Raw genomic sequence first — 56711 nt, forward strand, 5'->3', positions numbered from 1 at the left:
CCGAAATGCCGGACTTTGATCCAAAGGAATCTCACCTCAGCCGAAGCCGAGATCGAGGTTATTTGGCATTTGACAAGTGCACGCTGTTGAGTTCTCAAGGATCGGATGCTCCCACACCACCCCGCAAGGGCTTCGTAGTGAGGCAACGTCACTGAATCTTCGCTCGACTCCCGATCAGGACGGCACGCAACGATCAGAAGATCGTGTCGGGCTCATCACCACGGGGCTTCGAGGTGGAGTCCCCATCCTAGACCACAAGGCCTTGTTCTCTCTAGGAGAGGTTTGGGATGGACTTCGTTCTCCGCTTGAGGGGGCCGGAGGCCTTTCGGTCTCTCGCTCTTCCCTGTGGGGCGAACAAGTAATAAGTTACGCCGCTCCTCCGGGTCGGGCAAATCACGCTCGCATCCCGGGCGTGTCGCGCAGGAATCCGCCCCGCACGCAGAGAGGCCGCCCTCCCCACGACGGGGACGACGGCCTCTCGGAACGCAGCGGTCAGGAGACGAACACCCCTGCGAGGGTCTTCTTGCCTCGCCGCACCACCGACACACCACCGGGCAGCGAACCGGAGACGACGTGCTCCTCGTCGGCGACCTTGACGCCGTCGACCGACACCCCGCCCTGGGCGATCGCCCGGCGCGCCTCGCTCGCGCTCGACACGAGACCGGTCTCGAGCAGGGCCTGGACGACCGGCACGCCGCCGGCCGCGGTCATGTGCGGGAGTTCCTCCAGCGCGGAGCGCAGCGTCGGGGCATCCAACGCCGTCAGATCACCCTGACCGAACAGGGCGTCCGACGCCGCGGCGACCGCGGTCGCGGCATCCACCCCGTGGACGGTCGTCGTGACCTCCATCGCCAGCCGGCGCTGCGCGGCGCGGCGGAAGGGTTCGTCGGCCACGAGCCGCTCGTACTCCTCGATCTCGGAACGCGTCAGGAAGGTGAACACCTTCAGTCGCGCGATGACGTCGGCGTCGTCGGTGTTGAGCCAGAACTGGTACATCCGGTACGGGCTGCACATGTCGGCATCCAGCCAGACGGCGTTGCCCTCGCTCTTGCCGAACTTCGTCCCGTCGCTGTTCGTGATGAGCGGGGTGCCGATCGCGTGCACGGACGTCCCCTCGACCCGGTGGATGAGGTCGGTCCCGCTCGTCAGGTTGCCCCACTGATCGCTGCCACCCGTCTGGAGGACGCAGCCGTACTGGCGGTGGAGCTCCAGGAAGTCCATGCCCTGCAGGATCTGGTAGCTGAACTCGGTGTAGCTGATGCCCGCATCCGAGTTGAGGCGGGCGGCGACGGCATCCTTCTTCAGCATCGTGCCGACGCGGTAGTGCTTGCCGATCTCGCGGAGGAAGTCGATCGCACTCAGGGGCGCCGTCCAGTCGAGGTTGTTCACCATCCGGGCGGCGTTGTCCCCCTCGAAGCTGAGGAACCGCTCCACCTGACCGCGCAGACGCTCGACCCACTCGGTGACGGTCTCACGGGTGTTGAGCGTGCGCTCCGCCGTCGGCCGCGGGTCCCCGATGAGCCCGGTGGACCCTCCGACGAGGCCCAGCGGCTTGTGCCCGGCCAGCTGCAGCCGTCGCAGGAGCAGGAGCTGGACCAGGTTGCCGAGGTGCAGGCTCGGAGCGGTCGGGTCGAACCCGCAGTAGTACGTGATCGGCTCCCCCGAGAGCAGCTCGCGGAGCGATGCCTCATCGGTGGACACGTGCACGAGACCACGCCAGACGATCTCGTCCCACACGTTGGCGAAGGACGGGTCGTTGGCGGGCGCGAGGGCCTTCAGTTCGGCGCTCGGAGCGGATTCAGACACGTCTTCCAGGCTATCAGCGGGCGTGCGGCGGCCCCGCGTGCCGGCACGGCTCAGACCGACGTCCCCCACCAGAGGAGGAAGGCGGCACCGAGCGCCGTCACCCAGCTGACCAGGCTGCCGATGAGGAAGTACTCTGCGCGCGTACCCAGGTCGCTGTCACGGGAGATCTCGGGGAACCGCACGATGCCCTTCGCCGCGAGGACCGCAGCCAGGAGCGTGAACGCGCCGGTCACCGTCAAGGCGAACACGAGCACACGCTCGAGCGGGCCGATGAGGCGGCCGCCCTTCAACGCGTTCGGGGCATCGGCGGCGACGTCTCCCCCGCGGAGCGCGGCACGGACGACCACGTTGCCGGATTCGCTCAGGAAGACGACCGCACCGAGCACGAACAGCGCCACGTCCAGGCTGACGGCGCCGAGGGGGGAATCCGCAGGCCACGACTCGCCCAGCGGCCCCTGATCCAGGCGCACTCCGTCGAACGCGACCGCGACGAACGCGACGACCGCGACCGCGACGAGCGGCCAGAGACCCGCCCGGCCCCCAGCGGAGCCGGGCGTCGCGAGGACCCAGACGGCCGCGACCGCGACGGCGACGAACGCCCACACCACCGCGTCCGCACCGGCGGCACCGATGAGGACGACGAGAGCGGCGACCGCGTACGCACCGGCGCGGCCCCGAGACGGCACGTACAGGCGGATGAGGTCGGCGACACCCACCGCCAGAAGGACGATCCCCGCGCCGATCACGAGAGCTCCCGGCTCAGGTCGGCGAAACCCGCGACGAGCGCCGCGGATCCCGCCGAGGCGAGCGCCTGCGAGACCGCGGGCTGGGTGACGCCCTCGGCCTCGGCGAGCTCCCGCTGGGTACGGCCGAGGCAGCGTCCGTAGGTCAGCCGTCGCGTCCGTTCGCTCATCGACGCGACGAGATCGTCCCGCGCGAGCAGGTAGGCGTTGGCGTACGCGATGCGGTGGAGCATGACGGCATCCTGCCCCTCCGCGGCGGCGATCCGGGTGCGCGCGCGCGGCACGGCGCGGTCCTGCAATCGGTGGGCCTCGTCGATCGCCGCCCGGGCTGCCCACCATCCGGGTCCGTCCGTGATCGACTCGTCGACCGGGTTCACCGCGCCGACACCGACCCCGAACCTCAGCTGAACCCCGTCGGGGAGGTGCAGCTGCACGAGCAGCAGGGACGTCAGCGCCGCCGCGAGTCCCGGGTAGACGGCTTGGAACTCGTCCCCGACGGTCGCGGTGAGGGGTGCACCGGCGACCGGGTGGTCCGCGTGGACGCGTTCCGCGGTCGCCACGATCGCCCGCTGCGCCGCCGCGCGGTCCGGAAGGCTGCGTGATCCGACGATGTCGGCGATCACCGCTGCGTCGTCGCTCATAGGGACAGGGTAGGCCGCTTATGCCGAGCTGGCAATAAGCTTTTTACTTATTTTGTCGAGGAGATAAGTGAGGGAGACGGTCGCAGAGTCACGCGCTCAGGGCGCGAGCGAGTTCCTGGGTGCGCGCGACGAGCGCAGCGCGCTGCTCCGAGACCCGCACCGGAGCCGTCCCACCGGACCCATCCCTGCTCGCCACCGATCCCTCGACCGTGAGCACCTCACGCACCCCCGGCTCCAGGTGCGGTGACACCTCGGCGAGGAGGGCGTCGTCGGCATCCGCCAACTCGATCCCGCGCGACTCGCACGCCTGCACCAGCGCACCCGAGATCTCGTGCGCGTCCCGGAAGGGCACACCGCGCTTGACCAGCCAGTCCGCGACGTCGGTGGCCAGGGAGAACCCCTCGGGCGCCGAGGCCGCCATGCGTTCCGTGTCGAAACGGAGGGTGGCGATCATGCCCGCGAACGCCGGCAGCAGCACCTCGAGGGTCGCCACCGAATCGAAGACCGGCTCCTTGTCCTCCTGCAGATCGCGGTTGTACGCGAGCGGCAGCGCCTTCAGCGTCGCGAGCAGACCGGCCAGGTTGCCGATGAGGCGACCCGACTTGCCCCGTGCGAGTTCGGCGATGTCGGGGTTCTTCTTCTGCGGCATGATGCTCGAACCCGTCGAGAAGCCGTCGTCCAAGCGGACGAAGGAGAACTCCCGCGTGTTCCAGATGATGATGTCCTCGGCGAAACGCGAGACGTCCACACCGATCATCGCCGTGATGAAGGCGAACTCGGCGACCACGTCGCGGGCGGCCGTGCCGTCCATCGAGTTCTCGGCGGGCCGGGCGAGACCCAGCTCGTCGGCGACGAGCTGCGCGTCCAGGCCGAACGTGGCACCGGCGAGCGCTCCCCCGCCGTAGGGCGAGACCGACGCGCGGACCGACCAGTCGCGGAGCCGCTCGAGGTCGCGGACGAGGGGCCAGGCGTGCGCCTGGAGATGGTGGGCGAGCAGGACGGGCTGCGCGTGCTGCAGGTGCGTGCGACCGGGCATGATCGCCTGGGGGTGCGCCTCGGCCTGCGCGACGATGGCGTCGATGACACGCACGAGATCACGCGCGATCACGCGCGAGTGATCGAGGAGGAACAGCCGCACGAGCGTGGCGATCTGGTCGTTGCGGCTGCGTCCGGCCCGCAGCTTGCCGCCCAGTTCGGGGCCCACCTCGCGGATCAGCGCCGCCTCGAGGGCACCGTGCACGTCCTCGTCCGACTCGGTCGCGACGAGCTCGCCCGACCGCACCGCCTCGCCGAGCGCATCGAGGCCCGCGTGCATCCGGGCCTCCTCGTCGGCGGTGAGGTAACCGGCACGTCCCAGGGCGCGCGCGTGCGCGTGCGAACCGCGCAGGTCGTAGAGCGCGAGGGCCCAGTCGAAGTGCGTCGAGCGGCTCAGCGCAGCGAGCTCCGGCGAGGGGCCCGAGGCGAAACGCCCGCCCCACAACGCACCCTGATTCGTTGCTTCGTTCTTGCTCTCGCTCACGACTCCACCCTATCGGCGGGCTCCCCGCCGTCCGTCGGCACCGCTCGCCGCGACACCGCCGCGAGCGCACTCTCGAGCGGTCCGCGGCCGACGAGGATCGCCGACAGGCTGCACAGGACGATCGCTCCCAGGCAGAACCACCCGAGCGGATGCAGATCGCGGAACGCCCGCAGGTCTGTCGTGTCGCCGAGCACCGCGAGGGCGATGAGAGCCCAGGCGACGACCTGGCCGACGTAGGCGGTCAGGGGCATCGACCCGACGGCGCGCAGAGGTGCCAGCACCCAGGTCAGCGGCGTCCGGCACACGAGCAGGCACGCGCCGAGGACGGCCATCGCGAACCCCGTCGACGACACGACCTCGACGACCCCGCCGCTGTGCGCCTCCGCACTGAGGACGGCCGCGGCGTAGGAGTCCGGTGGCGCCCAGCCGGCCATGTCCGCGAGGAGCCCGACGACCGCGCCGAGCGCCGTCAGTGCGACACCCGCCGCGAGGATCAGCGCCTGGGTGCCCGCCCGCCGCAGGTCGGTGCGACCCAGCGCCATTCCCGCCGCGACGAAGGCGATCCACAGTGGGAAGGGGTAGGCCCACCCGACGACGAAGAAGAGGGTCTCCCCCGCGTCGCCGTCCCAGATCGGCAGGGCGTCGAGGAACGGCAGGAACCAGGGGACGACGAGGGCGACGGATGCCGCGAGCGCCCACAGCGCCCACACCGGAAGCGCCAGCAGGGGCAGTGCGAGGAGGAAGAGGATGCCGTAGGCCGGCAGGATCACGTAGATCGGGACGCCGGTCTGCGTCAGGAGCAGACCGATCGCCCACAGCAGGACGGCCCGGACCGCGAGACGACGGCGGTCGACACCCAGTCGCGGGGCGCGGTGCGGCATCCGTCCCCCGGTGATGAGCGCGATCGAGACGCCCGCCAGCACGGCGAACAAGATCGAGGAGCGCCCGTTGACGACGTCGATCCACGTCGCGGGGTCGGCGAGCCGCAGCGGCTGCTCGATGGTGAGCAGGTGGGCGGCGAGCATCCCGAACACCGCGAGGGCGCGGGCGAGGTCGACGCCGTGGAGCCTGGCGGGGCCGTTCCAGCTCCGCCAGGCACGGCTCACTGCTGCCGGAGCAGCCACACCAGCAGCGCCTTCTGCGCGTGCAGGCGGTTCTCCGCCTCGTCCCAGACGACGCTCTGCGGACCGTCGATGACATCCGCATCCACTTCGTACCCACGGTCGGCGGGGAGGCAGTGGATGAAGATCGCGTCGTCCTTCGCGAGCGTCATGGTCTCCTGGGTCACCTTGTAGGAGCCGAGATCGCGCAGGCGGGCGATCTTCTCCTCCTCCTTGCCCATCGAGACCCACGTGTCGGTGACGATGACGTCGGCACCGGCCGCGGCCTCGTTCGGGTCGGTGAAGAGGGTGAGCGATCCGCCCGTCTCCGCAGCGATCCGGTCGGCGTCGGCGACCACGTCCGCCCGGGGCGCGTAAGCCTCCGGCGAGGCGATCCGCACGTGCATGCCGGCGGTGACGCCGGCGAGCGCGTACGAGTGCGACATGTTGGAGAGACCGTCGCCGAAGAACGTCAGCGTCAGACCCTTCAGCTCGCCCTTGTGCTCGCGGATGGTGAGGAGGTCCGCGAGCAGCTGACAGGGGTGGAAGTCGTCGCTCAGCGCGTTGACGACGGGGACGCGGGTGCCCGCCGCCATCTCCTCGAGGCCTGCCTGCGCGTAGGTGCGCCACACGATCGCAGCGACCTGACGCTCGAGGACGCGCGCCGTGTCGGACGGGGTCTCCTTGCCGCCGAGCTGACTGTTCGCCGTCGAGATGATGAGCGGGGACCCGCCGAGGTCGGCGATGCCGACGGCGAACGAGACACGGGTGCGGGTGGAGGACTTGTCGAAGATGACGGCGACGGTCTGCGGACCCGCGAGCGGCTTCTCCTTCCAGCGGTCGGCTTTGAGCTCGACCGCGAGGTCGAGGATCTCGGCCTGTTCGGCGGGGGTCAGGTCGTCGTCGCGCAGCAGGTGGCGGGTCATGCGGAGGCCTCCGTCGTGTCAGAAGTGTCGTCGGTACCGGGGGTGTCGTCGAGCATCAGGGCGTCCTCGACGGTGGCGAGGGCGCGAGCGAACAACGTCTGGAACTCGTCGATCTCGACATCGCCGATCGTGAGCGCCGGCGCCAGGCGGATCGTCGCGTCGTTCGCGGCGTTGATGATGAGCCCGTGCTGCTGCGCCGCGGCGACGACGGCTCCGGCGACGGGATGCCGCAGGGCGACCCCGATGAGAAGCCCCTGGCCGCGGCATCCGGTCACCAACGGGGAACCGATCGCCGTGACCACGTCGCGGATCTGCCGGCCGCGTTCGGCGGCCGCCTCGACGAGTCCCGCTCGTTCGATCTCGTCCAGGACGGCCGACGCGACCGCGGTCGCGAGCGGGTTGCCGCCGAAGGTCGACCCGTGGGTGCCTGGGTAGAACAGGTCGCTCGCGGCGCCGAAGGTGACGAGCGCGCCGATCGGGATGCCGTTGCCGATCCCCTTGGCGACCGTGATCGCATCGGGGGTGATCCCGGAGTGCTGGAAGGCGAACCATGCCCCCGTGCGACCGGCGCCGGTCTGGATCTCGTCGATGATCAGGAGCGCGCCGTGGCGCCGGGTGATCTCGCGCGCGGCGGCGAGGTATCCCTCGGGCAGTTCGAGCACGCCGGCCTCGCCCTTGATGGGCTCGACGAACAGGGCGGCGACGCGGTCGTCGATCGCCGCCTCGAGCGCCTCGATCGTGGAGTCGAGGAACTCCACACCCGGGACCATCGGCTCGAACGGCTGCTGCATGGCGGGCTTGCCGGTGAGGGCGAGGGTCCCCATCGTGCGCCCGTGGAACGCGTTCTTCAGGGCGAGGATGCGGGGGCGCTCGGATCCGCCGTGCAGGCGGGCGAGCTTGAAGGCGGCCTCGTTGGCCTCGGCGCCGGAGTTGCCGAAGTAGACCCGGCCGGACTCCCCCGTGCCTGCCAGCCGCTTGAGGCGGGCGGCGAGCCCGAGCTGCGGCGGCGTCGCGAAGTAGTTGGAGACGTGGCCGAGGGTGGCGGCCTGGTCGGCGACCGCCTGCACGAAGACCGGGTGCGCGTGACCGAGCGAGATCACGGCGATCCCACCCAGGAAGTCGAGGTAGCGCGTGCCCTCGTCGTCCCACAGGTGAGCGCCCTCCCCGCGCACGAGCATCGCGTAGCGTTCGCCGGAGTTGAGGACGAGGTCGCGCGCGGCATCGTCCTTCCAGGTCGTCGTCGTCTGCACGGTCATCCCGCCACCACCTCGGTCCCGATCCCCCGCTGTGTGAAGAGTTCGACCAGCACCGAGTGGGGCTGGCGTCCGTCGATGATCGCGGCGCGGTTCACGCCGCCGTCGACAGCGTCGAGGCATGCCTGCATCTTCGGGATCATCCCGGATTCCAGGCGCGGCAGCATCGTCCGCAGCTCCGTCGCGGTGAGGTTCGAGACGAGCGAGTCGCGGTTGGGCCAGTCGGCGTAGAGCCCCGCGACGTCGGTCAGGATGACGAGCTTGACCGCGCCGAGCGCGACCGCGAGGGCGGCTGCGGCGGCATCCGCGTTCACGTTGAGCGAGCTGCCCGGATCGTCGACGTCGGGGGCGATCGAGGAGACGACCGGTACGCGACCGGCGGCCAGCTGATCGAGGATCGGCTGAGGGTCGACGGCGACGACGTCGCCGACGTGCCCGAGGTCGTGCTCGGCGCCGTCGACGACGACACCCCGGCGCCGCCCCTGGAAGAGCCCGGCGTCCTCTCCGGACATGCCGGTCGCGAACGAGCCGTGCGCGTTGATCCGCGAGACGAGCTGCGGGTTGATCTGCCCCGCCAGGACCATGCGCACGACGCCGATGGCCTCGGTGCTCGTGACGCGGTAGCCGCCCTTGAACTCGCTCGGGATGTCGAGACGGTCGAGCATCTTCGAGATCTGCGGGCCACCGCCATGAACGACGACGACCTTCACACCGACGTGGTGCAGGTAGGCGATGTCCTCGGCGAACGCGGTCTGCAGCTCTTCGCTTACCATCGCGTTGCCGCCGTACTTGATGACGACGATCTGCTCGCGGAAACGCTTGAGCCAGGGAAGGGACTCGACGAGGACCGCGGCCTTGCCGGCGGCCTCTTCTGGGGTGGTCTGCTGGATGTCGGTCATGACGAGTAGGCGCTGTTCTCGTGAACGTAGTCGTGGGTCAGGTCGTTGGTGCGGATCGTGGCCGCGGCATCCCCGACGCGGAGGTCGATGAGGATGTGCGTCGCGCGGGGCGTCAGGTCGACCTCCTCGCGGGGGCGATCGGGGCCGCCGGCCGTGCACACGCGGACCCCGTTGAAAGACACGTCCACGTCGTAGGGGTCGAAGGCGGCATCCGTCGTCCCGATCGCCGCGAGCACGCGACCCCAGTTCGGGTCGTTGCCGAAGATCGCGGCCTTGAAGAGGTTGTTGCGCGCGACCGAGCGGCCCACCGTGACGGCGTCGTCCTCGCTCGCGGCGCCGACGACCTCGATCGTGATGTCGTGGCTCGCCCCCTCGGCGTCGCCCTGCAGCTGCGTCGCGAGGTCGAGGCACAGCTCGGTGAGAGCGGCGGCGAAGTCGGCCGGATCGGGTCGGATGCCGCTGGCTCCACTCACGAGGAGCGTCACCTGGTCGTTCGTCGACATGCAGCCGTCGGAGTCGAGCCGGTCGAAGCTGACCCGCGTCGCCTCGCGGAGCGCGGTGTCGGCGGCCGCGGCATCCAGATCCGCGTCGGTCGTGATGACGACGAGCATCGTCGCCAGCCCCGGGGCGAGCATGCCGGCGCCCTTGGCCATGCCGCCGACGGTCCAGCCGCCCCGAGCGACCGCAGCGCGCTTGGGCCGGGAGTCGGTGGTCATGATGGCGAGGGATGCCGCGTCACCCCCGTCGGCGGAGAGGGCGGCGACCCCCTTCTCGACGCCGTCGAGGACCTTGGCGCGGAAGACCTCGTCCCCCGTGCCGATGAGCCCGGTGGAGCACACGAGGACGTCGCCGGCGCCGACGCCCAGGAGCTCGGCGGCCTTCTCCGCCGTCTGGTGCGTCGTCTGGAAGCCGAAGGGTCCGGTGAAGCAGTTCGCTCCGCCGGAGTTGAGGACGATCGCCTCGACGAGGCCGTCCCCGATGACCTGCTGCGACCAGAGGATGGGGTTCGCCTTGGCGCGGTTGGTGGTGAAGACGGCCGCACCGACCTTCTTCGGACCGCGGTTGACGACGATCGCGACGTCGTTCGCTCCCGTCGACTTCAGGCCGACGGCGACGCCGGCCGCCTCGAATCCCTGCGCTGCCGTGACACTCACGGGGCTACTCCGTTCACGCTCAGACCCGTCGACTCGGGGAGACCGAGGGCGATGTTCATCGATTGGATGGCGGCACCCGCGGTGCCCTTGACGAGGTTGTCGACCGCGGCGACCACGACGACGCGGTTCGCGGCGCGGTCGATAGCGAGGCCCAGGAGCGCCGTGTTGGCGCCGAGGACGTCCGCCGTGCGCGGGAACCGCCCTTCGGGCAGCACCTGGACGAACGTCTCGTCGGCGTACGCGGACTCCCACGCCTCCCGGATCTGCGCGTCGGTGACACCGGGCACGATCGGCGCCGTCGAGGTCGTGAGGATGCCGCGCGCCATGGGGACGAGAACGGGGGTGAACGAGATCCGGATGTCGGCGGCGGCGGGCGCGGCGGCGGCGAGCGCCTGACGGATCTCCGGGATGTGGCGGTGCGTGCCGCCCACGGCATACGGGTTCGCGCTGCCGAGGATCTCGGAGGCGAGGAGGTTCGTCTTGAGGCTCTTGCCAGCGCCGGACGGGCCGACCGCGAGGACCGACACGATGTCGCCCGGGTCGATGACGCCGGCGGCCACACCGGGCGCGAGACTGAGCGACACGGTGGACGCGTTGCACCCCGGCGCGGCGATCCGCCGCGCACCCGCCAGCACGTCGCGCTGCTTCCCCCCGTCGACGAGGAGCTCGGGCACGCCGTACGCCCACGGCTCGGGGAAGTCGCCGCCGTAGAACTGGTCCCACGCGGCCCGGTCGGTCAGTCGGTGGTCGGCACCCGCGTCGATGACGAGGGGGACGTCCGCCAGCATCTCGGTGTACTGCGCGGACTGACCGTGCGGCAGGGCGAGGAAGACGACGTCATGGCCGGCCAGGACCTCGGGCGTCGTGTCCTGCAGGGTGAGGTGCGCGAGCGAGCGCAGGTGCGGCTGATGGTCGATGAGCGGCTGCCCGGCGTTGGAGTGCGCCGTGACGGTGCGGATCTCGACCTCGGGGTGAGCGGCGAGGAGGCGGAGGATCTCGCCGCCCGCATAGCCGGAAGCGCCGGAGACGGCGACCGAGATGGTCATGGATTCAACCTTATTGTCTGGGAGGAACGGGGCCGGAACGGCGACACCTGCGGCTCACTCCGAGACGCGGAGCACAGCGGGAGGGTCGCCTAGCGTCGGCGGTCGCCCAGACGTCGACGCGCGCGCGAGCCCGCAGAGGCGGGGAGGATCGCGGCGGAGGACACACCGCGACGGTATCGCCGCGGCATCCAGTCCCGCAAATCGACGGTCACGACGCCGTCGCGGGACCCTCCGTCAGGATGCGCAGGAGGTCGAGCTCCGCGGCTCGCTCGAGCCCCGACCCGCGCGAGCGCGAGACACCGCGGGCGCGTTCGTCGTCGAGGACCCGCGCGGTCGTCTCGACCAGGGGACGGATGCGGCCGCCCGCCGCGCGGTAGGCCGCGTTGCTGCGCGTCGCGAATCCGGGCATGTCGTCGGGCAGCCACAGCGGAAGGGACCGCGGACCCATCCAGTGGCTCACGCCGTGGCGTTCGAGCCAGTCGCCCGGAGCGACCTGCACCTGACCCGTGTGCCCCGAGAGCCGCTGCACGAGGGCGACGAGCTCGGCGAAGGGATGCGGCTCGCCCACCGCGTTCACGACTCCCTCGAACGCGCGGGCGCCCGCCGCCACGATGAAGTCCGCCAGGTCGTCGACATCGATCACCTGCACCCGGCCCTCCGTCTGCGGCATGAGGACCGGCCCGTCGGCCGCCGCGGCGAACCGCGCCGGCCAGTAACCGAATCGGTCGGTCGGGTCGCCGGGGCCGACGATGAGTCCGGGTCGGACGATCGCGAGCCGTGCGGCGAGACCGTCCGCGGCGCGCTCGGCGGCGGCCTTCGCGCGGGCGTAGTCCTCCTCGTCGCCGTCCTGCCACGCGGGGACGATCTCGGCGGTCTCGTCCGCACCCTCCTCCTCCGCTCCGGCGTACACCGAGACGCTCGACACGTAGGTGGCGTGCGCTGCGCGACCGCCGAGGGCGTCCGCAGCGGCCCGCACGTACGACGGGACTGAGGAAACATCGACGACTTCGTCCCAGTCCCGGTCCGCGACCTCGCGATAGGCATCGGGCGCGGCACGATCGGCGACCACGAGCTGGGCGCCAGCCGGCGCGGCACGGTGGCCGCGCGCGAGGCAGGTCACCTCCGCGCCGCGGTCGACCCACCGCTCGGCGATGCGGGATCCGAGCCAGCCGGTACCGCTGAGGACGAGGATGCGGGTCATGCCCCCATCGAACCAGCGTGGGCCGCCGGGCGACACCCCGGGCTGCGATCAGCTCGGGAGCGCCCGGATCTTCGCCAGCAGGTCGGGTCCGGTCCGGTCGAGGAGGCGACCCCCCACGACGATGCCGAGGACGGCGATCACGACGCCCTCGACGACGCCCACCGCGAGCGCGACCCAGGTCCAGAACCCGTCCTCGGTGGTCGAGGCGTAGGCGGCGACCGCGATCGTCGGCGTCGACAGCGCGATGACGACACCCCACACGAGGAAGGCGAGCAGTCCGTTGACGAAGGTCTGGCCCGGCACGCTCTTGAACGGGCTGTCGCCCGGAGCCGCCACAGGGCTGATGATCAGCGCCGACGAGACGGCGGAGACCCCGTAACCGACGAGGACGATGCCCACGGAGGCGCCCAGCGTGATCGGGAGTGTCGCCAGGTTGCCCGAGAGGATCGCGGTCACGGTCGCGAGCAGGACGATGAGCGGCAGTCCGACGCACGCCGCACCCAGGGTGCGGCCGGCCCGGTCGGCCACGCCGCGCACACCCGTGGCGAGGACGGTCGCGAACGCCGTGCCGTCGTAGGAGACGTCGGTGTACCCGGCGATGGAGAGCATCAGCGCCGCGAAGACGGGCGAGAAGCCGAAGAAGAACCCGTCGGTCCCGCCGGTGACGAGGAACACGATCGGCAGGAGGGGTACGACCAGGAGCTGACGGAGGTACCGCGGGTCGCGCAGCCAGCCGTTCAGCGATCGCGCCCAGGTCGCACCGACGCCGCCGGTCGGCAGGAGCCCGAAGAGGCCGAGGCGGCCGGCAGCCGCCACCTTGCGGGCGCCGCGCGGCGCGGCATCCGTCCCCGCGTCGATGACCCGCGACCACACCACCCACAGCACGCCGACGGTGGCGACCGCGATGCCGAGGCGCGCCACCGCCGACAGGACGTCGCCCGCGGCGAGCGCGGGGGCGACGCCCCATGCGGCGCCGATCGGGGTCCACGGCAGGATCGCGGCCGCGGACGTGAGCCGCGTCACCAGATCGCCGCCGGCGTCGAGCAGGGTGAGAACGCCGGTGAGGATCGGCCCCGACAGGACGAGCAGGATCAGCACGACCGTGCCGATGAGTTCGCGGCCGCGGCGGTTGCCGCCCAGTCCGCCGGAGAGTTCGCCGACGAGACGGGAGGCGAGGACGCAGGTGATCACCGCGAGCACGGCCGCGGGGATCGAGACGACCGCCGCCAGCGGCCACCTCACCCACAGGATGACCGTGCTCAGCGCCGCGAGGGTCGTCGCGATGCCGGGGAGACCGGTCAGCCCGGTGCCGCCGAGCGCGAGCATCGTCTGGGTCCGGGTGAACGGGAAGACGGCGAGGCCGCGCGCGTCGATGGACGTGTCCATGCCGGTGAGGAGGATCGGACCCAGCACCCATCCCAGCAGCAGCGCGCTCCCCCCGAGCACCGCCACGACGGTGGCGGTCTCGAGCGGTTGGAACACGGCGAGCGCCACCATCCCCGCGACGATCGAGACGAGCGCGCCGATGGCCCAGAGCGCGCCGAAGATGAAGCCCACGAGCTGCCACGGGCGACGTGCCAGCGTGTTGGCGAGGGCGCGGTACCGCAGCTTCAGGACTGTCGCAACCACTGCGGTCCCTCCGACTGGTGGCGTCCGCCCACGAGCGAGACGAACCGGTTCTGCAGGCTGTCGCCGGCGCGGACCTCGTCGACGGTCCCCGCGGCGAGCACCCGACCGGCGGCGATGACGGCGACGTGGTCGCACATGCGCTGCACCAGGTCCATCGAGTGGCTGGAGACGATGACGGATCCGCCGGAGGCGGTGTATCCGCGCAGGACGTCCTCGATGTTCGCCGCCGAGACGGGATCGACCGATTCGAACGGCTCGTCGAGGACCAGCAGACGCGGCGCGTGGATGAGGGCGCAGGCGAGCGCGATCTTCTTGGTCATGCCGGCCGAGTAGTCCGCGACGATCGACCCGGCTGCGGCGCGCAGGTCCATGAGGTCGAGGAGGTCCGACACCCGCTGGCCGATCTCCTCGCGGGGAAGACCGAACATCATGCCCGTGTAGGTGACGAGCTGCTCCCCCGTCAGGCGGTCGAACAGCCGGATGCCGTCGGCGAGGTTGCCGATCATGCGCTTGGCCGTCATGGGGTCGCCCCACACGTCGACGCCGTGCACGTGGGCACTCCCGGCGTCGGGCTTGAGCAGCCCGGTGGCCATCGACAGGGTCGTCGTCTTGCCGGCGCCGTTGGGGCCGACGAGCCCGTAGAACGATCCGGCGGGGACCGTGAGGTCGATGCCGGCGACGGCGGTGACGGTGCCGAACTGCTTCACCAGTCCGGTCAGCTGCAGGGCGGGGACGGTCGGAGAGTCGGTCACGGGCCGAGCCTAACCGCCCCGACCACGCGTGTCGGGGCCGACTGGCACAGTGGAGGGATGCTGCGCACGCTCGCCGTCTCGGGTTACCGGTCGCTTCGCGACGTCGTGATCCCCCTGCAGGAGCTCACCGTCGTGACCGGCCCGAACGGCTCGGGCAAGTCGAACCTCTACCGCGCCCTGCGGCTGCTCGCCTCCGCCGCGACCGGCGACCTCGTCGGCGCCGTCGCCCGCGAGGGCGGTCTGTCCTCGCTGCTCTGGGCGGGCCCGGAGAACGGCGGCGATCAGGGGACGGTGCGCCGCAACCCGATCGCGGTGCGACTCGGGTTCGCGTCCGACGAGCTCGGCTACCTCGTCGATCTGGGCATCCCGCAGGCGTCGCAGGACAGCGTGTTCGCGCGGGACCCCGAGATCAAGCGCGAGCAGATCTTCGCCGGCCCGCTCGCCAAACCGTCGACGCTCCTCATCGACCGGCTGCGCGCCCAGACGCGCGTCCGTGACGGCGGCTGGGTCTCGCTCGACCAGAAGCTCGCCCCCTTCGAGAGCATCATCATCGACCTCGCCGACGGCGACACCGCACCCGAGCTGCTGGGTCTGCGGCGCATCATGAACGGCTGGCGGTTCTACGACCACTTCCGCGTCGATGCGGACGCCCCCGCGCGGCGCCCGCAGGTCGGCACGAGATCCCCCGTGCTCGCGCACGACGGATCGAACCTCGCCTCCGTGTGGGCGACCGTGGTCGACGCGGGGTTCGGCCGCCTGCTCGATCGGGCGGTGGACGAGGCGTTCCCGGGCAGTCGGGTGCGCATCGCGGCATCCGACGGCCTCCTGCGACTCACCCTGACGCAGCCGGGCCTGCTCCGGCCGCTGGATGCCGCGGAGCTCTCGGACGGCACGCTGCGCTACCTGCTGCTCTGCGCGGCGCTGCTTCCCGCCCGGCCGGCGCCGCTCACGATCCTCAACGAGCCCGAATCGAGCCTGCACGTGAGCCTGCTCGCGCCGCTGGCGAACCTCGTACGCGCGGCGGCCGCACAGACGCAGGTGCTTCTGGTGTCGCACGCCGCGGGGCTCATCGACGCCCTCCCCGACGCGCACCGAATCCCGCTCGAACGGCACCTCGACGGCACACTCGTGAGCGGTCAGGGGCGACTCGAGGGTCCGCCGTGGAACTGGGGCACGCGCTGACGCGGGTCAGAGCGTGATGAACGAGGCCGCGACGACGAGAGCAGCCATCACGACGGCGACCACCGCGCCGAACATCGTGAGCGAGCGGAACACCGCGTAGCCCCGATGCCCCGCGGGCGCACGCAGCGCACGTACACCTGCGGCGATCGCCGCGATGCCGGCGAACACGAGCCAGACCGCTCCGCGCGGGACGATCTCGGCCCAGGCGCTGGGGAAGAAGACGGCTGCCTGCGGGAACAGCCATGTCCCGTACTGCCACCCCGTCGCGAACGCGACCACGCTCATCACGATCGTGAGCAGATTGACGATCGCCAGGGCGCGGACGAGGACCGCTCCGCGCGGCATGCGCAGCGGCGCGCCGCCCTCGGACGGTCGGGCACCGGCAGTCGTGGATGTCATGACCGAAACGTACCCCTCGGACGACCGACCCCGCAGTCGGCCGTTCGGGGGACGTCGTCAGTCGCGGATCGTCGCCTCGAAGCGTTCCGCGGCGACGGCGACACCGGCGAGCTTCGCGTCGGTGGCCTCCGATGCTGTCAGCGTGCGGTCGTCGGCGCGGAACCGCAGCGCGAACGTGAGGCTCTTCGACCCGTCCGCGACGCCGGCACCGCGATAGTCGTCAACCAGGCGCAGATCCTCGAGGAGCTGCCCCGCGCCGTCGACGAGGGCGGCCCGCACGTCACCGGCGGCGACGTCCGCCGGCACGACGAGGGACACGTCCTGCGTCGCCGCGGGGAAGGTCGCCAGCGAGGGGGAGACCTCCGGTTCGCGCACGAGCGACAGGATGCCGTCGAGGTCGAGCTCCGCGACGAACACGCGTCCGTGCAGGTCGGCCGCCTCGGCGACGGCCGGGAAGAGCTCGCCGACGTAGCCGACCTCATCACCGCGGACGGTGAGGATGCCGGTGCGCCCCGGGTGGAGCGCTGCGCGCTGACCCTGCTGCACGTCGATCTGCACGCCCGCCGCGGCGGCGATCGTGCGGACCGCGCCGAGCGCGTCCGCGAGGTCGTACGGCGCCGCTGCGCCGCCGGGACGCTTGACCGCCGCGTTGCCGTGGAGAAGCACGGCGACGTGCCGCGGCTGCGGCGGGATTGAGCCGTGCAGGGCCGCAAGGGTCTGCTCGTCGGGGCGCTGCGCGAGCGGCGGGACGGTGTCGGTGCCGTAGGTCACGCCCTCGTCGGGGGTGAAGACGCTGCCCGACTCGAAGAGCGCCAGGTCGGTGAAGCCGCGCGAGACGTTCCGGTGCGCGATCTGCAGCAGACCGGGCAGGAGCGAGCGTCGCAGGTACGGCGCCTGGCCGTCGAGCGGGTTCGCGAGACGGATCGAGGGGACGTGCTCCCCCGTCGCCGAGCCGTGGAGGTCGTTCTGCTCCTCGGTCGTGAACGGGAAGGCGACGACCTCGACGAACCCGGCCGCGGCGAGCGCGTTCGCGACGCGCCGGCGTCCGCGCTGGTGCGGCGTGAGTCCGCGCCCGGACGGCGGCGTCGGGAGGATGGAGGGGATGCGGTCGAGCCCGTGGATGCGGGCGACCTCCTCCGCGAGCGTCCAGCGGTCGGTGAGGTCGGGACGCCAGGACGGCGGGATGACCTCCCAGGCTTCGCCCTCGTCCTCGACGTCGCATCCGATCGTCTCGAGGGCGCCGACGACCTCGTCGTCCGAATAGTCGACGCCGATCAGGCCGGCGGTGAAGGTCTTCGGCAGCTCGATCGACGGGATGAACACCTCGGCGAACAGTGCGCCGCCGGTCTCCGTGTCGAGGGTGCCGCCGGCGAGCTCGACCATGAGGTCGGCGACCCGGCGGGCCGCGACGAACGGGATCAGCGGGTCGACGCCGCGCTCGAAGCGCCGCGACGCCTCGCTGGGCAGCTTGTGCCGGCGGGCCGTGCGCGCGATGGACACGGTGTCGAAGATCGCCGCCTCGATGAGGACGTTGCGCGTGGCATCCCCCATCTCGGTCCTGCCGCCGCCCATGACACCCGCCAGGCCGATCGGGCCGGAGTCGTCGGTGATGAGCAGGTCCTCGGCATGGAGCGTGCGCTCCTTGCCGTCGAGGGTCGCGAGCTTCTCCCCGGCGGTCGCGCGACGGACGGTGATGCCGCCGGTCAGCGTGTCGAGGTCGTAACCGTGGATCGGGTTGCCCAGTTCGAGCATCACGTAGTTCGTGATGTCGATCAGGATGCCGAGGGAACGGATGCCGGCGAGCGTGAGCCGCGCGGTCATCCACGGCGGCGTCGGGCGGGAGGGGTCGACGTCGCGCACGATGCGGACGACGAACTCGCTCGCGCCGGGGTTGTCGTGGATGGGCGCCGCGTCGTCGATCGCGACGGGGAATCCGCCGGTCGGCTGCTGGAGCTCCTCGAAGTCGCGCAGACCCGGGTCGCGGAAGGTCGCTCCCGTGGCGTGGGCGTATTCGCGTGCCACGCCGCGGATCGACAGGGCGTAGCCGCGGTCGGGGGTGACGTTGATGTCGACGGCCACGTCGTCGAGCCCCAGGAGGGAGATCGCGTCGGTGCCGACGTCGGGGTCGAGACCGAGCTCGGTGAGGCGCAGGATGCCGGAGTGCTCGTCGCCGAGGCCCAGCTCCTTGGCTGAGGCGATCATGCCGTCGGAGACATGACCGTAGGTCTTGCGTGCCGCGATCGGGAAGGGCCCGGGAAGGACCGCACCGGGCAGGGTCACGACGACCTTGTCGCCCTCGAAGAAGTTGCCGGCGCCGCAGACGATGCCGCGGATGCCGCCGTGCGCCTCACCGACGTCGACCTGGCACCACCGGATGGTCTTGCCGTTGGACTGCGGTTCGGCCTCGAACGAGACCACACGGCCGACGACGATCGGTCCGCTGAGGTCGAACGTGTGCACGTCCTCCTCCTCGAACCCGACCGAGACGAGCGACGCGAGGACGTCCTCGGGGGTCGTACCGGGCGCGACGTCGACGTACTCGCGCAACCAGGAGAGCGGGACGCGCATCAGACCACCATTCCGAACTGCTCGCTGAAGCGGACATCGCCTTCGGCCATGTCGCGCATGTCCTGCACATCGCTGCGGAACATGAGGGTCCGCTCGATGCCCATGCCGAAGGCGAAGCCCGAGTGGACCTCGGGGTCGATGCCGGCGGCACGGAGGACGTTGGGGTTCACCATCCCGCATCCGCCCCACTCGATCCAGCGCGCCCCGCCCGGGAAGGTCGGGTGCCACAGGTCGAGCTCGGCGGACGGCTCGGTGAACGGGAAGTAGTTGGTGCGGAACCGGGTCTTGGCCTCGGCTCCGAAGAGGACCTTCGCGGCGTGGTCGAGCGTGCCCTTGAGGTTCGCCATCGTGATGCCCTTGTCGATCACGAGGCCCTCGAACTGCGTGAACGCGGGCAGGTGGGTCGCGTCGAACTCGTCGGTGCGGTAAACCCGTCCCGGGCAGAGGATGTAGATCGGCACCTCGCGCTCGAGCATGGAGCGCACCTGAACGGGGCTCGTGTGCGTGCGCATGACCAGGTGACGCGCCACCGGGTCGACGAAGAAGGTGTCCTGCATCTGACGCGCAGGGTGGTCGGGGGCGAAGTTCAGCGCGTCGAAGTTGAACCACTCGTGCTCGAGCTCGGGACCCTCCGCGATCTCCCACCCCATGCCGACGAAGAGGTCGGCGATCTCCTCCTGCAGGAGCGAGATCGGATGCCGCGCCCCGACACGCGTCGCGGGGACGATCGCAGTGATGTCGACGCGCTCGGCCTCGAGCTTCGCCGCCGTCTCGGCCGCGGCGAGCTCGGCCTCACGGGCGGCGAGCGCCTGGTTCACACGACCGCGAGCCTGACCGACGAGCTTGCCGGAGGCGGCCTTCTGGTCGTTGGGGACGTTCCGCAGCTCGGCGTTCAGACGCGCGAGCGGCGACCCCTCCGCGGTGTGGGCCGAACGGGCGGCTTTGAGCGCCGTGGTATCGGGAGCGGCGGCGAAGGCGGCCAGCGCCTCGGCGACGGCGGCATCCACCGCCTCGGGGGTGATCTGGGGTGCGTCGGACACGAGAGACGAGTCTACCGGCGGGCCGGAGTGCGGCCCGCCGGTAGGACGGCGTCAGAGTGTCGGTGCGTTGCCGGGATCGAACTTGCCGGCGCCCTTCTGGGCCGCGATCAATTCGGTGTCGGTTGTGGGCGCCACGGGGTGATGAACTCCGCCGGCACCTCCGCGCGTGCCGGGCGAACGACGCAGACGCTTCTCGACGAGGGTGGCGACCCACGAGAGCAGGAGACACATCGCGATGTAGATCGCCCCGATGACGATGCCGGCCTGCAGGATCGGTCGACCCGGCTGGGACGTCAGCTGCTTGGCGAAGTAGAGCAGCTCCGGGTAGGTGATGATGAAGCCGAGCGCCGTGTCCTTCAGTGTGACGACCAGCTGCGCGATGATGACGGGCAGCATCGCACGGATCGCCTGCGGCATGAGGATCAGGCGCATGACGCCGCTCTTGCGGAGGCCGATCGCGTACCCGGCTTCCTTCTGGCCGCGGGGCAACGATTCGACACCGGCGCGGATCACCTCGGCGAGCACGGAGCCGTTGTACATGACGAGGGCGATGACCACCGCCCAATACGGCTCCATGCGGATGCCGACGGTCGGCAGACCGTAGTACATCAGCGACATGAAGATCAGGACGGGGATCGCGCGGAACAGCTCGGTGATCGCGGCGACGGGTACCCGGATGACGGCGTGGTCGGACAGTCGCCCCACCGCCAGGACGAGACCCAGGATGATGGCGCCGACGGCGGCGAGACCGAACGCCGCGAGTGTGTTGCCCAGCGCGCGCAGGATGTTCATCCATACGGCGCTGAAGGAGAAGACGTACCAGCGGTCCGGCGCGAACTGACCGGTCACCGCGAAGCGGTAGCCGATGAAGCCGAGTACGCCGAGCACGGCGACCACGGTGACGACGCCGAGGAGGCGGTTGCGGAGAATTGCCCGGGGGCCCGGGACGTCGTACAGGACGGAAGTCATCGCGCGATCCTCCACTTGTTCTCGAGATAGCGCTGCAGCCAGCTGAGCAGCAGGACGAGGACCACGAAGACCACCGCGACCCAGAGGAGGACGGTGAGGGCGTTCTCGCCGCGCTCGCTGAGGTTCGCGCGGATGACGCCCAGTTCAGCGACGCTGAAGCCTGCGGCGACCGTGGTGTTCTTGAGCAGCGCGATGAAGACGCTCATCATCGGCGGCACGACCGATCGGAAAGCCTGCGGCATGACGACGAGAGTCATCACCTGCGTGAAGGTGAGACCGATGGCACGGGCGGCCTCGGCTTGACCGACCGGAACGGTGTTGATGCCTGCCCGGATCACCTCGGCCACATAGGTCGCGGTGTAGACGCCGAGGGCCCAGATGGCCAGCACCGTGAACCCCGGATTCGGCAGGCGCAGAGCGGGATAACCGAAAGCGAAGAAGAAGAAGACGAGCGTCAGGGGGGTGTTGCGGATGATGTTGACGTACAACGTTCCGAACGCCCGCGCGACGGGGATCGGCGAGACACGCATCGCCCCGATGAGCGTCCCGAGGACGAGCGCGATCGCGCCGCCCGCGAGGAAGAGCAGCAGCGTGTTGCGCAGCGCCTCGCTCCACAGATCGAGGTTGTCGGTGATGACGCCCACTTCGTCTCCTTGGCTGGTGCGGGGCGGGGGCTCGCGCCCCCACCCCGGATCATGGTGTCAGCGTGATTCAGTACGCGTCGACAGCGGGCTGCTCGACGGTGATCCCGGATTCGCCGAGGTTCTTGTCGAAGATCGCCTGCCACGTGTCGCCGCCCTCGGTGAAGAGGTCGTTGATGTGCGCACGGAGGGCGTCGTCACCCTTGCGCAGACCCACGCCGTAGTTCTCCTCGCTGAAGGGCTCCCCCACGACCTTGACGTCGTTCGGGTACAGCGCCGCGTAGCCGATGAGGATCGCCTGGTCGGTCGTGACGGCGTCGACGGTGCCGTTGATCAGCGCATCGACACATGCCGAGTAGAGGTCGAACTCCTCGGTCGGCACGTCGGGGTAGTTGTCCTTGATGTTCTGGATCGGCGTCGAACCGGTCGCGGAGCACACCGTCGTGTCGGCGCTGAGGTCGTCCTCGCTCGCGATGTCGCTGTCCGCGGCGACGAGGAGACCCTGACCCGTGGTGAAGTACGGGCCGGCGAAGTCGATCTGCTCCTTGCGGGAGTCGGTGATCGAGTAGGTACCGACGTAGTAGTCGACATCGCCGTTCACGATCGACTGCTCGCGGTTCGCGGACGCGATCGCCTTGTACTCGATCTGGTCCTCGTCGTACCCGAGGGATGCCGCGATCCAACGCGCGATGTCGACGTCGAAGCCCGAGCGCTCGTTCGTCGTGGCGTCGAGGAATCCGAGACCAGGCTGGTCCTCCTTGACGCCGACGATCACGCCGTCTCGTGCCGTCATGGCGTCGAAGGTGGGGCTGCCGTCGAGCGACACGTCGCTGGCGACCTCCCAGAGGGCCTCGCTGCCCTCAGCGCCCTCGCCGCCGTTACCGCCGGTGCCGCCCTCGGCGCCGGGAGCGGCGGGGCTGCCGCTGTTGCAGCCGGCGAGCGCGAGTGCCGCGATCGCGATGCCGGCGAACGTGCCGGCGAGTCGAGTCTTACGCATGTGATCCTCCTGGTTTCGTGTCGTGCTTCGTTCGTCGCGCCGGTGCAGGGCGCGGACGTCTCAGTGGGTGATGAGCTTCGAGAGGAAGTCCTTCGCGCGATCGCTCTTCGGGTTCGTGAAGAACTCCTGCGGCGCGGCCTCCTCGACGATCTGCCCGTCCGCCATGAAGACCACGCGGTCCGCCGCCTTGCGGGCGAAGCCCATCTCGTGGGTGACGACGATCATCGTCATCCCGTCCTGCGCGAGGCCGACCATGACGTCGAGGACCTCGTTGATCATCTCGGGGTCGAGCGCGGACGTCGGCTCGTCGAAGAGCATCACCTTCGGCTTCATCGCGAGCGCACGGGCGATCGCCACGCGCTGCTGCTGGCCGCCGGAGAGCTGCGCGGGCAGTTTGTCGGCCTGGTGGCCGACGCCCACGCGGTCGAGCAGCTCACGAGCGAGCTTCTCGGCATCCGCCTTCTTCATGCCCTTCACCTTGATCGGCCCGAGCGTCACGTTGTCGAGGATCGTCAGGTGCGAGAACAGGTTGAAGGACTGGAAGACCATGCCGACGTCGGCACGGAGCGCGGCGAGTGCCTTACCCTCCGCAGGGAGATCGGCTCCGTCGATCGTGATGCGGCCGCTGGTGATCGTCTCGAGACGGTTGATCGTGCGGCAGAGCGTCGACTTACCGGACCCCGACGGACCGACCACGACGACGACCTCGCCGCGGTTCACCGACAGGTTGATGTCGGTGAGCGCCTGGAAGTCGCCGTAGTGCTTCTGCACGTCGGACATGACGACGAGCGGCTCGCCTCGACGAACGTCGATGTTCGACGTGCGCGGCGCGGGATCGGCAGCAGGAGTGGTCATGGAACTCACCCTAGGCAACGCCCGCCCCGGTGAACGAGCGGATGCCGCGGGGTTTACAGTTCCGTAATCAACCCCCGCGAATGATCGCTTCAGGTCGCGCGCTGCGCGAAAGCCGATTCGTAGAGGCAGACGCTCGCCGCCGTCGCGAGATTCAGCGACTCGGCGCGGCCGTAGATGGGCAGCCGGAGCGACAGGTCCACGAGCTGGAGGGCGTCCTCGTCGAGTCCGCGCGCCTCGTTCCCGAAGACCCACGCGGTCGGCTCCGCCAGGGTCGCGCGGTGATCGACGAAGTCCTCTCCCCCGACGTCGGCCGCGACGATGCGCAGACCCGCGGAGCGTGCCCGCCCCGTCGCATCCGCGAGGTCCACCCCCACCGCGACGGGCAGGTGGAAGAGCGAACCGGTCGTCGCGCGGACGACCTTGGGGTTGAAGGGGTCCACCGTGCGCCCGGTGAGGATGACCGCGTCGGCACCGACGGCATCCGCCGCTCGGATGATCGTCCCGAGGTTGCCCGGGTCGCGCACCTCCTCGCAGATCACGATGAGGCGGGGCTCGCCGTCGAAGACGTCGCGCACCGAGGTCGGCACCTGGCGGGCGACGGCCACGATGCCCTGGGGCGTCACGGTGTCGGCCATGGCGTCGATGACCTGCTCGCTCGCGAAGGCCACCTCGACACCGACCTCGGATGCCGCATCGCGGATGTCCTGATGCTTGTCCCATGCCGTCGGGGTCGCATACAGCTCGAGCAGGGTGTCCGGCCGCCAGAGCAGAGCCTCCCGGGCGGCCTGCGGGCCCTCGAGGAGGTAGAGGCCGGTCTCCTGCCGCGCCGTGCGCTTCGTCAGCTTCGCGACCGCGCGGACGCGCGGTGAACGTGGGTTCTCGAGCACGCTCTCAGTGTAGGGCGGCGCGCGGCGAGCACCGGCATCCGGGAACGCGAAAAGGCGCCCTCCGAAGAGGACGCCTTCTCACGGATGCTGAGGCGATCAGGCCTTGGGGGCGTTGACGTCGGCCGGCAGCGCAGCCTTCGCCGTGGCGACGAGCGACGCGAAGACGGCCGGCTCGTTGACCGCGAGCTCGGCGAGCATGCGGCGGTCGACCTGGACACCCGCGAGGCCGAGGCCCTGGATGAAGCGGTTGTACGTGATGCCGTTCTGGCGGGCAGCGGCGTTGATGCGCTGGATCCAGAGGCGACGGAAGTCGCCCTTGCGCTTGCGACGGTCGCGGTACGCGTAGACGAGCGAGTGGGTGACCTGCTCCTTCGCCTTGCGGTACAGACGCGAACGCTGTCCGCGGTAACCGGAGGCGCGCTCGAGGATGACGCGACGCTTCTTGTGGGCGTTGACAGCCCGCTTGACTCTAGCCATTTCTTCTACTTCCTAGGGTGTTGCGTCGGCGCTCAGAGGCCGAGGAGCTTCTTGGCGACCTTGGCGTCGCCGGGAGCCAGGATCTTGTCGGCGGACAGGCGGCGGGTGCGCTTCGTGGGCTTGCCCTCGAAGTTGTGACGGAGGTTCGCCTGCTGCTTCTTGATCTTTCCGCTGCCGGTGACCTTGAAGCGCTTCTTGGCGCCCGAGTGGGTCTTCTGCTTGGGCATATCTCTTCCTTCGTTGTGGTTCCCGCCGGGCGGGGGTCTGGGGCCGCTTACTCCGCCGGAGCGGAGGCGGGGGTCTCGTCGGCCTGACCGGTGCGCGCCTCGCGGGCGGCCTGCTTCGTCGCGGCGCGGGCCGCGTTCTGCTCGGTCTTGACCTCGGACTTGTTCTTGTGGGGAGCCACCACCATCACCATGTTGCGGCCGTCGATCGTGGGGTTGGACTCCACGGTGCCGAACTCCGCGACGTCCTCCGCGAACTTGCGGAGCAGACGCACACCCTGCTCGGGACGCGACTGCTCGCGACCGCGGAACAGGATCATCGCCTTCACCTTGTCGCCGGCCTGGAGGAAGCCCTCCGCGCGCTTGAGCTTGGTGATGTAGTCGTGCGCCTCGATCTTCAGACGGAACCGGACCTCCTTGAGGACGGTGTTCGCCTGATTGCGCCGCGCTTCCTTGGCCTTCTGCGCAGCCTCGTACTTGAACTTGCCGTAATCCATGATCTTGACCACGGGCGGCTTCGAGTTCGGGGCTACCTCGACGAGATCGAGGTCGGCCTCCTGGGCCAGGCGCATGGCCACCTCGATGCGGACGACGCCGACCTGCTCACCCGCGGGTCCGACGAGGCGGACCTCGGGGACGCGGATGCGGTCATTGGTGCGGGGATCGCTGATGCGGAACTCCTCTTTCGTGCGGTGGACGGCCTCCGGTGACACGGAAATGTGTCGCCGGGCGGAAGATCGTCACGTCCACCCCGCACGATGCACGCATCGGCGTTCTGTGTTCTGCACCCTGGACAACCTCGCGGAACGAGGCGGAGTGCGGGACCCGGTAGCCTGGAGCGGCAAGCGCGGGTGGGATGTGATCCTCTTTCGACACGGAGCAGAACACTCCGGTGCCCGCAGAAGTCTAGCAGAGAGCAGCACGTGAGCACTATTCCGGCCGACCACAGCGACCACGACCCCGAGCGCCTCTCGCGCTGGGACGAGCAGGAGCGGGTCGCACAGTCCGCCACGCGGGACATCGCGGACGTCCCCGCCGTCGAGGTGATCACGACCACCTCGGTGCACCTCATGAGCGCCGCGGCCGTGAAGCTCGGCCTCGCCGACGACCCCGACACCCAGAAGGACCTCGACGAGGCGCGCAAGCTCATCAACGCCCTCGCCGGCCTCATCACCGCCGCCGCCCCCGAGGTGAGCGACATGCACGCCCGATCCCTCCGCGACGGGCTGCGCACACTGCAGCTCGCCTTCCGCGAGGCATCCAGCATCCCCGACCCGATCGGCAAGGGGCCCGGCGAGAAGTGGACCGGCCCCGTCACTTGACGATCAGGCGCGCACGAGTTTGACCGTCAGCGAGTCCACCAGGACCGCGACGCGGTCATCCGCGGCCCATCGCGAAGCCAGACGCTGCAGGATCGCGTCGAGCGCCGCCTGATCCAGGCCGTCCACGAGGTGGAGACTGACGATCAGCTCCGGACCGCGCAGCCGCGAGTGCGGGTCGCCCGTCGCAACGGACAGGTCGAGCACACCGAGCTCGGTGCCGATCGACTCCTGCAGGCCGGCGAACACCTCGGGCGAGGTGTGCGGCGGCTCCCAGCTCTGCCCCTGACCGATCGCCCAGACCGCCGGACGACGCAGGACGAACTCGGTCTCACTGCCGGGGTCGATCACGATGAGGTCGGTGTCGTCCGCGGCGGCCGACAGCGCCGTGCGGACGCCGTCGGCGGGGACCGGACGGGCCGCGGCATCCCACCGCGACATCGCCTGCACGGAGGAGAACACCGGCAGGACGCGGCGCCCGTCCGGCGCGGCGACAGTGACGATCGAGAGCTCCTGCGTCTTGTCGACGGTGAGGCCCGTCGGCCCGATACCCTCTTCGCCCTTCTCGGCGACGAGGGGGATCAGCAGGCGTGCCGTGCGATACGCCTCGACGACCGCCGCGGCATCCCCCTCCCCCGCGTGGAACGCGGTGAGGGCGGCCAGCAGCGCGGGGTCGGCGCTGCCGTCGTCGCCGCTGTGGGGGTTGGGCTGGAAGCTCCGCCCCTCCCAAGGCACGCCGGCGGAATCCGCCGAGTGCGCGTGCGGGTCAGTGTCCGGCGACATCCAGCGCCTCGGCCAGCGTGAACGCGCCGGCGTACAGGGCCTTGCCGACGATGGCGCCCTCGACGCCGAGGGGGACGAGTTCGCGCAGCGCCGCGATGTCGTCGAGGCTCGAGATGCCACCGGAGGCGACGACGGGCTTGTCGGTGCGGACGGCGACCTCGCGCAGCAGCTCGATGTTCGGACCCTGCAGCGTGCCGTCCTTCGTCACGTCGGTGAGGACGTAGCGGCTGCACCCGGCATCCTCGAGGCGGTCCAGCACCTGCCACAGGTCGCCGCCGTCGCGGGTCCATCCGCGCGCCGCGAGCGTGGTGCCCCGGACGTCGAGGCCGACGGCGATCGCCTCGCCGTAGCGCAGGATGACGTCGGCCGCCCACTCCGGGTTCTCGAGCGCCGCGGTGCCGAGGTTGATGCGCGTGGCACCGGAGTCGAGCGCCGCGTCGAGCGATTCGTCGTCGCGGATGCCGCCCGAGAGCTCGACCTTCACCCCGCGGAGCGACTTGATGACCTTGCGCAGCAGGGTCGCGTTCGACCCGCGACCGAACGCGGCGTCGAGGTCGACGAGGTGGATCCACTCGGCCCCCTGGCGCGCCCACTCCTGGGCTGCGTCGACGGGGTCGCCATAGCTCGTCTCGGTGCCGGCCTCACCCTGCGTCAGTCGGACGGCCTTGCCGTCGGCGACGTCCACAGCGGGCAGCAGGATCAGTTCGGGCGTGGATGCGAATTCGTTCATGGCTCCGGGTGGGACGATGTGCGCACCGGGCGCGCGCACAGAGGGACACGTTACTAGGACGCGGGAAGCGACCCGATCCAGTTCGACAGCAGACGGATGCCGGCCGCGCCAGACTTCTCGGGGTGGAACTGCGTCGCCGACAGCGGGCCGTTCTCGACGGCGGCGAGGAACGGCGCCCCGTAGTCGCACCAGGTGAGCACCGGCTCGCGGAACGGCTTGATGACGTCGAGGGTCCAGTCCTGCGCGCCGTAGGAGTGCACGAAGTAGAAGCGTTCGTCCTCGAGTCCGGCGAAGAGCGTCGACCCCTCGCCGGCGCGGACGGTGTTCCAGCCCATGTGGGGCAGCACCGGTGCCTGCAGCTCGGTGACCGCGCCCGGCCACTCCCCCAGCCCCTCGGTGTCGACACCGCGTTCGACGCCCAGCTCGAACATCACCTGCATCCCGACGCAGATGCCGAGGACCGGCATCCCCCCGGCGAGACGTCGACCGATGAGCTCGTCGCCGCGGCTCGCGCGCAAGGCCGACATGACGGCGGAGAAGGCCCCGACGCCCGGGACGAGGAGTCCGGCGGCGTCGGCGATCAGGCCGCGATCCTTCGTCAGCCGCGCATCGGCGCCCGCTTCGCTGAGCGCTTTGACGGCCGAGTGGACGTTGCCGGAGCCGTAGTCGAGGACCGCGACGAGCGGTGCATCCGTCACAGGGCACCCTTGGTGCTCGGGATGCCGGCGACGAGGGGATCGAGCGCCTTCGCCTGCCGGAACGCGCGGGCGAAGGCCTTGTACTCCGCCTCGGCGATGTGGTGCGGATCGCGGCCGGCGACGAGGGTCACGTGCATGGTCAGGCCGGCGTGGAAGGCGATCGCCTCGAAGGTGTGGCGCACGAGCGAGCCGGTGAAGTGGCCGCCGATGAGGTGGAACTCGTAACCCGCCGGCTCACCCGAGTGGACGAGGTAGGGGCGGCCGCTGATGTCGACGACCGCCTGCGCCAGCGCCTCGTCGAGCGGCACGAGCGCATCGCCGTACCGCGAGATGCCGGACTTGTCGCCCAGTGCCTGACGGATCGCCTGGCCGAGCACGATGGCCGTGTCCTCGACGGTGTGGTGCGCGTCGATGTGCGTGTCGCCCGTCGCGCGGACCGTCAGGTCTGTGAGCGAGTGCTTCGCGAACGCCGTGAGCAGGTGGTCGAAGAACGGCACGGTCGTGTCGATCGAGCTCCGACCGGTGCCGTCGAGGTCGAGCTCGAGCTCGATGGTCGACTCGCTGGTCGCCCGCCGGACAGAGGCGGTGCGGGGCGCAGGGGTGCTCATGCCCCGAGTCTACCGAGGCATGATGGGCCGACCGCGCCCGTGACGGACGTCGGCTCAGAGGGAGGCGAGCGCCTCGAGGAACGCCGTCGACTCGTCTTCGCTGCCCGCCGTGACGCGGAGGGTGTGCGGCAGGCCGACATCGCGGATGAGGACGCCGCGGTCGTAGAGACCTTGCCAGGTCGCCGCCGGGTCGTCCACGCCCCCGAAGAGGACGAAATTGGACCAGCTCTCGTACGGCGAGTACCCGAGCGCCGAAAGGGTCGCCGAGATGCGGTCGCGCTGCGCGACGATGTCGTCGACCATGCGGAGCATCGTCGGGGCGTGGCGGAGGGCGGCCGTGGCCGCGGCCTGGGTGAGTGCGCTGAGGTGATACGGCAGGCGCACCAGACGGAGCGCGTCGATGAGCGCGGGGTCGGCGGCGAGGTAGCCCACGCGCGCCCCGGCGAAGGCGAAGGCCTTACTCATCGTGCGCGACACGACGAGACGCTCGCGGTCGTGAAGCAGCGTGAGCGCGGACGGCTCGTCGCGCGGGGCGAACTCCTGGTACGCCTCGTCGACGATCACGATGCCCCGGGAGGCCTCGTAGACGGCCTCGATGACCTCGAGCGACAGCGGCGTGCCGGTGGGGTTGTTCGGTGTGCAGAGGAAGACCACGTCCGGCTGAGCGCGTTCGATCTGCTCGGCGGCATCCGCTGCGGACAGGGTGAAGTCGTCGCCGCGCGTACCGCTCACGTAGGTGGCGCCCGTGGCGCCCGTGAGCAGCGGGTACATGGAGTACGTCGGCGCGAACCCGAAGGCCGAGCGCCCCGGCCCACCGAAGGCCTGCAGGATGTGCTGGAGGACCTCGTTCGACCCGTTGGCCGCCCAGATCTGATCCGGTTCGAGACCGTGGCCCAGATAATCCGCGAACCCCTCGCGCAGAGCTGTGAACTCACGGTCGGGGTAGCGGTTGATGTCGCGCAGCGCCTGCGCGATGCCGTCGAGGATGTCGTCCGCGACCTCTTCGGGAACCGGGTGGGTGTTCTCGTTGACGTTGAGCGTCACGGGCAGCGACGCCTGCGGGGCTCCGTAGGGGATCTTGCCGCGCAGGTCGTCGCGGAGGGGGAGGTCGTCGAGACTGGCACTCACCCCGCCATCGTAGGACGTGCCGCGGCCTTACTCGCCCGCCTGCGCCGAGTAGGTGGCCGGGATCGCGATCGACTGCCCGGCGTCCACCGCGGAGGACGACAGCGCGTTGAGGCGGACGATCTCGTCGATGACGTCGCGCGGGTCGCTGTCGGGCGCGATGTCCTGCGCGATGCTCCACAGCGATTCGCCGGGCATCACGGTCACGGTGTCGAAAGACCCCGCGGACGCCCCCGCGTCGCCGCTGGCGAGAGCTCCACCGCCGGAGAGGATGCCGACGCCCAGAGCGACGACCGCGGGCAGCGCGGCGAGCGTGGCGAGGACACGGCGGCCTCGCGTGGTCATCCGGAGGCGCGTGCGCACGACAGGCGCAGTCGCGGTGGTGATGGTGGTCGCGGTGCTGGTGGTCGCGGTGATCGAGTTCATGGTGTCCTCCTCGGGGTGACCCCGGTCAGATGAGATCTTCGCCCCCGCCCGTCGGCCGGGACGGACGGGTGCGAAGTTCTCTTCCGAATCTATCTTCGATATTCGTAGACTGTCAAGGGTGCGGTTGTCCGCAGATCGATCGAAGACGACACGCGGTCGGCTACGGGACGATCCGATCGACACCGGATACGGTTTCGATGACCAGAGCCCATCACCAACCTCCGACATTCGAAGGCGAGTGCTCCCGGAGGGACCCCGGGGTGACGAAAGGAACGACATGAGCGACAAGCCGCAGACGCGTCGGCGCAAGAGCCTAAGCGACAAGCAGCTCGCCATCCTCGAGGTGATCCAGCGCTCCATCGCCCGTCACGGATACCCGCCGAGCATGCGCGAGATCGGCGACGCCGTCGGCCTCAAGTCGCTCTCGAGCGTCACCCATCAGCTCAACCAGCTCGAGCTGAGCGGCTACCTCCGTCGCGACCCCGGCAAGACGCGCGCCATGGAGGTCCTCATCGATCTGCCGGGCTCGGCGGGCGAGAACCCGGCGGACGTCGCCCCGAGCGTCGGCGACGCGGCGATGGTGCCGCTGGTCGGCCGGATCGCCGCCGGCGTCCCCATCACCGCCGACCAGCAGGTCGAGGAGATCTTCCCCCTCCCGCGTCAGCTCGTCGGCAAGGGCGAACTGTTCATGCTGAAGGTCTCGGGCGACTCGATGATCGACGCCGCGATCTGCGACGGCGACTGGGTCGTCGTCCGCTCGCAGGCCACCGCCGACAACGGCGAGATCGTCGCCGCCATGCTCGACGGCGAGGCGACGGTGAAGACCTTCCGCCAGCGCGACGGTCACACGTGGCTGCTCCCCCGCAACTCGGCCTTCGAGCCGATCCTCGGCGACGACGCGGTCGTCCTGGGCAAGGTCGTCGCGGTCCTGCGCGCCGTGTGACGGCGCGCACACGAAGAGAGGGGATGCCGGACGGCATCCCCTCTCTTCGTTGCGGCCTCAGACCCCGGCGCCCACCTCGGCGCGGACCGCGCGAGCCGCCGCGACGATGTGGCGGAGGGAGGCGACCGTCTCGTCGTACCCGCGCGTCTTCAGACCGCAGTCCGGGTTCACCCACAGGCGACGGACGTCGAGCTCCGCGACGGCGCGCTCGAGCAGCGACGACACCTCGTCGACGGACGGCACGCGCGGCGAGTGGATGTCGTAGACGCCCGGTCCGATGCCGTGGGCGAATCCGGATGCCGCCACCTCCGAGATGACCTCACCCCGGCTGCGGGCGGCCTCGATCGACGTGACGTCGGCATCGAGCGCCGCGATCGCGTCGATCACGACCCCGAACTCGGAGTAGCAGAGGTGCGTGTGGATCTGGGTCTCGTCGGCGGCGCCCGCGGTGGCGAGCCGGAAGGACCCGACCGACCAGTCGAGGTACGCCGGCTGGTCGGCGGTCCGCAGCGGCAGGAGCTCCCGGAGCGCCGGCTCGTCGACCTGCACGATCGCGATGCCGGCCCGCTCGAGGTCGGCGATCTCGTCGCGGAGCGCGAGGGCGACCTGGTCGGCCGTCTCGCCGAGCGGCTGGTCGTCGCGGACGAAGGACCAGGCGAGGATCGTGACGGGTCCGGTCAGCATGCCCTTGACGGGCGCGGCCGACAGCGACTGCGCGTAGGCCGCCCACGGCACCGTGATGGGTGCGGGGCGCGAGACGTCCCCCCACAGGATCGACGGGCGCGTCGCGCGGGAGCCGTAGGACTGCACCCACCCGTTGCGGGTGACGGCGAACCCGTCGAGGTTCTCGGCGAAGTACTGCACCATGTCGTTGCGCTCGGGCTCGCCGTGCACGAGGACGTCGAGCCCGATGTCCTCCTGCAGAGCGATGACGCGCGCGATCTCGTCACGGAGGAACCCTTCGTAGGTCGCCTCGTCGATCTCGCCGCGCGTCGCGCGAGCGCGCGCCCGGCGGATCTCGGCGGTCTGCGGGAAGGATCCGATCGTGGTCGTCGGGAGCGCCGGCAGACCCAGCACCGCGTCCTGTGCGGCGGCACGCACCTCGAACGGGGTGCGGGACCGGTCCGCCGGGGTGAGCGCGCCGGCACGGGCGCGGACGGCGCCGTCCCGGACCCCGGGCGCCGAGCGGCGGTCGGCGAGGGCGGCCGTCGCGGCATCCAACTCCCCGGCGATCGCGTCGCGCCCGTCGGCGAGCCCGCGCGCCAGGGTCGTCACCTGGGAGACCTTCTGATCGGCGAAGGCGAGCCAGGACACGAGGCGGGGATCGAGGTCGGGCTCGTCGGCGAGGTCGTGCGGCACGTGCTGCAGCGACGTCGAGGTGCCGACCGCGACGGCTGCGGCACCGAGCCCGCCGACCGCGTCGAGCACGTCCGCCGCGCCGGCGAGGTCGCCGCGCCAGACGTTCCGCCCGTCGACGACGCCCGCGACGATCACCTTGCCGTCGAGTCCCGCGACGGGCGACGGCACGCCGCCCCGAGTGAGGTCGATCGCGAGGCCCTCGGCGGCGGAGGCGGCGAGCGCACGCCAGGCGGGCGCGGAGAGCGCGCCGTATCCGGCGGCGACCAGGATGGCCGGGCGGTCGTCCGAGACGGTGAGGACATCGAGCGCGCGGGCGGCGGCCGTCGCGAGTTCGTCGTCCGAGTACCCGAGTGACTGGCTCACGAGGGCCGGCTCGTCGATCTGCACCCATTGCGCCCCCGCCGCGCGGAGAGCGGCGAGCAGCTCGACGTACACGAGCAGCAGGTCGTCGAGCCGGTCCAGCGGGCGCGCGCCGGGGGCCGCGGCATCCGTCCCCTTCGCGAGGGCGAGGAAGGTGACCGGGCCGACGAGCACCGGACGGGTGACGTATCCGTCCGCGACGGACTCCGCCACCTGCCGCGCGAACCGATCGCTCGAGAGGGCGAACCGCGTCTCGGGGCCGATCTCGGGCACGAGGTAGTGGTAGTTCGTGTCGAACCACTTCGTCATCTCGAGCGGCGCGGCCTCGCCCACACCGCGGGCGGCGGCGAACAGGGCCGACAGCGGCACCGACCCGTCCTCCGCACGCAGGTGCGCGAACCGCTCGGGAAGGGCGCCGACGGCCGCGGCGACGTCGAGGACCTGGTCGTAGAAGGAGAACGTCTCGGGGATCGACGAGTCATCGCGACCCAGTCCGAGGTCGGCGAGGCGGGCGCGGGTGGTCCGGCGCAGGTCGGCGGCGACGGACTCGAGTCCCGCCTCGTCGAGCGCGCCGCTCCAGTGGGCCTCGACGGCGCGCTTGAGTTCGCGGCGACGGCCGATGCGGGGGTAGCCGAGGATCGTTCCGGCGGGGAAGGCGGTCATGAGGTCTCCTCTGTCGGGGGAATGATGCCCGCCTCGCGCAGGGTGGCGAGGACGGTGTCGTGGTTGTTGAAGGCGTAGAGATGGATGCCGGGGGCACCGCCCGCGAGGACGGCCCGGCAGAGATCGGCGGCGTATCGGACACCGATCTCGCGGCGACCGTCGGCGGTGGGCTCGACGTCGAGGTCGACGGCGAGGGTGCCGGGGACCTGCTCGCCCGTCAGCTCGATGACGCGGCGCAGCCGGGAGGGCGAGGTGATCGGCATGATGCCCGGCAGGATCGGGATCTCGACCCCGGCACTGCGGGCGCGGGCGACGAAGGCAAGGTAGTCGTCGGCGTGGAAGAACAACTGGGTGATCGCGAGGGTCGCCCCCGCGGCCTGCTTCGCGAGGAGGGCGTCGATGTGCTCGGCGGGGTACCGCGAGCGCGGGTGGCCGTTGGGGAAGGCGGCGACGGCGATGTCGACGCTCGGCCGCCGCTCGACGCGGGCGGCACCGGGGACGCCGGGGATGGGCTCCTCGGTGTACGGGGACGTCTCCGCCTGCACGCGGTCGATGAGCTGCACCAGCTGGGCCGCGCTCTCGAGGTCGCCGAGCGCCGCCGCATCCTCTCCGGCTCCCACCGGCGGATCCCCCCGCAGCGCCAGGAAGGAGCGTATGCCGGCGTCGAGGAACTCGCGGATGAGGGCCGTCGCCTCGGCATACGAGCTGCCGATGCAGGTCAGGTGCGCCAACGGCTCGACGCGCGTCTCGCGCAGGATGTGCGTGAGCACCTCGAGGGAGCGACCGCCGCCGGAGCCGCCGGCGCCGTAGGTGACGGAGATGAAGGCGGGGTCGACGGCGGCGAGCCGGTCGATCGTCTCGTAGAGGGCGGCGTAGGACGCGTCGCTGCGCGGCGGGTAGACCTCGAACGAGACCGGCACCGTCGTGACCGACGGGGGCTGGATGATCGACATGGCGGTGCTCCGGAGACGGGACGGAAAGGCCTGGCGGCCGCGGACCGCACACACGGGTGCGGGGACATCGCGGGCGGGTGCCGGGCTCGGCTGTCGCTCCGGGCCCGGGGTTCCGGGCCACTGTTGATGCCCTCATGCTGCCACGCGGGTCGGCGCCGTGACGGGCATGTGACGCCCGGTTTCGATCCGGCCGCCGCGTACCGTGGAGCCATGACGACGATCGCCCCCTACGGTTCCTGGATCTCGCCGCTGTCCGCCGCCGACGCCTCCGCCGCGGCCGCGCGGTTCGACGGCGCACGGTACGTCGGCGACGAGATCTGGTGGGGCGAGTCCCTGCCCGACGAGGGCGGCCGGACGACGGTGCGCCGCGCGGCCGACGACGGCACCGCGATCGACGTGCTGCCCGCGCCCTGGAGCGCCCGGTCCCGCGTGCACGAGTACGGCGGTGGGTCGTGGACGACCTCCGACGACGGCCGTCTGTTCTTCGTCGAGAAGACCGACCAGCGCGTCTGGATGCTGCGCCCCGGCGGCGAGCCTGTGGCCCTCACCCCGGTCGACGACCGCGCCCGCCACGGCGGCCTGCGCTGGCAGGCGGGCACCCTTCTGGCCGTCCGCGAGGTCCACGACGACTCCCCCGTCCCCCGCCGGTCGATCGTTGCGATCCCGCTCTCGGGCGGCGAGGTGCGTGAGCTCGTCACCGGGAGCGACTTCCTCGCTCAGCCCGCCCTGTCGCCCGACGGCCGGCGGCTCGCCTGGGTCGCGTGGGACCACCCGGACATGCCGTGGGACCGCACGCAGGTCCGCGTCGCGGAGCTCGACGAAGGCCTCGTGTCGACCTGGCGGACGGTGACGTCGGGCGCGACCGCCCCGCTGCAGCCGGAATGGGATGCCGCGTGCCGCCTCGTCTTCGTCGACGACCCGACGGGGCGGTGGAACCTCCGCCGCGAGGACGCGGCATCGCCCGAGGGATCCGTGCCGGTCGCACCCGCGGACGCGGACACCGGCGGCGGCCTGTGGGTGCTCGGCGTGCGGTGGTACGCCCCGCTCGCCGACGGCGGATTCGTCGCCGTCCGCACGAACGGTGCCGACGAGGTCGTGCGGATCGGGGCGGACGGCGTCGTCGCCGCGACGGACGTGCCGGCACGATCCCGCGTCGTCGTCGAGGACGTGGCGGGCTCGCGCGCGCTCGTCTCGGGGACGGGCCCCGGGATCACCGGCATCTGGGAGATCGCCCCGGACGGACGCGCGCGCCTCGTCCGCGGCACACCCTCGGGTCTGGGCGCGGAGTGGATCCCGCCGGTACGCCCGCTGACCGTCCCCGGACCGCACGGCGGCGTCCACGCCTACGACCACCCGCCGACGAGCCCGGACTTCGCCGCCCCCGAGGGCGAACTGCCGCCGTACCTCGTCCTCGTGCACGGCGGCCCGACGGCGCACGTCGGCGGCGTCGCCGACAGCCGCATCACCTTCTTCACGAGCCGCGGCATCGGCGTCCTCGAGGTCAACTACGGCGGCTCGACCGGGTACGGACGCGCCTACCGCGAACGATTGCGGGGGCAGTGGGGCGTCGTCGACCGCGACGACGTGGCGGCCGCGGCATCCGGTCTCGCGGCGGAGGGACGAGCGGATGCCGCCCGCATCGCGATCGCCGGTGGTTCTGCCGGCGGGTGGACCGTCCTCGCCGCCCTCGTCGGGACGGACGTGTTCAGCGCGGGCATCTCCCGCTACGGGGTGGGGGATGCGCGGCTGCTGGCGACCGACACCCACGACTTCGAGGCGCGCTACCTCGACGGGCTCATCGGGCCCCTGCCCGAGGCCGAGGCGCTCTACCTCGAACGCTCACCCCTCGGCCACACGGAGGGCTTCCGCGTGCCGGTGCTCCTGCTGCAGGGCGCCGACGACGCGGTGGTGCCGCCGTCGCAGGCCGAAGCGATCCGGGACGCGCTGGCGGCGAAGGGCGTGCCCCACGCCTACGTCCTGTACGACGGCGAGGGGCACGGCTTCCGACGGGCGGAGAACGTCATCCACGCGCTCGAGTCCGAACTCGCCTTCCTGGGCGAGGTGTTCGGTTTCGAGACGCCCGGCGTCCCCGCGATCACGCTCAGCTGACCGCGGGCGCGCTCAGCGGGTGAAGGGCGCGAGCTCCGCGGCGAGTCGCTCCGACACGTGCGCGTGGACGGCGGTGCCGCCCTCCTCGTGGCGCGTCGACAGGATGTGACCGGACTCGTGGACCGCGTTGACGAGGTCGCCGCGGTCGTACGGCACGAGCGCCCGGACCTCGACGGCCGGCAACGGCAGGGCGTCCTCGATCGTCGCGCGCAGCTCGGCGACGCCTTCGCCCGTCCTGGACGAGACGAAGTGGGCCTTCGGCTCGAGCCCGCGCAGCACGAGCCGCGTGTCGGGGTCGATGAGGTCGGCCTTGTTGAAGACGACGATCTCGTTCGTCGAGCGAGCGCCCACGTCGCCCATCACGTCGCGCACGGTCGCCAGCTGCGCCGCCGGATCGGGGTGCGACCCGTCGACGACGTGCACGATGACGTCGGCATCGCCGACCTCCTCGAGCGTCGAGCGGAACGCCTCGACCAGCTGGTGCGGCAGGTTGCGGACGAACCCGACGGTGTCGGTGAGCGTGTAGACGCGTCCGTCGGCGGCCTGGGCCCGGCGCACCGTGGCATCCAGCGTCGCGAACAGGGCGTTCTCGACGAGGACACCCGCGCTCGTGAGCTTGTTCAGCAGGCTCGACTTGCCGGCGTTCGTGTACCCCGCGATCGCGACCGAGGGGATCGTGTTGCGCTTGCGCTCGGCGCGCTTGGCGTCGCGGGCGGGCGCGAAGTCGCGGATCTGCCGGCGCAGCATCGCCATGCGGGTGCGGATGCGGCGACGGTCGAGCTCGATCTTCGTCTCACCGGGACCGCGCGAGCCCATACCGGCACCGCCGGCACCGACCTGGCCACCCGCCTGACGGCTCATCGAGTCACCCCACCCGCGAAGGCGCGGGAGGAGGTACTCGAGCTGGGCGAGCTCGACCTGCGCCTTGCCCTCGCGGCTCTTCGCGTGTTGGCTGAAGATGTCGAGGATGACGGTCGTGCGGTCGATGACCTTGACCTTGACGACGTCCTCGAGCGCACGCCGCTGGCTGGGGGCGAGCTCGGTGTCGGCGATGACGGTGTCGGCGCCGACGGCGACGACGAGGTCGCGCAGTTCCGCGGCCTTCCCGCGGCCGATGTAGGTAGCCGGGTCGGGGTGCGGACGCCGCTGCAGCACGCCGTCGAGGACGACGGCACCGGCGGTCTCGGCGAGCGCCGCGAGCTCGCGCAGCGAGTTCTCGGCATCCTCCGTCGATCCCTGCGGGTAGACGCCCACGAGGACGACGTTCTCGAGGCGCAGCTGCCGGTACTCGACCTCGGTGACGTCCTCGAGTTCGGTCGACAGGCCGGGGACGCGGCGCAGCGCGGCGCGCTCCTCGCGGTCCCATTGCTCGCCGTCGGTGTCGCCGTAAGCGACGGTGCTCTCGTCCTGCAACGCCTGTGCGGCGCCGAACACGCGCACCCCCGAACGCGCTTCGGCGCGCGCGAGCACGCGGTCGACCGGGTCCACCGGTTCGTCCGTCGTGGCAGGGGTGGTGGTGTCTGTCATGTGATCCTTTCGCGGCCTCGCGGCCATCCGTGAACTCTAGCTTCCCGCGCCCGGGACCGCCTCCGCTACGCTCGTCGCATGGGGAGCGACCATTACTTCAGCGCGTCCCCGTCCAGCTCTGAGAACCTCCGCCGCATCCGTGTGTCCCTCGCCGGTCGCGATGTCGAGGTGACGACGGCTGGCGGGGTGTTCAGTCCCGACCACATCGACGGCGGGACGGCGGTGCTCCTGGCGAACACTCCCCCACCACCGGCCGGCGGTCATCTGCTCGACCTCGGATGCGGCTGGGGTCCGATCGCGCTGTCCCTCGCCCTCGACGCCCCGCGCGCCACGGTCTGGGCCGTGGACGTCAACGAGCGGGCTCTCGACCTCGTCCGCCGCAACGCGGAGGAACTCGGCCTCGACAACGTCAACGCCGTACAGCCCGAAGATGTTCCGGAGGGCGTCGCCTTCCGCACGATCCGTTCGAACCCTCCGATCCGGGTGGGTAAGGACGTCCTGCACGGGATGCTCGAGACCTGGATCCCCCGGCTCGCCGAACGCAGCGACGCGTGGCTCGTCGTCCAGCGCAACCTCGGCTCCGATTCGCTGCAGCGCTGGCTCGCCGCCTCGCTGGACCGCGGCTATTCGGTCAGCCGCGCGGCGACCGGACGCGGCTTCCGCGTGTTGAAGGTGCGCCGCCACGGCACGCCCGCGACAGGCACGATCCCGCTCCCCTGACGTCGCCGTCCGGCTCAGGCGAGGGTGATCTCGCCGGAGAAGACGAGGGATGCCGGCCCCGAGAGGAGCACCCGCTCCCCCGCATCCGTCCGGACCACCCGGACGCCCAGGCGACCGCCCGGCACGTCGACGTTCCAACGGTCCGGCGCACCGGTGCCGGCCCAGTGACGGACGGCGAGCGCGGATGCCGCGACCCCCGTCCCGCACGAGAGGGTCTCGCCCACGCCGCGCTCGAACACGCGCATGCGGATGGCGCCGACGCCGTCGGTGACGAGGGGCTCCTCGGGGACGACGAACTCGACGTTCGCGCCGGCGGCGGGCTCCGGGTCGAGGAGCGGCTGCACGGACAGGTCCAGCCCGGCGAGCTCGTCCTCGCTGGAGAGCGCGACGACGACGTGCGGGTTCCCGACGTCGATGCCGAGACCGGGTCGGGCGACCTTGAGCCCGCGGGCGCGAACGAGGACCTCGTCCGCCGTCGGTCGCCACAGGCCCAGGTCGACCTCGAAGCCGTTGTCGGCGAGGGTGACGGTCTTGGTGCCGGCGCGGGTGCCGATGCGGAGGGTCTCGCCCGGCGCGAGCGTCGCGAGCCCGGCGCTGAGCAGGTACTTCACGAAGACGCGGACCCCGTTGCCGCACATCTCGGCGACGGATCCGTCGGCGTTGCGGTAGTCCATGAACCACTCGGCGTCGGGGGTCTGCGCGCCGGCGTCGATGGCCGAGGAGCGCACGACGCGCAACAGCCCGTCACCGCCGATGCCGAAGCGACGATCGGTGAGAGCGGCGATCTGCTCGCCGGTCAGGTGCAGGTCGCCGTCGGGATCGGCGACCACGACGAAGTCGTTGCCCGTCCCGTGGCCCTTCGTGAATGCGATCGTCGACACCCGACCAGTCTAGGCGCGGGCCGCGGCACGGACGCCGGTCACGGCGAGTGCGGTGCCGCCGCCACCAGGCGGGCGCCGGGCGTCCCGGCATCCACCCACCGGATCCCGGGGTACCGGCGGAACCACGACACCTGACGGCGGGCGTACCGCCGCGTCAGCGCTTGGGTCTCGGCGATCGCCTCGTCCTCGGTCATCCGGCCCGCGAGCTGCGCGAGGGCCTGCGCGTAGCCGATCGCCCGGGGCGCGGTCGTGCCGGACTCGAGTCCCTCCGCGCGCAACGTCTCGACCTCGGCGAGCAGACCGTCCCGCCACATCCCGCGCACGCGCTCGTCGAGTCGCTGCACCAGCTCCCCGCGATCGAGATGCACGCCCACGATCGTCGTGTCGGGATGCCACAGCACGGGCGCGTCCGGCAGCGCGGCGCCATGCGTGTCGGCGCCCTGCAGGAGCACCTCGAGGGCACGGACGACGCGCCTGCCGTTGCGCGGATCGAGACGGCCGGCGGCATCCGGGTCCACCTCCCGAATGCGGGCGAGGAGCGCGTCGGCGCCGTGCGCGTCGAGGTCCGCCTCGAGACGGGCACGCAGGGCGGGATCGCGCGGCGGGAACCGGAAGTCGAAGACGACACTCGAGACGTAGAGGCCAGACCCACCGACGAGAATCGCGTCGCCGCCGCGGTCGAAGATCCCGCGGATCGCCGCCCGCGCGCGCTCCTGGTACACCGCGACGGCGACATCCTCGGTCACGTCGAACTCGTCGAAGAGATGGTGCGGGATGCCGCGACGCTCCGCCTCGGGCAGTTTGGCCGTCCCGATGTCCATGCCGCGGTAGAGCTGCATGGCGTCGGCGTTCACGACCTCTGCCGGCCGACCGCGACGGATCAGCTCCTCGGCGATCTCCAGCGACAACGCGGTCTTGCCGGTGCCGGTCGCGCCGACGATCGCCCACAGGCGCGCCGCGCCCACGGGATCAGAGCCCGGGCGTCGCGGTGCGCAGCGCCGGCAGACCGAGCGAGACCGCGCGGGGCCCCGCCTCCCCCGCCGGGGCGGGCACGCCGCAGGAGTCCGCCTGCGCGCGGTCCCACGCGTCGCCGGCCCGCGTGCGGCGGATGCGCAGCGGCGCGCCGTCGGGGCTGTCGGCGAGCAGGTGGAACGGAGCGGCGTGGGTGATCACCGTCGTGACGACGTCGCCGGGGCGCGGCGTCGGCGATCCGTCGGGAACCTCGAAGTGAACGAGGCGGTTGTCCTCGGCGCGACCGGTCAGGCGGCGGGTCGCGGCATCCTTCTTCCCCTCCCCGGTGGACACGAGCACCTCGACCGTGCGACCGAGCTGGGCCTGGTTCTCCTCGAGGGAGATCCGCTCCTGAAGGGCGACGAGGCGGTTGTACCGCTCCTGCACGACCTCCTTCGGCACCTGGTCGGGCATGGTCGCCGCAGGCGTGCCCTCGCGGATCGAGTACTGGAAGGTGAACGCACCGGCGAACCGCGCCTGCTCGACGACACGCATCGTGTCCTCGAAGTCCTCGTCGGTCTCGCCGGGGAACCCGACGATGATGTCCGTCGAGATCGCGGCGTGCGGCATCTTCTCGCGCACACGGTCGAGGATGCCGAGGAACCGCTCGCTGCGGTACGAACGACGCATTGCCTTGAGGATGCGGTCCGATCCCGACTGCAGGGGCATGTGCAGCTGCGGCATGACCGCGGGGGTCTCGGCCATCGCGTCGATCACGTCGTCGGTGAAGGCGGCCGGGTGCGGGCTCGTGAAGCGCACCCGCTCGAGACCGGGGATCTCGCCGGCGGCGCGCAGAAGCTTGCTGAAGGCCTGCCGGTCGCCGAACTCGACGCCGTAGCTGTTGACGTTCTGACCGAGCAGGGTGATCTCGATCGCGCCGTCCTCGACGAGCAGCCGGATCTCGTTCAGGATGTCGCCGGGGCGACGATCCTTCTCCTTGCCGCGCAGGCTCGGGACGATGCAGAACGTGCACGTGTTGTTGCAGCCGACCGAGATGGAGACCCAGCCGCTGTGCGCGGAGTCGCGCTTGGTGGGGAGGGTCGAGGGGAACACCTCGAGGGACTCCAGGATCTCGAGCTCCGCCTCGCCATTGTGGCGGGCACGCTCGAGGAGGCTCGGAAGCGACCCCATGTTATGGGTGCCGAAGACCACGTCCACCCAGGGGGCCTTCTGCTGGACGGCATCCTTGTCCATCTGGGCCAAGCACCCGCCGACGGCGATCTGCATGCCGTCGTGCTTGTCCTTGCGGCTCTTGAGGTGACCGAGCGTGCCGTACAGCTTGCCCGCCGCGTTGTCGCGCACCGCGCACGTGTTGATCACGACGACGTCGGCCTCGGTCCCCGCATCGGCGCGCACGTACCCGGCCGACTCGAGCGATCCTGAGAGCCGCTCGGAGTCGTGGACGTTCATCTGGCACCCGAACGTCCGCACCTCGTAGGTGCGCGGCCGGCCGTCGGCGGCGAGCGCGGCGGCGGACGGGGCGATGAGGGTGGGGGCAGCGGAAGGGCTGGTCATGATCAGGCCATTCTACGAGCCGCGTCGCGGTACCGGAGGCGGCGCCGCTCAGCGCAGGAGCGAACGGATGCGGCCCGCCGAAATCGCGCTGAAGACGACCGCCACAGCCAGCAGGATCGTGACGGCCGCCCACACGGGCACCGTCGCGGCCCCGACGGCGATGTCGATGCCGTAGAACTCCGAGAGGTCGGCGACGGCCTTCGTGTCGCCACCCGTCACCGCCTGAAGCGTGCCCTCCGTGAAGGGGCGCCGCAGCAGCATCGCCCCCTGCGCGAACGGCAGCGCGTTGATGACGTCGGCCACGGTCTCGGGCAGCGAGCCGACCGGGATGTACGAGCCCGCGACGAACCCCAGCACGGTGCCCACGACGGTGGAGAACGCGGAGTAGGCCCCGGTCGTCGTGAGGAACGACGCTCCGAAGCACCCGAGAGTCGTGAACGCCGCGCAGCACAGGAGCATCGCCCCGAGGGCAGCGGCGATCTGCTCCGGCGGCAGCCACGCGCCGCGGACGAGACCGAGGTGCAGGACGGTGAGGACGAAGATGATCCCCGACATGAGCACGGCGACGGTGACTGAGGAGATGAGGTAGCCGAGCACGAGGTGCGTTCGCCGGATCGGGGCGACCAGGAAATCGCCGAACCGCCCCGTCGCCCGATCGTCCACGAACACCGAGACGGCGCCGATGCCCGAGGTGACCGTCGTGAGCAGGACGATGCCCGACAGCATCCAACTGTCGACGAACGCCTCGATCTCGCCGCGGCTCGCGCGAGGCAGGGACTGCTCGAGCCCGTCGACCTGCAGCCGCGCGAGGAAGAGCGTGTACAGGAGGAAGAGGATGAGACCGCTCAGCAGCGAGAAGAAGACGTTGAGGCGGTCGCGGAAGAAGAGGGTGAGGTTGCGGCGCACGATGGCCGCGACGATCCTCACGCCGCCTCCTCCGTTTCGTCCCGTCGGCCCGTCAGCGCGAGGAACACGTCGTCCATGCGCCCGTGCCGGAACTCGAAGTCGCGCACGCCGTCGCCCAGGACGGCGAGGATGCGGCGCGCCTGGTCCGCGCCCGCCACGGGGACGACCAGCACCTCGCCGTCGCGTTCGACCGTCGCGGCGTCGACGTCGGGATGGGCGAGCACGGCCGCGGGGTCGTCGGTCGTCACAGTGAGGATGCTGCGGCTGAACCGGGCGCGCAACTCGGTCGGCGTCCCCTCGGCCACGATGCGGCCCGCGTCGATGATGCTGACCTGATCCGCTTCCTCGGTCTCCTCCATGTAATGGGTCGTGAGGAAGACGGTGAGTCCCCGCTCGCGGCGGAGTCTGCCGATCGCGGCCCAGACAGCGACGCGGCTGGCGGGGTCGAGGCCCGCCGTCGGTTCGTCGAGGAAGAGGATCGCCGGCTCGTGAAGGAGGGCGCGCGCGATGTCCGCGCGGCGGCGCTGACCGCCGGACAGCCGTCCGTAGGGTCGCCCGAGGACGTCCTCGAGCTCGATCACCTCGGACAGTTCGGACAGACGCACACCGAAGCGCCTGCGGGACACGCCCGACAGCGTCGCCCGCAGGGCGAGGTTCTCCCGCACTGTGAGGCCGTCGTCGAGGAGCGAGCGCTGGAAGACGACGCCGATCTCGGACCGCACCGCCTCACCGTCGGCCGCAACGTCCCGGCCGGCCACCCGCACGCGACCCGCATCGGCCCGGAGCAGCGTCGTGAGGCATCCGATCGTCGTCGACTTGCCCGCGCCATTGGCGCCGAGGAAGGCGAAGAGCTGCCCGTCGGGGACGGTCAGCGAGATCCCGTCCACCGCCCGCACCGCCCGGTACGACTTGACGAGTCCCTCGACCTCGATCGCCACTGCACGCCCTCTCCGTCGTGCGATGCGCACGTGGGGCCGAGTCTGTCAGACGAGGCCGCACGACGACACCGTCGACACGGGAGTCACGGCTCGAAACGAACCCCGCTCCGTGGAGGCGCGCTGAGCTCGTCGAGCGCCTGACGCGCCACCGACAGCGCGACGGCGCCGTACCCCCGTCGGGAGAGCTGACCTGCCAACCGCCGCAGCGCGGCATCCCGCTCCACACCCATCAGTCCGCGCGCCTTGGTACGGGCGAACTCGAGCGCGCGCTCCGCCTCGTCGTCGGGAAGCTGTGCGAGCGCCTCGTCGACGACCTCTCGCGGGATTCCTCGCTGCGAGAGCGTCTGCGCGATGGCCTGACGACCCTGCGCCTTGCGGGAGGTCGCCTTGTCGATCAGCTGCTCCGCCAGGGCGGCGTCGTCGAGGTACCCCAACGAGAGGAACCTGTCGATGATGCCATCGGATGCGGCCTCGTCGAGGTCGTGCTCTCGGAGAGCCGATCGCGCCTCCCGGACGGACAGCGACCGCGTGCGGAGTTTTCGCAGCAGCGTCCGCTCCGCCGCCGCAGCGGCCTCATCCTCCTCGGCGGGGACGACCACGGGAAGGGTTCCCGTCGCCGGATGGGCGGCACGCGCGGCCCGCTCCGATTCCGATCGCTCGCCGATCCAGGTCGCATGCCACGGCTGGGCCTCGGTATCGCCGGAGGATACGGATGAGCGCTCGACCCGCTGTCCGAAGAGGGGGATGACGGGGGCGAGCGAGTCGCGCTCGCCCCCGTTCCGGTCCGTCATGATCAGGCCGGGCGGCGAGCCGCCAGCTCGTCGGGCGTCGCGGCATCCGCTTCAGCCTGCTTGGGCTGACCGATGCCGAGCTTCTGCTTGATCTTGGTCTCGATCTCGGCTGCCACATCGGTGTTCTTCAGCAGGAAGTTGCGGGAGTTCTCCTTGCCCTGACCGAGCTGCTCGCCCTCGTACGTGTACCACGCACCCGACTTCTTGACGATGCCGTGCTCGACGCCGAAGTCGATGAGGCTGCCCTCGCGGGAGATCCCGACCCCGTAGAGGATGTCGAACTCCGCCTGCTTGAAGGGAGGCGCCATCTTGTTCTTGACGACCTTCACACGTGTGCGGTTGCCCACGGCCTCTGAGCCGTCCTTCAGCGTCTCGATGCGACGGATGTCGAGGCGGACGGACGCGTAGAACTTGAGCGCCTTACCGCCGGCGGTGGTCTCGGGCGAACCGAAGAACACACCGATCTTCTCGCGGAGCTGGTTGATGAAGATCGCGGTCGTCTTCGTCTGGTTCAGACCACCCGTGATCTTGCGGAGGGCCTGCGACATGAGGCGCGCCTGGAGACCCACGTGGGAGTCACCCATCTCACCCTTGATCTCGGCCTCGGGGACGAGCGCGGCGACGGAGTCGATGACGACGAGGTCGATGGCGCCGGAGCGGATCAGCATGTCCGCGATCTCGAGCGCCTGCTCACCCGTGTCGGGCTGCGAGACGAGCAGGGCGTCGATGTCGACGCCCAGCTTCTCGGCGTAGGCGGGGTCGAGGGCGTGCTCGGCATCGATGAAGGCGGCGATGCCACCGGCGCGCTGCGTGTTCGCGATCGCGTGCAGCGTCAGCGTCGTCTTACCCGAGGACTCCGGACCGTAGATCTCCACGACACGGCCGCGGGGGATGCCGCCGATGCCGAGCGCGACGTCGAGCGCGATGGAACCGGTCGGGATGACCTCGACGGGAGCGCGCTCGTCGCTGCCCAGTCGCATGATCGATCCTTTGCCGAACTGGCGATCGATCTGGGCGAGGGCCGATTCGAGGGCCTTCTCGCGGTCGGCAGGTGATGGCATGTCGTGCTCCTTCGTGCTCGCGGTTCCGTCGCCCGTAGGCTGTCGCGATCGTCACCGACGGTTCGGATTCTGCGACAGGGCGGGGGTGTCATCTGACGTCGTTCACGTTAGGAGGACCCTCCGACATCCATCTGCCGGCGCCTGCTTCCGTGGATGACGTCTCTACGACACCCGCTGTGAAGAAGACTACGCCCGTATCGAACGCATCTTCGATATGACACGCCGGTCAGCGCCGCGGATCGAGCCGTCCTGCCCCGTGTCGGCGGGCGACGGGGACGTCGGTCTCCGCGCAGAGCGCGTACCAGACCTCGCGCGGCGGGACGCCGGCGTCCAGCGCTTCGCGCGCCGTCTTGTTACCCACGGCGGAAAGCACCAGATCCGAGACGAGGGCGGCCCCCCCGGCACCGAACTCGTCCGAGACGGCGCGATCGAACTCGCTGTGACGCATCGAGCGGTCAGCGCAGCGACAGCTCGGGAGCGGGGACGTCCTCTCCCAGCGACGCGAGGTCGTCCGGGACGACGTCGCCCAGCGAGTGCAGGCCCTCCAGCACGGAGATGCGCTCGCCCACCTCGCGCATGATGGCGGAGATCGGCACATCCAGTGCCTCGGCGACGGCGGCGAGGATCTCGCTCGACGCCTCCTTCTGCCCGCGCTCGACCTCGCTCAGGTAGCCGAGGGCCACACTGGCCTTGCCGGACACCTGGCGGAGGGTGTGACCCTTCTGCAGACGGAAGTCGCGGAGGACGTCACCGATCTCTTGACGAACCAGGATCATGCGTGGGCCCTCCCTCTGCTGCGATCCACCGAATCCCTTGCGGGGGAACCACGGTACAACACGTTCGATGTCACCCTAGACCCCGAGCGCTGGGGAATGGATGGGAATCACCGAGACGTAACGTGCTCGGAACGAGCGCTATTCCCGCCTCAGAGAGCGTCGACGGCGAGCGTGATCGCACGGGCTGCCGCAGCCGTGCGGATCTCGTCCCGGTCGCCCTCCAGCAGGAGCGACTCGACCCGTGATCCGAGCGGCGTGGAGACGGCGATGTGCACCGTCCCCACCGGCTGCCCGTCCGACGACACCGGTCCGGCGATCCCCGTCGTGGCGATGCCGACGTCGGCCGGCTCAGCGCCCCCGACGGTGCGACGGACGCCGTCCGCCATCTGGCGCGCCACCCGCGGATGCACGGGACCGTGGGCCTCGAGGAGGGTCGCGTCGACCCCGAGGAGCCGCTCCTTCAGATCGGTGGCGTAGGCGACGACGCCGCCGCGGAAGACGGCCGACGCACCCGACACCGAGACGACGGATGCCGCGACGAGGCCGCCCGTGAGCGACTCGGCGACACCGAGGGTCCACCCCAGTTCCTTCAGTCGCTCGACGAGCCGCTCGGACTCGGAGCGGGGTCCGCTGGCGACCGCGGTCTGCTCGAGCTCCTCGGGGAGTTCGCTGGGCGTCCGGCGCATCATGGCTTCCTCGAGGTGCGGGAGCGGAGCGCGGTGACGACGTAGTCGATCCCGCTGGCGACGGTCAGGACGACGGCCGCGCTCATCGTGATCGTGTTGACGACGTGGATCCACTCCCCCACGGCCGTCCAGAGCGGTAGGAGGGCGAGCGAGAGGGCCACGGCCTGCGCGACCGTCTTCAGCTTGCCCATCCAGGCGGCCGCCACCACGTGGTCGGTGGCCACGACGAGGCGGTGCACCGTGATCCCGAGTTCGCGCACGAGGACGAGGACGACGACCCAGACGGGCAGTTCCCCGAGGATGGACAGCGACACGAAGGCGGCGCCGGTCAGCACCTTGTCGGCGATCGGATCGAGCAGCTTGCCGAGGTCCGTCACGATGTCGTGCTTGCGGGCGAGATACCCGTCGATGCCGTCCGTCGCGATCGCGACGATGAACAGCACCGCCGCCCACCACCGGAGCGGGCCGTCCGAGCCGCCGTCGGCGAGGAGCATCCAGACGAACACCGGCGCGCACAGGATGCGCAGGATCGTGATGGCGTTCGGGAGCTGCCGGGGGATCGTCACGGTCCGAGCCTATCGAGCCGCGGACACCCGACCTCAGTCGCGGCCCGTGAGACCCCAGGCATCCTCATCGCCCTCGGACTCGACGACCTCGTAGCCTTCGAACTGCTGCGTCACCGCGTCGGGCCCATACGGGTCGGCCGCAGGAGTCGACACAGGCGTCGCGTCCGCCGGAGGCTCCTCGCCGCGGAGGCGGGCGAGGACGGCGGGCAGCTCGTCGGGGGTGACGAGCACGTCGCGGGCCTTGGAACCCTCGGAGGGACCGACGATCTCGCGCGCCTCGAGGAGGTCCATGAGGCGACCCGCCTTCGCGAAGCCGACCCGGAGCTTGCGCTGCAGCATCGACGTCGACCCGAACTGGGTCGTGATGATCTGCTCGGCGGCGGCGAGGAGCAGCTCGAGGTCGTCACCGATGTCGGCGTCGATCTCCTTCTTCTCGACGATCGCCTCGACGTCCTTGCGGTACTCGGGTCGCGCCTGGTTCTTGACGTGCGCGACGACCTTCTCGATCTCCTTCTCGGCGACCCACGCGCCCTGGACGCGCACGGCCTTGGAGGCACCCATCGGGAGGAAGAGCCCGTCGCCCTGTCCGATGAGGCGGTCGGCGCCGGGCTGGTCGAGGATGACGCGCGAGTCGGTGACGCTCGTCACCGCGAACGCGAGACGGGACGGGACGTTCGCCTTGATCAGACCCGTCACGACGTCGACCGACGGCCGCTGCGTCGCGAGGACGAGGTGGATACCGGAGGCACGGGCCAACTGCGTGATGCGGACGATCGAGTCCTCGACGTCGCGGGGGGCGACCATCATGAGGTCCGCGAGCTCGTCGACCACGACCAGCAGGTAGGGATAGGGCTTCAGGACGCGCTCGCTGCCGGCGGGGAGCTGGATCTCGCCCGCCACGACGGCGCGGTTGAAGTCGTCGATGTGGCGGAATCCGAACGACGCGAGGTCGTCGTACCGCATGTCCATCTCCTTCACGACCCACTGCAGCGCTTCGGCAGCCTTCTTGGGGTTCGTGATGATGGGCGTGATGAGGTGCGGCACGCCGGCGTACGAGGTGAGCTCGACCCGCTTGGGGTCGATGAGCACCATGCGGACGTCCGACGGCTTCGCGCGCATCAGCAGACTCGTGATCATCGAGTTCACGAAGCTCGACTTGCCCGAACCAGTCGAGCCCGCGACCAGGAGGTGGGGCATCTTGGCGAGGTTCGCGACGACGTAGCCGCCGCCGACGTCCTTGCCGATGCCGATCGTCATGGGATGCGTCGCCTGCTGCGCGTTGGGCGAGCGCAGGACGTCGCCGAGCGTGACGATCTCGCGGTCGGTGTTGGGGATCTCGACACCGATCGCGCTCTTGCCCGGGATCGGGGCGAGGATGCGGACCTCGTTGGAGGCGACGGCGTAGGCGATGTTGTTGGTGAGCGCGGTGATGCGCTCGACCTTGACCCCGGACCCCAGAGCGATCTCGTACTGGGTCACGGTCGGTCCGCGCGAGAAACCGGTCACCTTCGCGTCGATGGAGAACTGCTCGAAGACGCCCATGATGGCGCGGACCATCGCGTCGTTCGCCTCGGAGCGCGCCTTGTGCGGCGTGCCGGCGGCGAGCGCGTCGGCGGACGGGAGCCGGTAGTCCGCGGCATCCGGGTCGACGGAGTCGAGGTTCGCGGCCACGAAGTCCGGCAGCGGCGGAACAGGCGGCACGTCCCCGTCCGCGGCGTCGCGTTTGCGGCCCGGCGTACGGGGCGCGGCGGGCGCGATGATCTCCGTCACGGCATCCGGCGTCACCTCGGGCCCCGGCGTCGTCACCGGGTTGTCGAAGCTGCCGTCGCCGCTGGCCTCGAGGAGCGCCGTCAGGTCGTCGGCGCCCAGTCCGCCGTCGGCGTCCTCTTCGCGGCCGGACTTGTTGCGCCGCCACCAGGGCAGCGACTCCCCCTCGTCCTCGGGTGCGTCGAAGGCGACCGTCGGTCCGGTCCGACCCTGGGACGGCGCGTCGTCGGCCTCGGAGCGCTCGGCGCCGAACATCCAGGCGTACAGGTCGCCGAGGCGTCGCCCGATGCGGTTCGGCGGTGTCTTGGTGAGGATCAGGACGCTGAGGAACGCGAGCAGGCCCAGCACGATGCCGGCCCCGATCTCGGTGAGCACCGTCAACGGTTCGCCGATGGCCCACCCGAAGAGGCCGCCCGCGGCGCTCAGTGCGGCGAGGCCCTCGCTCGGCTGCGGTCGGTCCGCGACGACGTGGCAGAAGCCGGCGACCGCGAGGATGAACAGGCCCGCGCCGATGCCGATCCGGCCGTTGTCGTGGACGGAGGGCGGATGCCGGAAGAGCCACCCCGCGAGCAGGAGCAGGATGACGGGGAAGACGAACGCCTCGCGGCCGATGAGCGCACCCACGGTGTAGGCGCTGATGTTGGTGCCGACCTCGGTCCCGATGAGGAACCACTCGACGACGGCGCCGGCGATCGCCATGAGGACGAGGAGGAACGGGAACCCGTCGCGCCGCTGGTCCTTCTCGAGCGATTCGGAGCCGAAGGCGCGGAACATGCCGCCCGCCACGTGCGCGAGCCCCAGCCAGGCGCGGACCAGGACCGGGGGACGCTCGACGTCGTCGACGTATCGCTTCGGGGCCGGTTCGGCCTTTCGACGAGGCGTGGGCTCGGCTTTCTTCGCGCGCGCCGAGGAGCCCGACGCGGAGGCGCGGGGTTTGCTGGCCGGACTGCTGCTCCTGGGCATACCTTCCACGGTAGGCGCGAGGACCGACATGTGCCCGGATTGACGCGACCCCTCGCCGGTATCCGCGGTCAGCCGAGGCGCATGACCATCGTGTCGCGGCCGAACCCGCTGCGCGTGACCGCGAACCCCTCGCTCCGGTAGAGGACCTGGGCGAAGTTCCCCCGCTCGACCGACAGGCAGATGCGCGCGCGGCCCTCGGTACGGGCCTCGTCGCACAGTCGCCGCAGGAGCGCACGCCCGACGCCGTGCGAACGCCACAGCGGTTTCACCCCGATGATGAGCTCGGGCACCCCCGTGCCGACGTACCCGAAGCCGGGATCGTTCGGCGGCATCGTCCGGTACCACGCGGCCCCGATCTGTTCCGCGCCGGCGACGGCGACGAATCCGACGTCACCGGGCCGCATCCACCCCGACAGGTACCTGCTGTAGTCGGGATGCGACAAGATCTCGTGTCGCGGGCGCGCCGCACCGGGCCGCCAGTTGGCGGCCTCGACGACCATGTCGCCGAGGAACACCCCGTCCGTTTGAACGGCCGGGCGCAGCGACCACGACTCGGGCATGCCCGAATGGTAGCGGCCTCGTCAGGCTTCGATCACCATGGGGACGATCATCGGCCGGCGACGCAGCGACTGGTTGACCCAGCGCCCGATCGTGCGGCGCACGACCTGCTGCAGGGCGTGCTGGTCGCGGACACCCGACTGGGCGGCGTCGGTGAGCGCCTGGGCGATCTTCGGCTTCACGGAGTCGAACACCGCGTCGTCCTCCGCGACGCCGCGCGCGTGGATCTCGGGGCCCGTCACGATGCGGCCGGTCGCGGCATCCACCACGACGATGACGGAGATGAACCCCTCCTCGCCCAGGATGCGACGGTCCTTCAGGTCGGCGTCCGTGATCTCGCCGACGGACGACCCGTCGACGTACACGAAGCCGAGGTCGAGCTGACCCACGACACGAGCCACCCCGTCCTTCAGGTCGATGACGGTGCCGTTCTCGGCGAGGATCGTGTTCTCGGCGGGGATGCCGCTGTCCTGCGCGAGCTTGGCGTTCGCCATGAGGTGGCGGTACTCGCCGTGGACGGGCAGGACGTTCTTCGGCTTCAGGATGTTGTAGCAGTAGAGGAGCTCACCGGCGGCGGCGTGGCCCGAGACGTGGACCTTCGCGTTCGCCTTGTGGACGACGTTCGCCCCGAGCTTGGTCAGCCCGTCGATCACGCGGTACACGGCGTTCTCGTTGCCCGGGATGAGGCTCGAGGCCAGGATGACCGTGTCGCCCTCGCCCGGCTCGATCGCGTGGTCGAGGTTCGCCATCCGCGACAGCACGGCCATCGGCTCGCCCTGCGAACCCGTCGACATGTAGACGATGCGATCGTCGGGGAGGTCCTTGGCCTTCTTGTAGTCGATCAGGACGCCGTCGGGGACGTGGAGGTAGCCGAGCTGCTCGGCGATCGTCATGTTGCGGACCATCGACCGGCCGAGGAACGCGACCCGCCGGCCGTGAGCAGCGGCAGCGTCGATGACCTGCTGGACGCGGTGCACGTGGCTCGAGAAGCTCGCGACGATGACGCGGCGCGGCGCCTTGCCGATCACCTGATCGAGCACCGGCCCGATGGCGCGCTCGAGCGGGGTAAAGCCGGGGACGTCGGCGTTCGTGGAGTCGACGAGGAAGAGGTCGACCCCCTCCTCGCCGAGACGGGCGAACGCGCGGAGGTCCGTGAGGCGACCGTCGAGCGGCAGCTGGTCCATCTTGAAGTCGCCCGTCGCGAGGACGAGGCCCGCGGGGGTGCGGATGCCGACGGCCAGCGCATCCGGGATGGAGTGGTTCACCGCGACGAACTCGAGGTCGAAGGGGCCCACCTGCTCGCGCTGCCCCTCCTTCACCGTGAGCGTGTACGGCTTGATCCGGTGCTCCTTGAGCTTCGCCTCGACGAGGGCGAGGGTCAGCTGCGACCCGATGAGGGGGATGTCGCCCTTGCGCTTGAGCAGGTAGGGCACCGCACCGATGTGATCCTCGTGACCGTGCGTGAGGACGACGCCGACGATGTCGTCGAGCCGGCCGCGGATCGCCTCGAAGTCGGGCAGGATCAGGTCGACGCCGGGCTGGTGCTCCTCGGGGAAGAGCACGCCGCAGTCGACGATGAGCAGCTTGCCGTCGAACTCGAAGACCGTCATGTTGCGGCCGACCTCACCGAGTCCGCCGACGGGGGTCACCCGGAGCGTGCCGGGCGCGAGTGCTTCAGGGGCGGAGACGGGAGTGGTCATCGAGTTGTTCCATGCACCTTCGGGAGGGCGCCGCCGGCGGCGGCATTGCGGTCAGGTCGGAAGTTGGAGAAGTCGGCACCGACGACATCCGTGACGAGGGCGAGCTCGTCCTCGATGAGGGCGGCTTCCCACTCCTCCGGCCCGACGAGCGGCAGACGCACGCGCGGGCTGGAGATGCGGCCGAGTCCGTGGAGGATGTACTTCGCACTCACGGTGCCCGGGACGTGGGTCATCACGGCGCGGACGAGGGGTTCGAGCTTCTGGTGCGCGGCGGTCGCGGTCTTCAGGTCGCCCCGGTTCACGGCATCCACGATCACCCGGTAGGGAGCGGACGTGATGTTCGCCGTGACGCCGATGAGGCCGGCGGCGCCGATCGAGAGGTGCGGCAGGACGTTGGCGTCGTCGCCCGAGAAGTACAGCAGGTCAGTCTGGTTGAGGACGCGGCTGACCTCGCTGAAGTCGCCCTTGGCGTCCTTCACCGCGAGGATGTTCGGGTGCTTGGCGAGGCGCAGGATCGTCTCGTACTTGATCGGGACACCCGTGCGCCCGGGGATGTCGTAGAGGATGACGGGCAGGTCCGTCGCGTCGGCGACGAGGCGGAAATGCGTCAGGATGCCGGCCTGGGTGGGCTTGTTGTAGTACGGCGTGACGATCATGATGCCGTCCGCGCCGGCCTTCTCGCTCGCCTTGTAGAGCTCGATCGCGTGAGCGGTCTCGTTGGAGCCGCCGCCCGTGATGATCTTGGCGCGTCCCGAGGAGACGGACTTGCCGACCTCGACGAGCTTCAGCTTCTCGGCATCCGTCAGCGTGCTGGTCTCACCGGTCGTGCCGGTCACGACGATGCCGTCGGCGCCGCCGGTGATGACGTCGTCGATGTGCTTCTCGACCGCGGGCCAATCGACCTCGCCGTCGGCCGTCATCGGAGTGACGAGCGCGACGAGCACCTGACCGAACGGATTGGCGGAGTGCGTCATGGTTCCCAGGGTACCGGTCGGGGTCCGTCGGTCGTGCGGGGTGGTGGTGACAGATGCACGATCCGTGGGATGGGTGTCTACTCGATATCTCGGGCCTTTGTCTCCGTCACCGCTGCTCGTGCATCCGTCGCCGACTGCGAGCGAGGGTGCCGAGGATCGCGCGCTCGACTCGGGGCCAGTCGTGGACGATGAGGGCGTAGTCGAACCGCAGCGTCTCGTACCCCGCAGCGGCGGCTTCGGCATCCCGCACGAGGTCGCGGTGCCGCTGAGCGGGGCCGTCGTGGTTCAGCCGCCCGTCGACTTCCAGGATGATCCGACCCGCGAGGACGAAGTCCACCCTGCCGACACCCGCGACGAGGACCTGGGACTCCAGACGGATGCCGAGACGCGACAGCCGCAAGCGGAGGAGAGATTCGATCCCACTCTCGGCGTCCGGCCGCGCGATGTCGACGAGATGTCGGAACCGCGCAGGGATGCCCTGCCGCACGAGCGCCCGGTCGGACCCGGTCAGGAGACCGAGGTGCCAGGCGGACTCGAATGCCGCGAAGAATCCCTCGGCTCCGAGGCAGCGGACGGACTGGATGAGGGCGTGCACGACCGAGACCACACCGAAAGCGGCTCGGCCCTCGTCCCGGTGGGTCGTGCATCGGCATCCGTCGTGAGGATGGACACGCGCGTCCGGCCCCACCCAGACGTGCAGGCCGACCGGATGCTCGAGTACCCAGACACCATGGTGGCGCAGTGCGGAGGCACAGCACAGCTCGCCCCCGTGCGCGGCCGCGAGCCGGGTCGACGCATCTACCTCGGGCACCGCGTACACGCCGTTCCGGACGCGGACCAGGGCGCCGCGATCCGCTGCACGGGTGAGTTGTGCCCGCGTCGCCCCTCGGCGACACAGCTGCGCAGACCTCGCGATACCGCCGAGGACGCGGACGTGATGGGCGACTGTCGCGGCATCCATCCGTCGAGCCTCGTCGCCCACGGCACTGCAGGGTCCCCGCAGCCGCGGCTTCGCGGAGAGCGAGTTCGTGCGGCGTTGTGTGGAGAGTGCGACGGATGCACGGTCGGTGGGGACCTCGTCGCCCAAATCGGCCGTCTCGGCGCATTCCGCACCAACGGTCGTGCAAGCGTGAGCCGACGCGCGCGAACGCGGTGTTCCGGGTCAGCGGCCGCGGGAGGCGGCGGGCACCACCACGCGGTCGGGCAGCAGCTGTGAGACGGCGACGAGAGCCTTGTACCGGAACGAGGGGATGCTGACGGCACGGCCGCGGGCGGCGTCGCGCAGCGTGGTGCGCACCACTTGAGCGGCCTCCAGCCACATCCATCCGGGGACGCCCTCCTGACCGGGCGGCAGGCCGAGCCGCTCGTGGAAGTTCGTGTGGACGAAGCCCGGACACACCGCCGTGACCGTCACGCCGCGGGGCGCGTAGACGGCGTTCGCCCACCGGCTGAAACTCACGACCCACGCCTTGGCGGCTCCGTACGTGCCCCGCGGGACCAGCCCCGCCACCGAGGCGACGTTCAGGATGCGGCCACTGCCGCGCTCGAGCATTGCGGGCAGCGCGGCACGGGTGAGACGCATCGTCACCTCGGCGTGGAGCTCGAGGTGGCGGGCCTCCTCGTCGATGTCGCTCTCCTCGAACGCGCGGCGCAGGCCGTAGCCGGCGCAGTTGACGAGCACGTCGACACCCGCCGCGCGCTCCTCGACGCGCCGCCGCTCGGCGGGATCGAGCAGGTCGGCCACGAGGAGCTCGGCCCGTCCTCCGGCCGCCGCGATCTCGTCGACGAGAGCGCGCAGCGCGTCGGCGTCGCGGCCGACGAGGACGACCTCGGCGCCGCGGGACGACAACTGACGGGCGTACTCTGCGCCGATCCCGGAGCTGGCTCCGGTGACGAGGGCGGTGCGACTCATGCGCGCCAGCCTAGGAGCGGGTCAGGGGGCGACGCGACCGTTCGCGTTGAAGGCGGCGTACGTGAGCGGCATGAGCTCGCGCCACACGTTCTCCATCTTCTCGGCGCACATCTCGATCTCGCGCTGCGGGAACGACGGGAAGTGCGTGCCCTCGCGGGTGGTGCGCAGCGACAGGAAATTCATCAGCGACCGGGCGTTCACCGTCACGTACATCGAGGACATGATGTTCAGCGGCAGGACGATGCGGGCGACCTCGCGGGCGATGCCGGCGTCCAGCATCCGCTGATAGCTCTCGAAAGCGGCGACGGATGCCGCGCGCGTCTCGCGGGCGACGAGCTCGACCTGCTCCTCGGACCCGGGGAGGAACTGGTAGGCGCCGGGCTTGCCGACCTGGACGAGATTGCGCTCGGGGGCCGGGACGTAGAAGACGGGACGCAGCTCGCGGTAGCGGCCCGACTCCTCGTTGTAGGACGCC

The 56711-nt window shown here is 70.7% G+C and carries 56 protein-coding genes (1 of these 56 running past the window's edge); 5 read left to right on the top strand and 51 right to left on the bottom strand.

What is annotated here, in order from left to right; translation table 11 throughout:
- Window positions 1-492: 492 nt before the first annotated feature.
- The 13 genes from tyrS to Q9S71_RS00065 all read right to left on the bottom strand — a co-directional run bounded on the left by tyrS (window position 493) and on the right by Q9S71_RS00065 (window position 14669).
- A complete protein-coding gene (tyrS, locus tag Q9S71_RS00005; RefSeq protein ID WP_311859913.1) occupies window positions 493-1806 on the bottom strand; it encodes a tyrosine--tRNA ligase in 1314 nt (437 codons plus the stop codon).
- A gap of 50 nt (window positions 1807-1856) precedes the next feature.
- Window positions 1857-2552 carry a hypothetical protein gene (locus tag Q9S71_RS00010; protein ID WP_311859914.1) on the bottom strand — a complete coding sequence of 232 codons (696 nt, stop codon included), beginning with the start codon at window positions 2550-2552 and terminating at the stop codon, window positions 1857-1859.
- Complete coding sequence (locus Q9S71_RS00015; protein WP_311859915.1) at window positions 2549-3190, bottom strand: SatD family protein; 642 nt, start codon at window positions 3188-3190, stop codon at window positions 2549-2551. The genes Q9S71_RS00010 and Q9S71_RS00015 overlap by 4 nt, the downstream gene beginning before the upstream one ends.
- Window positions 3191-3278: 88 nt before the next feature.
- Window positions 3279-4709 (bottom strand): argininosuccinate lyase, encoded by a 1431-nt coding sequence (gene argH, locus Q9S71_RS00020; protein ID WP_311859916.1) that lies wholly within the window; start codon window positions 4707-4709, stop codon window positions 3279-3281.
- Window positions 4706-5833: a heparan-alpha-glucosaminide N-acetyltransferase domain-containing protein gene (locus tag Q9S71_RS00025; RefSeq protein WP_311859917.1), complete on the bottom strand. Its 1128-nt coding sequence runs from the start codon at window positions 5831-5833 to the stop codon at window positions 4706-4708. The genes argH and Q9S71_RS00025 overlap by 4 nt, the downstream gene beginning before the upstream one ends.
- Entirely contained in the window at window positions 5812-6735 is a 924-nt protein-coding gene (gene argF, locus Q9S71_RS00030; protein WP_217531347.1) for an ornithine carbamoyltransferase, read from the bottom strand. Before argF ends, Q9S71_RS00025 begins: the two co-directional genes overlap by 22 nt.
- The gene (locus Q9S71_RS00035) at window positions 6732-7991 is read right to left on the bottom strand and encodes an acetylornithine transaminase (RefSeq protein WP_311859918.1); all 1260 of its coding nucleotides are present in this window, start codon (window positions 7989-7991) and stop codon (window positions 6732-6734) included. Before Q9S71_RS00035 ends, argF begins: the two co-directional genes overlap by 4 nt.
- Window positions 7988-8887, bottom strand: a complete 900-nt coding sequence (gene argB, locus Q9S71_RS00040; protein WP_253035389.1) for an acetylglutamate kinase — start codon at window positions 8885-8887, stop codon at window positions 7988-7990. Before argB ends, Q9S71_RS00035 begins: the two co-directional genes overlap by 4 nt.
- Window positions 8884-10041 carry a bifunctional glutamate N-acetyltransferase/amino-acid acetyltransferase ArgJ gene (gene argJ / locus Q9S71_RS00045; RefSeq protein ID WP_311859919.1) on the bottom strand — a complete coding sequence of 386 codons (1158 nt, stop codon included), beginning with the start codon at window positions 10039-10041 and terminating at the stop codon, window positions 8884-8886. The genes argB and argJ overlap by 4 nt, the downstream gene beginning before the upstream one ends.
- Complete coding sequence (gene argC, locus Q9S71_RS00050; RefSeq protein ID WP_311859920.1) at window positions 10038-11087, bottom strand: N-acetyl-gamma-glutamyl-phosphate reductase; 1050 nt, start codon at window positions 11085-11087, stop codon at window positions 10038-10040. Before argC ends, argJ begins: the two co-directional genes overlap by 4 nt.
- A 208-nt stretch (window positions 11088-11295) precedes the next feature.
- Window positions 11296-12288, bottom strand: coding sequence for an NAD-dependent epimerase/dehydratase family protein (locus Q9S71_RS00055; RefSeq protein WP_311859921.1), 993 nt, complete (start codon window positions 12286-12288; stop codon window positions 11296-11298).
- 48 nt (window positions 12289-12336) lie between these two features.
- Window positions 12337-13917 carry a hypothetical protein gene (locus Q9S71_RS00060; protein WP_311859922.1) on the bottom strand — a complete coding sequence of 527 codons (1581 nt, stop codon included), beginning with the start codon at window positions 13915-13917 and terminating at the stop codon, window positions 12337-12339.
- Window positions 13899-14669 carry an ABC transporter ATP-binding protein gene (locus Q9S71_RS00065; RefSeq protein ID WP_311859923.1) on the bottom strand — a complete coding sequence of 257 codons (771 nt, stop codon included), beginning with the start codon at window positions 14667-14669 and terminating at the stop codon, window positions 13899-13901. The genes Q9S71_RS00060 and Q9S71_RS00065 overlap by 19 nt, the downstream gene beginning before the upstream one ends.
- A 57-nt stretch (window positions 14670-14726) precedes the next feature.
- Here Q9S71_RS00065 and Q9S71_RS00070 point away from each other — a divergent pair, with 57 nt between their 5' ends.
- Entirely contained in the window at window positions 14727-15851 is a 1125-nt protein-coding gene (locus tag Q9S71_RS00070) for an AAA family ATPase (RefSeq protein ID WP_311859924.1), read from the top strand.
- A 6-nt stretch (window positions 15852-15857) separates the two neighbouring features.
- Here Q9S71_RS00070 and Q9S71_RS00075 read toward each other — a convergent pair whose 3' ends face one another.
- The 11 genes from Q9S71_RS00075 to infC form a co-directional block, all read right to left on the bottom strand.
- Entirely contained in the window at window positions 15858-16250 is a 393-nt protein-coding gene (locus tag Q9S71_RS00075; RefSeq protein WP_311859925.1) for a hypothetical protein, read from the bottom strand.
- A gap of 57 nt (window positions 16251-16307) precedes the next feature.
- On the bottom strand, window positions 16308-18818 hold the full coding sequence (gene pheT, locus Q9S71_RS00080; protein WP_311859926.1) for a phenylalanine--tRNA ligase subunit beta: 2511 nt from the start codon (window positions 18816-18818) through the stop codon (window positions 16308-16310).
- Window positions 18818-19858 (bottom strand): phenylalanine--tRNA ligase subunit alpha, encoded by a 1041-nt coding sequence (gene pheS / locus Q9S71_RS00085; protein WP_311859927.1) that lies wholly within the window; start codon window positions 19856-19858, stop codon window positions 18818-18820. Before pheS ends, pheT begins: the two co-directional genes overlap by 1 nt.
- Window positions 19859-19909: 51 nt before the next feature.
- Window positions 19910-20827: an amino acid ABC transporter permease gene (locus Q9S71_RS00090; protein WP_311859928.1), complete on the bottom strand. Its 918-nt coding sequence runs from the start codon at window positions 20825-20827 to the stop codon at window positions 19910-19912.
- Window positions 20824-21471, bottom strand: coding sequence for an amino acid ABC transporter permease (locus Q9S71_RS00095; protein WP_251582679.1), 648 nt, complete (start codon window positions 21469-21471; stop codon window positions 20824-20826). The genes Q9S71_RS00090 and Q9S71_RS00095 overlap by 4 nt, the downstream gene beginning before the upstream one ends.
- A gap of 67 nt (window positions 21472-21538) precedes the next feature.
- Window positions 21539-22465 carry a glutamate ABC transporter substrate-binding protein gene (locus Q9S71_RS00100; RefSeq protein ID WP_311859929.1) on the bottom strand — a complete coding sequence of 309 codons (927 nt, stop codon included), beginning with the start codon at window positions 22463-22465 and terminating at the stop codon, window positions 21539-21541.
- A gap of 60 nt (window positions 22466-22525) precedes the next feature.
- Window positions 22526-23245, bottom strand: coding sequence for an amino acid ABC transporter ATP-binding protein (locus Q9S71_RS00105; RefSeq protein ID WP_197471643.1), 720 nt, complete (start codon window positions 23243-23245; stop codon window positions 22526-22528).
- A gap of 164 nt (window positions 23246-23409) precedes the next feature.
- A complete protein-coding gene (locus Q9S71_RS00110; protein WP_311859930.1) occupies window positions 23410-24207 on the bottom strand; it encodes a TrmH family RNA methyltransferase in 798 nt (265 codons plus the stop codon).
- 96 nt (window positions 24208-24303) lie between these two features.
- Window positions 24304-24684, bottom strand: coding sequence for a 50S ribosomal protein L20 (gene rplT / locus Q9S71_RS00115; RefSeq protein ID WP_064003211.1), 381 nt, complete (start codon window positions 24682-24684; stop codon window positions 24304-24306).
- 32 nt (window positions 24685-24716) lie between these two features.
- Window positions 24717-24911 (bottom strand): 50S ribosomal protein L35, encoded by a 195-nt coding sequence (rpmI, locus tag Q9S71_RS00120; RefSeq protein WP_064003210.1) that lies wholly within the window; start codon window positions 24909-24911, stop codon window positions 24717-24719.
- Window positions 24912-24958: 47 nt separating this feature from the next.
- Window positions 24959-25621, bottom strand: a complete 663-nt coding sequence (gene infC / locus Q9S71_RS00125; RefSeq protein ID WP_082886179.1) for a translation initiation factor IF-3 — start codon at window positions 25619-25621, stop codon at window positions 24959-24961.
- 210 nt (window positions 25622-25831) lie between these two features.
- On the opposite strand from infC, the gene Q9S71_RS00130 reads away from it, so the two are divergent.
- Window positions 25832-26230 carry a DUF1844 domain-containing protein gene (locus Q9S71_RS00130; protein ID WP_064003209.1) on the top strand — a complete coding sequence of 133 codons (399 nt, stop codon included), beginning with the start codon at window positions 25832-25834 and terminating at the stop codon, window positions 26228-26230.
- Between the two features lie 3 nt (window positions 26231-26233).
- Here the strand turns inward: Q9S71_RS00130 and Q9S71_RS00135 are convergent, their stop codons facing one another.
- The 6 genes from Q9S71_RS00135 to Q9S71_RS00160 are packed head-to-tail and all read right to left on the bottom strand — an operon-like array spanning window position 26234 to window position 30597.
- On the bottom strand, window positions 26234-27010 hold the full coding sequence (locus Q9S71_RS00135) for an SseB family protein (RefSeq protein WP_311859931.1): 777 nt from the start codon (window positions 27008-27010) through the stop codon (window positions 26234-26236).
- Window positions 26994-27740 carry a bifunctional 1-(5-phosphoribosyl)-5-((5-phosphoribosylamino)methylideneamino)imidazole-4-carboxamide isomerase/phosphoribosylanthranilate isomerase PriA gene (priA, locus tag Q9S71_RS00140; protein WP_217531364.1) on the bottom strand — a complete coding sequence of 249 codons (747 nt, stop codon included), beginning with the start codon at window positions 27738-27740 and terminating at the stop codon, window positions 26994-26996. The genes Q9S71_RS00135 and priA overlap by 17 nt, the downstream gene beginning before the upstream one ends.
- A 53-nt stretch (window positions 27741-27793) precedes the next feature.
- Entirely contained in the window at window positions 27794-28438 is a 645-nt protein-coding gene (gene hisH, locus Q9S71_RS00145) for an imidazole glycerol phosphate synthase subunit HisH (protein ID WP_217531365.1), read from the bottom strand.
- On the bottom strand, window positions 28435-29046 hold the full coding sequence (gene hisB / locus Q9S71_RS00150; RefSeq protein ID WP_311859932.1) for an imidazoleglycerol-phosphate dehydratase HisB: 612 nt from the start codon (window positions 29044-29046) through the stop codon (window positions 28435-28437). The genes hisH and hisB overlap by 4 nt, the downstream gene beginning before the upstream one ends.
- A 54-nt stretch (window positions 29047-29100) precedes the next feature.
- Window positions 29101-30174 (bottom strand): histidinol-phosphate transaminase, encoded by a 1074-nt coding sequence (locus Q9S71_RS00155; protein WP_311859933.1) that lies wholly within the window; start codon window positions 30172-30174, stop codon window positions 29101-29103.
- Between the two features lie 27 nt (window positions 30175-30201).
- Entirely contained in the window at window positions 30202-30597 is a 396-nt protein-coding gene (locus Q9S71_RS00160; protein WP_422880324.1) for a LysM peptidoglycan-binding domain-containing protein, read from the bottom strand.
- A gap of 277 nt (window positions 30598-30874) precedes the next feature.
- Here Q9S71_RS00160 and lexA point away from each other — a divergent pair, with 277 nt between their 5' ends.
- Complete coding sequence (gene lexA, locus Q9S71_RS00165; RefSeq protein ID WP_064003202.1) at window positions 30875-31540, top strand: transcriptional repressor LexA; 666 nt, start codon at window positions 30875-30877, stop codon at window positions 31538-31540.
- A gap of 57 nt (window positions 31541-31597) precedes the next feature.
- On the opposite strand, the gene metE is transcribed toward lexA, so the two are convergent.
- Both metE and Q9S71_RS00175 read right to left on the bottom strand, forming a co-directional pair.
- Window positions 31598-33922: a 5-methyltetrahydropteroyltriglutamate--homocysteine S-methyltransferase gene (gene metE, locus Q9S71_RS00170; RefSeq protein WP_311859934.1), complete on the bottom strand. Its 2325-nt coding sequence runs from the start codon at window positions 33920-33922 to the stop codon at window positions 31598-31600.
- Window positions 33919-34875 carry a methylenetetrahydrofolate reductase gene (locus Q9S71_RS00175; RefSeq protein ID WP_311859935.1) on the bottom strand — a complete coding sequence of 319 codons (957 nt, stop codon included), beginning with the start codon at window positions 34873-34875 and terminating at the stop codon, window positions 33919-33921. Before Q9S71_RS00175 ends, metE begins: the two co-directional genes overlap by 4 nt.
- A gap of 210 nt (window positions 34876-35085) precedes the next feature.
- Between Q9S71_RS00175 and Q9S71_RS00180 the strand changes: the two genes are divergently transcribed.
- A complete protein-coding gene (locus Q9S71_RS00180) occupies window positions 35086-36984 on the top strand; it encodes a prolyl oligopeptidase family serine peptidase (RefSeq protein ID WP_311859936.1) in 1899 nt (632 codons plus the stop codon).
- Between the two features lie 12 nt (window positions 36985-36996).
- On the opposite strand, the gene hflX is transcribed toward Q9S71_RS00180, so the two are convergent.
- Complete coding sequence (gene hflX, locus Q9S71_RS00185) at window positions 36997-38511, bottom strand: GTPase HflX (RefSeq protein WP_064003198.1); 1515 nt, start codon at window positions 38509-38511, stop codon at window positions 36997-36999.
- A 78-nt stretch (window positions 38512-38589) separates the two neighbouring features.
- Here hflX and Q9S71_RS00190 point away from each other — a divergent pair, with 78 nt between their 5' ends.
- Window positions 38590-39231, top strand: coding sequence for a class I SAM-dependent methyltransferase (locus Q9S71_RS00190; RefSeq protein ID WP_217531371.1), 642 nt, complete (start codon window positions 38590-38592; stop codon window positions 39229-39231).
- Between the two features lie 14 nt (window positions 39232-39245).
- Here Q9S71_RS00190 and dapF read toward each other — a convergent pair whose 3' ends face one another.
- From dapF to thyX, 18 genes are all read right to left on the bottom strand, one after another.
- Window positions 39246-40112: a diaminopimelate epimerase gene (gene dapF / locus Q9S71_RS00195; protein ID WP_311859937.1), complete on the bottom strand. Its 867-nt coding sequence runs from the start codon at window positions 40110-40112 to the stop codon at window positions 39246-39248.
- A gap of 38 nt (window positions 40113-40150) precedes the next feature.
- Window positions 40151-41077 carry a tRNA (adenosine(37)-N6)-dimethylallyltransferase MiaA gene (gene miaA / locus Q9S71_RS00200; RefSeq protein ID WP_311859938.1) on the bottom strand — a complete coding sequence of 309 codons (927 nt, stop codon included), beginning with the start codon at window positions 41075-41077 and terminating at the stop codon, window positions 40151-40153.
- Window positions 41078-41081: 4 nt separating this feature from the next.
- Window positions 41082-42638 (bottom strand): tRNA (N6-isopentenyl adenosine(37)-C2)-methylthiotransferase MiaB, encoded by a 1557-nt coding sequence (gene miaB, locus Q9S71_RS00205; protein ID WP_311859939.1) that lies wholly within the window; start codon window positions 42636-42638, stop codon window positions 41082-41084.
- A gap of 48 nt (window positions 42639-42686) precedes the next feature.
- Window positions 42687-43565 carry an ABC transporter permease gene (locus Q9S71_RS00210; protein WP_311859940.1) on the bottom strand — a complete coding sequence of 293 codons (879 nt, stop codon included), beginning with the start codon at window positions 43563-43565 and terminating at the stop codon, window positions 42687-42689.
- Window positions 43562-44482, bottom strand: a complete 921-nt coding sequence (locus Q9S71_RS00215; protein WP_311859941.1) for an ABC transporter ATP-binding protein — start codon at window positions 44480-44482, stop codon at window positions 43562-43564. The genes Q9S71_RS00210 and Q9S71_RS00215 overlap by 4 nt, the downstream gene beginning before the upstream one ends.
- Window positions 44483-44565: 83 nt before the next feature.
- Complete coding sequence (locus Q9S71_RS00220; protein ID WP_311859942.1) at window positions 44566-45273, bottom strand: regulatory protein RecX; 708 nt, start codon at window positions 45271-45273, stop codon at window positions 44566-44568.
- Between the two features lie 2 nt (window positions 45274-45275).
- Window positions 45276-46334: a recombinase RecA gene (recA, locus tag Q9S71_RS00225; RefSeq protein WP_253034316.1), complete on the bottom strand. Its 1059-nt coding sequence runs from the start codon at window positions 46332-46334 to the stop codon at window positions 45276-45278.
- A 226-nt stretch (window positions 46335-46560) separates the two neighbouring features.
- The gene (locus Q9S71_RS00230; RefSeq protein ID WP_311859943.1) at window positions 46561-46782 is read right to left on the bottom strand and encodes a DUF3046 domain-containing protein; all 222 of its coding nucleotides are present in this window, start codon (window positions 46780-46782) and stop codon (window positions 46561-46563) included.
- Between the two features lie 7 nt (window positions 46783-46789).
- Entirely contained in the window at window positions 46790-47110 is a 321-nt protein-coding gene (locus Q9S71_RS00235) for a helix-turn-helix domain-containing protein (RefSeq protein ID WP_311859944.1), read from the bottom strand.
- 149 nt (window positions 47111-47259) lie between these two features.
- Entirely contained in the window at window positions 47260-47796 is a 537-nt protein-coding gene (locus Q9S71_RS00240; protein WP_217531378.1) for a CinA family protein, read from the bottom strand.
- The gene (gene pgsA / locus Q9S71_RS00245) at window positions 47796-48362 is read right to left on the bottom strand and encodes a CDP-diacylglycerol--glycerol-3-phosphate 3-phosphatidyltransferase (RefSeq protein ID WP_311859945.1); all 567 of its coding nucleotides are present in this window, start codon (window positions 48360-48362) and stop codon (window positions 47796-47798) included. The genes Q9S71_RS00240 and pgsA overlap by 1 nt, the downstream gene beginning before the upstream one ends.
- 33 nt (window positions 48363-48395) lie before the next feature.
- The gene (locus tag Q9S71_RS00250; RefSeq protein WP_311859946.1) at window positions 48396-51092 is read right to left on the bottom strand and encodes an FtsK/SpoIIIE family DNA translocase; all 2697 of its coding nucleotides are present in this window, start codon (window positions 51090-51092) and stop codon (window positions 48396-48398) included.
- 68 nt (window positions 51093-51160) lie between these two features.
- The gene (locus Q9S71_RS00255; RefSeq protein ID WP_311859947.1) at window positions 51161-51652 is read right to left on the bottom strand and encodes a GNAT family N-acetyltransferase; all 492 of its coding nucleotides are present in this window, start codon (window positions 51650-51652) and stop codon (window positions 51161-51163) included.
- Window positions 51653-51673: 21 nt separating this feature from the next.
- A complete protein-coding gene (locus Q9S71_RS00260) occupies window positions 51674-53350 on the bottom strand; it encodes a ribonuclease J (RefSeq protein ID WP_311859948.1) in 1677 nt (558 codons plus the stop codon).
- Window positions 53347-54324: a 4-hydroxy-tetrahydrodipicolinate synthase gene (gene dapA, locus Q9S71_RS00265; protein WP_311859949.1), complete on the bottom strand. Its 978-nt coding sequence runs from the start codon at window positions 54322-54324 to the stop codon at window positions 53347-53349. The genes Q9S71_RS00260 and dapA overlap by 4 nt, the downstream gene beginning before the upstream one ends.
- 106 nt (window positions 54325-54430) lie before the next feature.
- The gene (locus Q9S71_RS00270) at window positions 54431-54931 is read right to left on the bottom strand and encodes a DUF559 domain-containing protein (RefSeq protein ID WP_311861640.1); all 501 of its coding nucleotides are present in this window, start codon (window positions 54929-54931) and stop codon (window positions 54431-54433) included.
- 555 nt (window positions 54932-55486) lie between these two features.
- Window positions 55487-56236, bottom strand: coding sequence for an SDR family NAD(P)-dependent oxidoreductase (locus tag Q9S71_RS00280; RefSeq protein WP_311859950.1), 750 nt, complete (start codon window positions 56234-56236; stop codon window positions 55487-55489).
- Window positions 56237-56257: 21 nt separating this feature from the next.
- A protein-coding gene (thyX, locus tag Q9S71_RS00285; protein ID WP_217531385.1) for an FAD-dependent thymidylate synthase crosses the window boundary here: on the bottom strand, window positions 56258-56711 show its 3' portion. The gene runs 290 nt beyond the window's last position; the window shows 454 of its 744 coding nt (coding positions 291-744); the start codon falls outside the window, past its right edge; it ends in the stop codon at window positions 56258-56260.

It is taken from the genome of Microbacterium gawkjiense, assembly GCF_031932225.1.
GTDB lineage: Bacteria > Actinomycetota > Actinomycetes > Actinomycetales > Microbacteriaceae > Microbacterium > Microbacterium gawkjiense.

Bases quoted from the DNA above. Each gene is read 5' to 3' on its own strand.
- Q9S71_RS00015 (WP_311859915.1), bottom strand. From the start codon at position 3,190: ATGAGCGACGACGCAGCGGTGATCGCCGACATCGTCGGATCACGCAGC.
- argF (WP_217531347.1), bottom strand. From the start codon at position 6,735: ATGACCCGCCACCTGCTGCGCGACGACGACCTGACCCCCGCCGAACAG.
- Q9S71_RS00035 (WP_311859918.1), bottom strand. From the start codon at position 7,991: ATGACCGTGCAGACGACGACGACCTGGAAGGACGATGCCGCGCGCGAC.
- argB (WP_253035389.1), bottom strand. From the start codon at position 8,887: ATGACCGACATCCAGCAGACCACCCCAGAAGAGGCCGCCGGCAAGGCC.
- argC (WP_311859920.1), bottom strand. From the start codon at position 11,087: ATGACCATCTCGGTCGCCGTCTCCGGCGCTTCCGGCTATGCGGGCGGC.
- Q9S71_RS00055 (WP_311859921.1), bottom strand. From the start codon at position 12,288: ATGACCCGCATCCTCGTCCTCAGCGGTACCGGCTGGCTCGGATCCCGC.
- Q9S71_RS00070 (WP_311859924.1), top strand. From the start codon at position 14,727: ATGCTGCGCACGCTCGCCGTCTCGGGTTACCGGTCGCTTCGCGACGTC.
- Q9S71_RS00075 (WP_311859925.1), bottom strand. From the start codon at position 16,250: ATGACATCCACGACTGCCGGTGCCCGACCGTCCGAGGGCGGCGCGCCG.
- pheT (WP_311859926.1), bottom strand. From the start codon at position 18,818: ATGCGCGTCCCGCTCTCCTGGTTGCGCGAGTACGTCGACGTCGCGCCC.
- Q9S71_RS00090 (WP_311859928.1), bottom strand. From the start codon at position 20,827: ATGACTTCCGTCCTGTACGACGTCCCGGGCCCCCGGGCAATTCTCCGC.
- Q9S71_RS00100 (WP_311859929.1), bottom strand. From the start codon at position 22,465: ATGCGTAAGACTCGACTCGCCGGCACGTTCGCCGGCATCGCGATCGCG.
- Q9S71_RS00105 (WP_197471643.1), bottom strand. From the start codon at position 23,245: ATGTCCGACGTGCAGAAGCACTACGGCGACTTCCAGGCGCTCACCGAC.
- rplT (WP_064003211.1), bottom strand. From the start codon at position 24,684: ATGGCTAGAGTCAAGCGGGCTGTCAACGCCCACAAGAAGCGTCGCGTC.
- rpmI (WP_064003210.1), bottom strand. From the start codon at position 24,911: ATGCCCAAGCAGAAGACCCACTCGGGCGCCAAGAAGCGCTTCAAGGTC.
- Q9S71_RS00135 (WP_311859931.1), bottom strand. From the start codon at position 27,010: ATGTCGCCGGACACTGACCCGCACGCGCACTCGGCGGATTCCGCCGGC.
- priA (WP_217531364.1), bottom strand. From the start codon at position 27,740: ATGAACGAATTCGCATCCACGCCCGAACTGATCCTGCTGCCCGCTGTG.
- hisB (WP_311859932.1), bottom strand. From the start codon at position 29,046: ATGAGCACCCCTGCGCCCCGCACCGCCTCTGTCCGGCGGGCGACCAGC.
- Q9S71_RS00160 (WP_422880324.1), bottom strand. From the start codon at position 30,597: ATGAACTCGATCACCGCGACCACCAGCACCGCGACCACCATCACCACC.
- lexA (WP_064003202.1), top strand. From the start codon at position 30,875: ATGAGCGACAAGCCGCAGACGCGTCGGCGCAAGAGCCTAAGCGACAAG.
- metE (WP_311859934.1), bottom strand. From the start codon at position 33,922: ATGACCGCCTTCCCCGCCGGAACGATCCTCGGCTACCCCCGCATCGGC.
- Q9S71_RS00175 (WP_311859935.1), bottom strand. From the start codon at position 34,875: ATGTCGATCATCCAGCCCCCGTCGGTCACGACGGTGCCGGTCTCGTTC.
- Q9S71_RS00180 (WP_311859936.1), top strand. From the start codon at position 35,086: ATGACGACGATCGCCCCCTACGGTTCCTGGATCTCGCCGCTGTCCGCC.
- hflX (WP_064003198.1), bottom strand. From the start codon at position 38,511: ATGACAGACACCACCACCCCTGCCACGACGGACGAACCGGTGGACCCG.
- Q9S71_RS00190 (WP_217531371.1), top strand. From the start codon at position 38,590: ATGGGGAGCGACCATTACTTCAGCGCGTCCCCGTCCAGCTCTGAGAAC.
- miaB (WP_311859939.1), bottom strand. From the start codon at position 42,638: ATGACCAGCCCTTCCGCTGCCCCCACCCTCATCGCCCCGTCCGCCGCC.
- Q9S71_RS00220 (WP_311859942.1), bottom strand. From the start codon at position 45,273: ATGACGGACCGGAACGGGGGCGAGCGCGACTCGCTCGCCCCCGTCATC.
- recA (WP_253034316.1), bottom strand. From the start codon at position 46,334: ATGCCATCACCTGCCGACCGCGAGAAGGCCCTCGAATCGGCCCTCGCC.
- Q9S71_RS00230 (WP_311859943.1), bottom strand. From the start codon at position 46,782: ATGCGTCACAGCGAGTTCGATCGCGCCGTCTCGGACGAGTTCGGTGCC.
- Q9S71_RS00235 (WP_311859944.1), bottom strand. From the start codon at position 47,110: ATGATCCTGGTTCGTCAAGAGATCGGTGACGTCCTCCGCGACTTCCGT.
- Q9S71_RS00240 (WP_217531378.1), bottom strand. From the start codon at position 47,796: ATGCGCCGGACGCCCAGCGAACTCCCCGAGGAGCTCGAGCAGACCGCG.
- Q9S71_RS00250 (WP_311859946.1), bottom strand. From the start codon at position 51,092: ATGCCCAGGAGCAGCAGTCCGGCCAGCAAACCCCGCGCCTCCGCGTCG.
- Q9S71_RS00255 (WP_311859947.1), bottom strand. From the start codon at position 51,652: ATGCCCGAGTCGTGGTCGCTGCGCCCGGCCGTTCAAACGGACGGGGTG.
- Q9S71_RS00260 (WP_311859948.1), bottom strand. From the start codon at position 53,350: ATGACCACTCCCGTCTCCGCCCCTGAAGCACTCGCGCCCGGCACGCTC.
- dapA (WP_311859949.1), bottom strand. From the start codon at position 54,324: ATGACGCACTCCGCCAATCCGTTCGGTCAGGTGCTCGTCGCGCTCGTC.
- Q9S71_RS00280 (WP_311859950.1), bottom strand. From the start codon at position 56,236: ATGAGTCGCACCGCCCTCGTCACCGGAGCCAGCTCCGGGATCGGCGCA.